Genomic DNA, 57,671 nt, shown 5'->3' with positions numbered 1-57,671 from the left:
CGTACGGACGGCACGGGAGGCCAGGGCATGGAGAGCGGACCAGCGATCTTCGCCGGAACGGTGTTCGCGCTGTTCGGAGCCGGGCTGCTGCTCTGGACGGGCACCCGGGTCGCCCACCGCGCCCCCGTCGCCCACGGTGTGCACTCGGCGGCGGCGGCGACCCTCGCGACCTTGGCGGGATCCGGCGCCCTCGCCCTCGCGGTGTGGTGCTTCACACGGCTGTGAGGCCCGGCGGGTGGGCAGTACAAAGGTATAGCGGTACGAAGATGTGGCAGCGCAAAGGTGCAGCGGCACGCAACGCGTAGCAGCACGGAACGCGTAGCAGCACAGAACGTACAGCAGTACGGAACGCCGTCCCGGCCACGTCGGAAGCCCGTCCGGCGATCGTGGACGAGCGCGCGGCGCGATGCGCGGCACGCTGCGCCGGCGGTGCGGCACGCTGGACCGGCGGTACGGAAAAAAAGTCCCGCACCCGCGCCGCTCGAGGCCCCGGGGCCAGCCCGTGCGGCAGGAATGGCGGTAGTCGGGTTACCGTTCGAGTGGCCGTTGCGGGCTTTTCCCGTTTGACACGGGGGCGGGATGTACCGTCACACTCCGCAGCGTCAGCGCAACCGCAAGCGCAGTCACGGCGCCCCACCGGGCGTCGGTACGGCACTGCCGAAGCACCGCAGCACTGCCACCGAGCGTCGACCGGAGAGAAGAGCGAAGTTGTCCCCGACCAGCGAGACCGCACCTGGCGGCCGCCGACTCGTCATTGTCGAGTCGCCCGCCAAGGCGAAGACGATCAAGGGCTATCTCGGCCCCGGATACGTAGTCGAGGCGAGCGTCGGGCACATCCGTGACCTCCCCAACGGCGCCGCCGAGGTCCCCGAGAAGTACACGGGTGAGGTCCGCCGTCTCGGCGTGGACGTCGAGCACGACTTCCAGCCGATCTATGTCGTCAACGCCGACAAGAAGGCGCAGGTCAAGAAGCTCAAGGACCTCCTGAAGGACTCCGACGAACTCTTCCTCGCCACCGATGAGGACCGCGAGGGCGAAGCCATCGCGTGGCACCTCCTCGAGGTCCTGAAGCCCAAGGTCCCGGTCAAGCGCATGGTGTTCCACGAGATCACCAAGGACGCCATCCAGGGCGCCGTGCGCAACCCGCGCGAGCTCAACAAGCGCATGGTCGACGCCCAGGAGACCCGCCGCATCCTGGACCGCCTGTACGGCTACGAAGTCTCGCCGGTGCTGTGGAAGAAGGTCATGCCACGGCTCTCCGCGGGCCGTGTGCAGTCCGTGGCGACCCGCCTCGTCGTCGAGCGGGAGCGCGAGCGCATCGCCTTCCGCTCCGCCGAGTACTGGGACCTCACCGGCACCTTCGGCACCGGCCGCCCCGGTGACTCCAGCGACCCCTCGCAGCTCGTCGCCCGTCTCACCACGGTCGACGGCAAGCGCGTCGCACAGGGCCGCGACTTCGACTCCGTCGGGCAGCTCAAGAGCCAGAACACCCTGCACCTGGACGAGGCCAACGCCCGCGCTCTCGCCGCGGCCCTGGAGAACACCGACTTCTCCGTACGCTCCGTCGAGTCCAAGCCGTACCGCCGCTCGCCGTACGCGCCCTTCCGTACGACGACGATGCAGCAGGAGGCCTCGCGCAAGCTGGGCTTCGGCGCCAAGGCGACCATGCAGGTGGCCCAGAAGCTGTACGAGAACGGCTTCATCACCTATATGCGTACGGACTCCACGACCCTGTCGGACACGGCGGTGGCCGCGGCCCGCGCGCAGGTCACCCAGCTCTACGGCAGCGACTACCTGCCCGAGCGGCCCCGTACGTACGCGGGCAAGGTCAAGAACGCGCAGGAGGCGCACGAAGCGATCCGGCCCTCCGGCGACCGCTTCCGTACGCCCGCGGAGACCGGCCTCACCGGTGACCAGTTCCGGCTCTACGAGCTGATCTGGAAGCGGACCGTCGCCTCCCAGATGAAGGACGCGACCGGCAACTCGGTCACGGTCAAGATCGGCGGCCGGGCCGCCGACGGTCGTGACGCCGAGTTCAGCGCGTCCGGCAAGACCATCACCTTCCACGGCTTCCTCAAGGCCTACGTAGAGGGTGCCGACGACCCGAACGCGGAGCTCGACGACCGCGAGCGCAGGCTGCCGCAGGTCGGCGAGGGCGACGCGCTGTCCGCCGAGGAGATGTCGGTCGACGGCCACGCGACCAAGCCGCCGGCCCGCTACACCGAGGCCTCGCTGGTCAAGGAGCTGGAGGAGCGGGAGATCGGCCGTCCTTCGACGTACGCGTCGATCATCGGCACCATCCTCGACCGCGGCTACGTCTTCAAGAAGGGCACGGCCCTCGTGCCGTCCTTCCTCTCCTTCGCCGTGGTCAACCTCCTGGAGAAGCACTTCGGGCGGCTCGTCGACTACGACTTCACCGCCAGGATGGAGGACGACCTCGACCGCATCGCGCGCGGCGAGGCGCAGGCCGTGCCGTGGCTGCGGAGGTTCTACTTCGGCGAGGGCGAGCCCTCCGGAGGCGCCGCCGACGCCGGGAACGGCGACGGCGACCACCTGGGCGGCCTGAAGGAACTCGTCACCGACCTGGGCGCCATCGACGCCCGCGAGGTGTCGTCGTTCCCCGTGGCCGACGGCATCGTGCTGCGCGTCGGGCGCTACGGCCCCTACATCGAGCGCGGCGAGCGCGACACGGACGGCCACCAGCGCGCCGACATCCCGGACGACCTGGCGCCGGACGAGCTCACCGTCGAGTACGCGGAGGAACTGCTCGCCAAGCCCAGCGGCGACTTCGCGCTCGGCACGGACCCCGAGACCGGCCGCGAGATCATCGCCAAGGACGGCCGGTACGGCCCGTACGTCACCGAGGTGCTCCCCGAGGGCACCCCGAAGACCGGCAAGAACGCCATCAAGCCGCGCACGGCCTCGCTCTTCAAGTCCATGTCCCTGGACACGGTGACCCTGGCGGACGCCCTGAAGCTGATGTCGCTGCCGCGTGTCGTCGGCACGGACGCCGAGGGCGTGGAGATCACCGCGCAGAACGGCCGCTACGGCCCGTATCTGAAGAAGGGCACCGACTCGCGCTCCCTGGAGACCGAGGAGCAGCTCTTCGACATCACGCTCGACGAGGCCCTGGAGATCTACTCCAAGCCGAAGCAGCGCGGCCGTGCCGCCGCGAAGCCGCCGCTGAAGGAGCTGGGCGAGGACCCGGTCAGCGCGAAGCCCGTCGTCGTCAAGGACGGCCGCTTCGGCCCGTACGTGACGGACGGCGAGACGAACGCGACGCTGCGGTCCGGCGACAGCGTCGAGGAGATCACTCCGGAGCGCGGCTTCGAGCTGCTCGCCGAGAAGCGGGCCAAGGGCCCCGCGAAGAAGACCGCCAAGAAGGCGCCCGCCAAGAAAGCACCGGCCAAGAAGACGGCCGCCAAGAAGACCGCGGCCAAGAAGACGACGGCCAAGAAGACGACGGCTTCGACCGCGGCCAAGAAGACCACTGCCAAGAAGACCACCGCCAAGAAGGCGGCAGCTTCGAAGGCGGCGGCTGAGGACTGAGCACGGAGGACTGAGCGCTGCGGCCGGGGGCCGGGAGTGTGATCCGCCGCGTCGGGCCCGGGAACGGGTTCCGGCGCGGCGGGCGTGTGTCCGTGCGGGCCCGCAGGATCGAAGCGGGGACACGGGGATCCGGGCGGGCCCCGCAGGGAGGCGAAGCGTCCAGATAGGCTGGACGGATGACGCGTGCAGAGCAGCCAACCGCCACGTCCCTGGGCCACGACAACGCCTTGCTCGCAGACTCCCGCGAGCGTGCCGTGCGCTCCTTGCTGCGCGTGCCGCAGCTGAGGAAGTTGTGGAGCGCGCACCTCGTAGGCAGCGTCGGCGACGCCCTCGCGCTGCTCGTCCTGGTGATGCTCGCGCTGCAAGCGGCCATCACGGAGGGCGGGTTCGGCGACGGCTACCGAGGGGTCGCCATCGCCGTGACCGCCGTCTTCGGAGCGCGCGTTCTCGCCACCCTCCTCTTCGGAGCGGTACTGCTCGGCCCGCTGACCTCCCTCACCTCGCCCGGCGGCCCCCTGGACCGCCGCTGGACCATGGTGGGCGCGGACGGTGTGCGCGCCGCGCTGCTGATCTGCGCGCCCCTGTGGATCGACTGGACGCCGGACAACGCGCTCGCCCTGCTGCTCGTCACCGCCTTCGTGACCGGCGTCGCCGAGCGCTTCTGGACGGTCGCCAGGGAGAGCGCGGCCCCCGCCCTGCTGCCCGCCCCGCCCCTGGAGGGCGCCACGGTGCGCCCGCTGCCCGACCACATGGACGCGCTGCGGCGCCTTTCGCTGCGCACCGGGTTCGTGGCGCTGCCGCTCGCCGCCGTCGTGCTCGTCGCGGTCAGCCTCGTCGGGATCCTGCTCGGCTCCGGCATCGACTGGTTCGCCCAGCACCAGGCCGGACTCGCGTCGTTCCTCGCGGCCGGACTGTTCGCCGCGTCCCTGTCGATCGTGTACGCCATCAAGCTTCCCGGCAGGAACACGCCCCGCGCGCGCAGCCCCCTGGAGGGCCTGCGCAGGCCGCGTACCGGCAGCGGCACCGACAAGGGCCGCACCGGTGCCATCCCGCTGCTCGTGGCCGCCTGCGCCGCCGTCGCCGCAGCGATCGCCGCCGCCGTCGCGGTCGCCGTGCTGCACGCCAAGGACCTCCAGGGCGGCCCCGTCACGTACGGCCTGTTCGTGTTCGCGTTGACCGGTGGCACCGTCGCCGGGATCCGTACGGCGCCCGTCCTCCTGACGTCGCTGTCGCGCCGCAGGCTGCTCGCGCTCGCCATCACCGTCACCGGTGTCGCGCTGCTCACCGCCGGACTCGTGCCCGACGTGACGACGGTCCTGCTGATACTGGGCGTCGCCGGTGTGGCCGCAGGCGTCGCCGCCAACGTCGGGCACGCCCTGCTCGACCAGGAGGTCGAGGACTACCGGCGGGCCCGCGCCGCCGAGCACCTCCAGGCGGTCGTCAGGCTCTGCGTGGCGCTGACCGCGCTCGTCGCGCCGCTGCTCGCCGCCGTCATCGGGCCGCACCGGATGGTCAACGGCAAGTTCGTCTTCGACCACGGCGGCGCGTCCTTCACGCTGATGCTGGTCGGCGCGCTGCTCCTGCCGGTGGCCGCGCTGGTCCTCGCCAAGGCCGACGACCGGCAGGGCGTGCCGCTCCGGCACGACCTGCGGGACGCCCTGCGCGGCGGCGACGACCCGGTGCAGACGCCCGCCACCGCAGGTTTCTTCATCGCCCTGGAGGGTGGCGACGGCGCGGGCAAGTCCACGCAGGCGGAAGCGCTCGCGGAGTGGATCCGCGCCAAGGGCCACGAAGTCGTCGTCACGCGCGAGCCGGGCGCCACGCCCGTCGGCAAGCGGCTGCGGTCGATCCTGCTCGACGTGTCGTCGGCCGGCCTCTCGCACCGCGCGGAGGCCCTGCTGTACGCCGCCGACCGCGCGGAGCACGTCGACACGGTCGTACGGCCCGCCCTCGCGCGCGGTGCCGTGGTGATCTCCGACCGGTACATCGACTCGTCCGTCGCCTACCAGGGCGCGGGCCGCGACCTGTCGCCGACCGAGGTCGCCCGCATCAATCGGTGGGCCACCGGAGGCCTGGTCCCGCACCTCACCGTCCTGCTCGACGTGGCCCCCGAGGCGGCCCGTGAGCGCTTCACCGAGGCGCCCGACCGCCTGGAGTCGGAGCCCGCCGAGTTCCACGCGCGCGTGCGCTCCGGCTTCCTCACCCTGGCCGCCGCCGACCCCGGCCGCTATCTGGTCGTCGACGGCACCCAGGAGCCGGAAGCCGTCACGACGGTCGTCCGGCACCGTCTCGATGTCGTACTGCCCCTCTCCGAAGCCGAGGTGAAGGCCCAGGAGGAGGCACGCAGGGCGGCCGAGGAGGAAGCGCGCCGGCGCGCGGAGGAAGAGGCCGCGCGCAAGGCCGAGGAGGAGCGCCTGGAGCGTGAGCGCCAGGAGCAGCTCGCCAAGCTCCGCGCCGAGGAGGAGGAGCGCAAGCGGCGCGAGCTGGAGGAGGCCCAGCGCCGCGAGGCCGAACGCCAGGCCGAGGAGGCCCGGCTGCGCGCCGAGGAGGCACGTCGCAAGGCCGAGGAGGAGCGCGCCCGGGTCCTCGCCGAGGAGCAGGCCCGCGCCGCCGAGGAGGAGCGGCGCCGCCTCGCCGCCGAGGAGGAGGCCCGGCTGCGCGCCGAGGCCGAGGCCCGCCGCCTGGAGAAGCAGCGCAGGGCGGAGGAGGCGCTGCGGCGTGCCGAGGAGGCTCGGCTGCTCGCGGAGTCGGCTGCGGCGGGGGCCGCGAGTGTGGCGAACTCCGGTTCGGGGGGTGCGGGGACCTCCGGTTCGGGTGCCGGTGGGGTCTCCGGTGGGGGGACCTTCGGTTCGGGTGCGGTGCGCTCGGGCGGGGCTGGTTCGGGGGGGTCTGCGGCGGGTGGGCCTGCGGCAGGTGGGTCCGCCGCAGGCGGGAGCACGTCCGGGGCGGCTGCCGCGGGTGCGCCCGCCGGGAGCGTGCCTGCCGGGAGCGCGCCTGCGGGGAGCGCGCCGGTGTCCGACGCACCGGCCGCCAACGCACCGGCCGCCAACGCACCGGCTGCCAAGGCGCCGGTGTCCGACGCGCCCGTGCCGGCCGCGCCCGGGGCGCCCTCCGCGCCCGTCGCGGACGGTACCGCTGAGGGCGTGGGCGGGCCGACGTCGCCCGACAACGAGGCGACCCTGAACACGCCGATGGTGAAGCTGCCGCAGGTTCCGGGTGCCGCGGACGAGACGGCTGTGCTGCCGCAGATTCCGGGGGCCGCGGACGAGACGGCCGTGCTGCCGCAGATCACCGAGGACGGCGCGGCGGACGAGACGGCGGAGCTGCCGCAGGCGACGGTGCCCGGTGCCGCCGACGACACGACGGTCCTGCGGGTCGTGAAGGACGAGCCCGCCGACCGCCGGGCCGGTCAGCACGACGCGCCCGCCGCGCCGAGTGCTGCGCCGCGTGCGCCGAGTGCCGCGCCGGGAGAACGTGCCGAGAGCGTGGCGGACAAGGTGCCGCCGGGCTACTTCCGCGACGAGCGGCCGGGACCCGACGACCGTACGCGGGAACTGCCGCAGCTCGACGAGGAGGGCAGGCCGCGGCGGCCGCGCCCCGACTGGGCGGAGGAGACCCCGCTCGACGACCTGCCGTCCCTCGCGGACGAACTGCTCGGCTCGCCCGAGGACGACGAGCCGGACGAGGGCGGGGGCCGGGGCCGCCGGGGACGGGGGCGCTGAGGCGCCACGGCCTCGCTGGGTTGCCGCGGTTCCGCTGGGAAGCCGCGGTTCCGCTGGGAAGCCGCGGCTCCGCTGGGAAGCCGCGGCTCCGCTGGGAAGCCGCGGGCGCGCTCGGACACCACGGCCGCGCGGGGAGACCACGGCCGCCGTGCGTGAAACCGGTGCGGCCCATGCGGCGATGCAGCCAAGAGGCCTGCTCAGCGCCGCTTTAGCGCCGATGTGGGCGGCGTTGTCAGTGGGGTGCCCCACAATGAATTCCGACAGTGCGAACAGAGCGGTACGTGCGCCGAGGGGTGGCGTGCGTCGGTAGGGCAAAGGCGGTGACCCATGCCGGTGTGGGACGACCTGGTGGGCCAGGAGAAGGTGAGCGCGCAGCTCGGCGCCGCCGCCCGTGACGCCGACGCCCTGGTCACCGCCGTCGCGGCGGCGGGCCCGCTGCCCGAGTCGTCGAAGATGACGCACGCCTGGCTGTTCACGGGTCCGCCCGGCTCCGGCCGCGCCGACGCGGCCCGTGCCTTCGCCGCGGCGTTGCAGTGCGTGAGCCCGGACCGCGCGCTCGGCGGGGAGCCCGGCTGCGGATTCTGCGACGGCTGCCACACGAGCCTGATCGGCACCCACGCGGATGTGGAGATCATCCGTACGGACCTGCTGTCGATCGGCGTCAAGGAGACCAGGGAGCTGGTCCGCCGCGCCCAGCTCTCCCCGGCGGGCGGCCGCTGGCAGGTCATCGTCCTGGAGGACGCGGACCGCCTCACGGAAGGCGCGGGGAACGTCCTCCTGAAGGCGGTGGAGGAGCCGGCCCCCCGCACGGTCTGGCTGCTCTGCGCGCCCTCGCTGGAGGACGTGCTGCCCACGATCCGCTCGCGCTGCCGCCATCTGACGCTGCGCACCCCGTCCGTGGACGCAGTCGCCGACATGCTCGTCCGGCGTGACGGCATCGAGCCGCCCGCCGCGGCGGCCGCCGCCCGCGCCACGCAGGGGCACATCGGCCGCGCCCGCCGGCTCGCGACCGACGAGCGCGCGCGGGAGCGCAGAGCCGCCGTGCTCAAGCTGCCGCTGCGCGTGGGGGAGATCGGCGGCTGTCTGAAGGCCGCGCAGGAGCTGATCGACACGGCGGCGGAGGAGGCCAAGCAGGCCGCCGAGGACGTGGACGTCAAGGAGACGGAGGACCTCAAGACGGCCCTCGGCGCGGCCCAGGGCGGCCGGATGCCCCGGGGCACGGCGGGCGCGATGAAGGATCTGGAGGACAAGCAGAAGCGCCGCAGAACGCGTACGCAGCGCGACAGCCTCGACCTCGCCCTCATCGACCTGACCGGCGTCTACCGCGACGTCCTTGCCCTCCAGTTGGGTTCCCGCGTCCCGCTGGCGAACACGGAGGTGCAGGACATGCTGGAGCGCCTGGCGCGGGGTACGTCACCCGAGGCCACACTGCGCCGCATAGAGGCGATCGGTGCGTGCCGCACGGCGCTGGACCGCAATGTGGCGCCGCTGCTGGCGGTGGAGGCGATGACGGTGGCGCTGCGCGCAGGCTGAAGGGTGGCCGGGTGACCAGAGGCCCGACACGACGTAGGCAACGGGCGCAGCGGGAGCATGGGCTCTCCAGATCCCCGGTGTCAACGCTGCTGACGGACTGACGGACTGACGGACTGACGGACCGACGGACCGACGGCGCTGACGGACTGACGGCGCTGACGGCGCTGACGGCGTTGACAAACTGACGGATTGACCAGGTCACCCATACGAGTACACAAAGCGACCCGGCAACTCCACAGAGTTAGTCTCGCGAGATGGAAACCTCCTTCCCGCGAGTCCACCCGCGAGCCCACGCTCCCGCGCGACGGCTTCGTAGGGGCTGTCTGTTCCTGCTGGCGGCGGGGCTGATCATGTCCGGCTGCTCGTCGGCGAGTTCGTCGTCGGATGTCGCGATGGCCGAGCTGCCCCGTGCCACTCCGAAGGAACTCGTGTCGTACTACGACCAGAAGCTGCGGTGGCGCGAGTGCGGCGTATCCGGCTTCCAGTGCGCGACGATGAAGGCACCCCTGGATTACGGCAAGCCGGGGGCGGGCGACGTGAAGCTGGCGGTGTCGCGCAAGCGGGCGACGGGAAAGCCGCGTGGCGGCGACGCGGTGGGGGCCGGTGCGCGGGGTGGGGGCGCCACGAAGGCAGGTGTCCGGGACGGGAAGGCAGGCAAGCAGAGGCTGGGCTCGCTCCTGGTGAACCCCGGCGGCCCGGGCGGCTCGGCGATCGGCTACCTCCAGGCGTACGCGGCGCTCGGCTACCCGGAAGCGGTCAGGGCGCGGTACGACATGGTGGCGATCGACCCGCGCGGAGTCGCCCGCAGCGAGCCGGTGACGTGCATGAACGACCGGCAGATGGACGCGTACACGCAGACGGACATCACGCCGGACGACCGGCGTGAGACGGACCGTCTTGCCGAGTCGTACAGAGAGTTCGCGAAGGGCTGCGCGCAGCGGTCGGGGAAGCTGCTCGGGCACGTCTCCACGGTGGAGACCGCCCGCGACATGGACATCCTGCGGGCGGCGCTCGGCGACGAGAAGCTGACATATGTCGGGGCGTCTTACGGCACGTTCCTGGGGGCGACGTACGCGGGTCTGTTCCCCGAACGCGTGGGCCGCCTGGTGCTGGACGGCGCCATGGACCCCTCCCTCACCTCCCGTGAGATGAACCGGGAGCAGACGGAGGGCTTCGAGACGGCGTTCCAGTCGTTCGCGCGGGACTGCGTACGGGAGCGGGACTGCCCGCTCGGGACGAAGAGCGCGGCGGACGCGGGCAAGCGCCTGAAGAAGTTCTTCACGACCCTGGACCGCGCTCCCGTCCCGGCGGGCGACGGCCCGGGCGGCAGCGGCCGCAAGCTGGGCGAGGCGCTGGCCACGACGGGTGTGATCGCGGCCATGTACGACGAGGCGGCCTGGCCGGAGCTGCGCGACGCGCTCACGTCCGCCATGAGGACCAAGGACGGTTCGGCCCTGCTGGCCCTCTCCGACAGCTACTACGAGCGCGACGGCGACGGGACGTACTCCAACCTGATGTTCGCCAACGCCGCAGTGAACTGCCTCGACCTGCCGCCGTCCTTCTCCTCGCCCGACGAGGTGCGCAAGTCGCTGCCCGACTTCGAGAAGGCGTCCCCGGTCTTCGGTGAGGGCCTGGCCTGGTCGGCTCTGAACTGCACGTACTGGCCCACGAAGGCCACCGGCAAGCCGGAGCGGATCGAGGCGAAGGGCGCCGCCCCGATCATCGTCACCGGCACGACCCGCGACCCGGCCACCCCCTACCGCTGGGCCCAGGCCCTCGCGTCCCAGCTCTCCTCGGGCCGCCTCCTCACCTACGAGGGCGACGGCCACACCGCCTACGGACGCGGCAGCGACTGCGTCGACGCGACGATCAACACGTACCTCCTGGAGGGCCGCGCCCCCAAGACCGACAAACGCTGCAAATAACCCCAGCTCACAGCCCCACCCACCCCCGCCACCACCCACCGCCCGGTCCCCCCGGGGGCTGGTACGGAGCACCCTCGGAAACTGTGTAGACTTGGCGACGTTGCTGATCGCGCCATAGGTGCGGACGGCGTGCCGCCTTAGCTCAGATGGCCAGAGCAACGCACTCGTAATGCGTAGGTCTCGGGTTCGAATCCCGAAGGCGGCTCGGATTAACCCCAGGACTCACTCGCCGTGACCTGGGGTTTTTTCATGTTGTGGTCATGGCGGGGTGCTCGGCCGCAGCGGCGTGGAGGGGCTTGCGTGAGCGATGCGTGAGCGGATGGGCCCGGAAGAGGTGCACGGCTGAGCGCTGCAATTCATGATCTGGCATTTGCCTCAAACCGCGCGACGCAGTGCCATCAGCGGCTTAGGGTGGCGAAGCTCGGTACTCGGAACGCAGAGAGGTGAAGACGGGGTGGCGCGCTGCAACTGTGGGTAGGAGGTTGGCAGGAGTGACACCTTTTGTCGGGCCTGTGGTGTGCGCACATCTTCGGCCAGCTCGCTGTGTAGAACTCTCAGCCGAAGCGCCGAGCTGACCTTCGAAGCCTTGGCTGCCGAGCACCGTAGGGGCTGGCCGTCGAGTGAAGTGACTCACGCCGAGGAGAATCTTCGGGCCCTCTATCGGGCTCATGGTGACCGGGTGGCGATCCATCCGTTCGCGAGCGATGAGGAACGCTCGAACGGAGCGGACTGGGAGTGGTGGTTTCACTCTGGTGCCGTGGGGTTCGGCATGCGTGTTCAAGCGAAGCGTGCCAACCGAAACGGCGGATACGACCTACGATATCGACCCGATGGCGACAGGCATCAGAATGATCTTTTGATCGAGAACGCCATGAACGCAGGTTGCATTCCAGCCTATGTCTTCTACAACCACCTCAACTGGCCACAGAGACGACCAGGCGAGCCATGGTTGGGCTGCGACCATAGCACCTTCAATGAGGGGCAGCTGGGATGCACCATAGCGTCAGCCCTGGTTGTAAAGCAGACGCTTCGCGGAGCGCGCGCGAGTTCGCGATACGTGAAGGATCGCAGTCGCCCTTGGAACCGCATCCTTTGCGATGGGAGTGAATCAAGGGCGCCAAGCCTAGAAATTGCTTACGGGAGGGTGCTGAGTCTGCACCAGACGGCTCTTGCGGAGCTTGAGGGGGAGACGGAGCTCTCGGAAAACTTTCGGGTAGTGGCTAGAACTCCGATCCGGCTGGCCAACCCAGAGGAGCCGGGCCGGGTTGGTCGTCATCAGCACGATGGCGAGGATGACCGCGGGCGCGTCGAGCACGAGACGACACGTGGTGCAGCGCCGCTCAGTCCAACTGAACGTGCCCTTCGCGGGCAACTACGGGAAATGGCAGACCGTCCGGTGGGCCGGCTTCCGCAACGCGTACGAGCCATGGCCCATGGCGCTGAAGGGGAACCGGCCGACGAGCGAGTTGCCGGTGCGGTGCTAGTAAATCTTGGCTCGGCTGAGACCTGAGGTGCACCCGGGGCCGCGAGCGGCAGGCCATCCCGGAGAAGCTGACGTTACCGAGAGCCCTGTTTCTTGGGCTTCTTCAAGTCGCCCTTCTTCTTGCCCTTGGCCCGGTCTTTCGCTTTGGCCTTTGCCTTCTTGGCGGCCTTCGCCGCCTTACGGGCGGCCTGCTCGGCCTCGGTCCGACGCTGGAGGGGGACCAGCTTGGCCGTGGCCTCGGCAGCGCTCTTCCCGACGTGAGGCAGGACGCTCTGGTAGATGTCCCGCGTGATCCGGGTGTCGCTGCGGCCGAGGGTGTCGGAGACGATTTTGACGTCGATGCTGGCGGCGAGCATGAGTGTGGCAGCTCCGTGCCGGAGGTCGTGTAGGCGGATCGGAGGGAGGCCGGAGGCGGCGACGAGCCGTTCGAAGAGGTCGGTGACCTTGCCGGGGTGGAGCCAGGAGCCGTCGGCCTGGGTGAGACGAGTCCGGTATCGACCCCGGCTGTCGCCCACTCCTCGCGGTCCGCGTACTGCTGCTTGCGATGGCGTTCCAGAACCTCGACGGTGTCGTCGTCGAGAGCCACGATGCGGAAGCCGCTGCCGGTCTTGGGATCAGACGACTCGACTTCCCAGCCGTCCTGGACGAGCTGGGAGGAGACGGTGAGGGAGTGAGTGTCGAGGTTCGTCTCCGCCGGCTGCTTCGAGTTCCGGCCGAAGTGGTTCCATCACCTCGGTCTGCCGCTCACTGCCGATCGTCAGGTCTCGGTCCTTCACTGCCGCTCGAAGCAGGCCGCGCGAGGCGTGGCCAGCGTCGTGGTACGCCACGAGCGTCAGCTTCCACCTCCCTGCCGCACGTGCCAGCAGACCCGGGACGGCGTCGAGCCACGGCTTGACCGAAGGCCCGTAGTGCGCGAGCAGCCGTTGCCTACACCCTGCGGGGATCTCTCCGAGCGTCCGCTTCGTCATCAGCTCAGCTCGATCCCGTCCGAGACGAGCTCATCCGTCAGGGCCGGGAACTCGCCCAGCACCTCTGCGACGAGGGCCTGCACCTTGTCGACCTCGGCGCCGGGGCGGAGAGGCGGACGAGGATGCGCCAGGGTTCGTCCAGACGCTGGCGGTGGTGCTGACCAGGTGCACTTCCGCGTGCCCGACGGTGGTCTCGTGCAGGCGGTGGGCCAGGCGCTGTGCGGCGATGTTGTAGAGCTTGCCGACGTGGCAGACGGGGTTCTTGCCGTTGGCGCCCTCCAGGTTCATCGGCCGCAGCGGCGTGAGCAGCCCGTTGACTCGGTTGCCGCGCCCGACGACGCCCTCGTCCCCCGACTCGATCGAGCTGCCGGTGTAGGTCAGGTACAGCTCGTCCTTCTCCCCGGGACGTCGCGGGCGTTGAGCCGGAAACGCGCCTGGGTGCCCGGGAGCCGGAGGCTGGCCAGCCGGTGGCACTCGGCGAGGACGGTCTCCTTGTTGCGGATGTGATCGGCCCGTCTGGCCACGTGCAGCGACTTCTGCGGCACCCACAGGACGATGTCGGCCTCGTCGCCGTCCCAGAAACCCATGAGCTTGACGTCGGATCCGCACCACGCGTGGGAGAGGGCGAACTCGCTCTCGCCGGAGAAGTGGTTCACCAGGTCGCGGACGAACGACTCGAAGGCGTTTTCGGGGGCCCAGCCGGTCCCCAGCGACGTGGGAGTGGTCGAGTGACAGTGGCCGCCGCACGGTGCCCGCTCTGCGTGACGCGCTCATGGACTACAAGCAGCTCACGCCCCTGCTGGGGCTCCCACCCGACGACGAACCGCCGACCCTGGCGGGCTTGCGGGACGTAGTGAGGGAAGCCCTCGACGCCTACCAGGTGTCTCAGTACGGCTTGGCGACGCGACGGCTTCCTCTCGTCCTCGCCGACGCACTCGCGGCCTCCCGTTCGTATTCAGGGCGTGAAGGGGAGGAGGCCCATGCCGAACTCGCCCTGGCCTACAACGGTGCGGCCATGGTGCTGGGCAAGGTCGGGGAGTCGGAACTGGCGTGGATCGCCGCCGACCGCGGCTTGGCGGCAGCGCAACGGAGCGGCCAGAGCACGGTGACAGGCTCGCTCTTCCGCGCGGTCACGCACTGCCTGATGGCCACTGGCCGCTTCACCGCGGCGATCCAGCTGGTGAACGACGCGGCGGCCATCATGCAGCCTGGCCTGGGCAGCGCGAACGACGAATACCTCTCGGTCTACGGCACGCTCTTCCTCGCCGGCGCCATGGCGGCCGCCCGAGCGGAGGACTGTGCGACCACTCAGACCTTCCTCAGCGAAGCGGATGAGGTCGCACAACGACTGGGTGCCGACGCGAACCACCTCTGGACGGCCTTCGGCCCGACCAACGTGGCCATCCACTGCGTCGCGACCGCAGGAGAACTCGGCGACATCCAGATCGCCGCAGACCTCGGGCAGCGCATCGACACCAGCGGCTTGCCTGTAGAACGGCGCGTGAGGCACAGCCTGGAAGTCGCCCGAGCCCTCAGCGCCTGGAACCGGACCGACGAGGCCCTGGCCACGCTGCTGGACGCCGAGCTAGCCGCACCCGAGCAGGTGCGCCACCACTACCTGAGCCGCGAACTGGTCATCGGCTGGATCCGCGGCACCCGAGGCCACCCGTCCCAGCCAATGGCCGACCTGGCTCGTCGGCTCGGCGTGGTCGGCGGTTAGAGTCCGTTCCGTGACCGAGAACGAGCACGAAGCGAAGATGGCCCACCCACGCATGGCCGCCGGCGCGCTCTTCTTCGACGACGCCGACAGGGTCCTGCTCGTCGAGCCGTCGTACAAGGATTACCGCGACATCCCTGGTGGCTACGTCGAGAACGGCGAGTCGCCGCTGCAAGCGTGCGTGCGCGAAGTCCATGAGGAACTGGGCATCAAGCCCGCCATCGGGCGGCTGCTCGTCGTGGACTGGGCGCCGAACCCGGGAGAGGGAGACAAGGTTCTCTATCTTTTCGACGGGGGCCTTCTCACGGTAGATGAGTGCCAGCGCATCGAGCTTCGGGTTGAAGAGCTCCGCGGGTACGCGTTCCACCACCTGGGAGAGTTGGCGGCACTCACCATCCCCCGACTGGTGCGCCGCATCACCGCTGGTGTTCAGGCGCGCGCCAACGGTGTGACCTCCTATTTGGAGCACGGAACGTCGGCGGAGGCGGCTCGATAAGGCGGGAACACCACCCGCATGTGCGCAGCCGCGACACGGACGGGCGGTCTGCGTCTCCCACGCCAAAGTTGCGATGCTCACGGCTAATGGTGGTCGAGATGCGCCTGCTGTGCGCCTGTGGCCAGCATCCTGGCGACAGCTATGCCAGGCGCTCATCGGCCTCTGACCTTGTTGCGGCGCTCGATCTAGCCCGCGTAACTGTTGCGGCGTCTTACCGGCGGCGGTGGCGGGGCAGTCCCTGGAGATGAGTCCGGCGGTCGCCTACTAGCCGGAGTTCGCGAATGCGATCCCTATTGGGGATATGGATATGCGGGTCAGACCTCAAAAGGGGCGATGGCTATCCCGGCCATCGATAGTGGGTGTGTTGAGCCCCATCTCTCAAGGGTGTTGGTGATCTATTCGATGGGCTCATCTCCTCGGCTAGACAAGGAAGTTGGAAACATCGACTGGCCCTTCCTTCCGTGATGCCGTAAGGTGACAAGCTCCGCGGGAAGCTTTTGTATACAAGATCGACGGGGAGTCAGGATGGGGCGCACATCGGTGGAGCTGTTCGCCGGCGGGGGCGGCCTCGCGCAAGCCGCAGCGAGAGCTGGCTTCCGTCCTCTGCTCATGAACGAGTTCGCGAGCCGTGCGTGCGAGTCGCTCGAGTCCAATACACTCCACGGGCATCCCGTGGCGTACGAGGTCCAGCGGTTCGAGGTGGGCGACATGTTGCCCATCCCTGGCACGGACGACCCCATCCCCTTGGTTGCAGGGCCGATCCAGAAGCTGGACATGGAGTACCTCCAGGGTCAGGGGGTCGACCTCCTGGCAGGTGGCCCTCCTTGCCAGCCGTTCAGCCTCGGCGGCAACTCAAAGGGCGACGAAGATAAGCGCGACATGTTCCCGGAGATGTTTCGTGCGATCCGCGCGATCCGACCAAAGGCCGTTATCTGCGAGAACGTACTAGGGCTCCTCCGGGACTCATTTAGGCCGTATTTTGACTACATCAAGCGGGAACTTGAACTCCCTTTCGTTGAGCGTAAAGATGGCGCCAGTTGGCAAGAACATAACGCTGCGCTAAAGAGGCAGCTAAGAACTGGAAACACGCCAGAATCTGAACGCTATAGGGTTATCGTAACCCGCGTAAACGCGGCGGATTACGGTGTTCCTCAGATTCGAGAGCGAGTGATCATCGTTGCTTTTCGGTCTGATCTAAATGTCGATATTGAGGCGTTTAAGCAATCTATCAAGCCGCGTTATTCTGAGACTGCGCTCATCGCATCTTTCCAGAATGGGACGTATTGGGGACGGCATCCGACCGTGCCACAACATGTCAAGAAGCAAGTAATGGAACGCGTCGCCCCACCGCTTCCATTCGATGATGACGAGGCGAGCCTGGAGGATTCCCTGCCGTGGCGCACTTTGAGGGATGCGTTGCAGGGAATCAGGGAAGGGGAGGGGCCGCTCCCTTACGTTCCCATGAATAAGCTGGACCGGAAAACAACGCACGGCGGATTCGTAGATCACATCGGGTGGCCTGATGGACAGATCTACGCTGGTCACACCCCTAATGATCTAGACCGTCCTGCCAAGACCGTAAAAGCAGGAGTGCATGGCGTCGCTGGCGGTGAATTGGTGATGTACCTCGACCGCCGCAAGAAGGTACCAAAGGAACTCGGGAGCTACCGGCGGCTGCACAGGTACATGACCGTTCGTGAAGTTGCCCGTGTGATGACATTCCCGGACGATTGGGTTTTGAAAGGCCCTCGCGGGGAAAAGATGCGACAACTGGGGAATGCGGTTCCTGTCATGTTGGGGGAAGTATTCACCACAGCGGTCTCCCAGGCACTGGATCTCGCTGAGGATAGCCATGGATAGGAACTCCAGGAACACGCAGAGCCGGTGGAAGAATCAACTTCCCCGAGAGCTTGCGTGGAAGCGGAACGAGGAGGCCACTCCTCACGAAGAACAGGACCGCGCGGCGGGAGGTCGACAACGGCGCTTTGTGGACTTGGGGAATAACGGCCGCGCACGAGCTTCGATTCGTTTGACGGTACGGGCCAACAATCGTCGAATCCGCGCGACTCTACGCTGGTCTGACCAAGGGAAGACGAGGGAGCGTTACCTCGGTGAGGTAAGCCACTCCACTCGGGATGAGAATTTGGTGGAAGCCTGGCGTATGGCTCGCGAAGCAGGTCACCTCGCTGAACCGGAGAGGGATCATGCCCCCCACCCGACAACGAGTTCCTGGGCAACGTCGAAAGCAACCCGCGCGGTGATGCAGGGTAACCGCGGTAGAGACACCAAGCCAGAGCTGCTGCTGAGGTCGCTCCTCCACCGCCGCGGCCTGAGGTATCGAGTGAACGCGCGCCCGATCGCGGACCTTCGACGTACCGCAGACATTCTCTTTCCCACAGAGCGCGTCGCGGTCTTCGTCGATGGATGTTTTTGGCATGGGTGCCCAGAACACCACAGACCGTCGACCAGGAACGCCGGGTTCTGGCAGGACAAGATCGATGGCAACAGGCAGCGAGACTCCGAAACCACCACCATCCTCAGCAGGAACGGTTGGACTGTGGTGCGCGTGTGGGAGCACGAGGACGTTGCGGAGGCTTGCGAACGCGTCGCCTGTGCCGTCGCGGAGCGGCGCGTGTCAGCCGCGCACCGCGGCGGCTGAGGAGCGGGCGCCGCGGTACGAACACCGTTGACCTGGCACAACACGCGTCCCCCACACAGCATTCCCAGAACGTCAAGTGCACTGTCAGTGACGTCCCGTAGCATCTCCTCCAAACGCGGGACGCTGACGTACGGCGCGGCCATCGGGGCCGTGCCCAGACGAAGGCCGCTCTCGCGCTGGTGTCATTTGAACCGAGCTGCGAGGAGAGACAAGACTTGAAGATCACTCCGTCCGCGCGAGTGCTGCGCATGCTGGGGGAGATTGAGTTCGATGAGTGGCAATGTATCGCCGAACTCACCGACAACGCCTTCGACGACTTCGCTGAGATCCTCCGTGCTGGCCAACCCTGGGCCGGCGGGTACAAGGTGAGTGTCTCGTTGCCGAGTAACTCGATAAAATCCTCTGATGCACAGGTCATCGTCTCGGATAACGGCCGCGGCATGAGTTACGAGACCTTGGAACGATCTGTTCGAGCTGGATGGTCAAGCAACAACCAGTTCGACAAGCTCGGACTGTTCGGCATGGGATTCAACGTCGCGACGGCCCGACTTGGCCGCCGTACGCGGGTCTTGACTACTCGTCAAGGTGATACGCAGTGGATCGGTGTTGAGATTGATCTTGACCGGATTGGCGATGACTTCGAAGCCGAGGACATCACCCTTCCGAAGAACGATCCAAATGAGCACGGAACGCGGGTTGAGATCAGTCGCCTCAACGATCGGCGCGCTGACTGGCTCCGTCGGAACGCCACCAACCTTCGAAACACGTTGGGGCGGACCTACTCCTGGATTCTGGACAACAGGCCCTTCGAGCTCTGGGTACAGGGGGTCAGGGTCCTGCCTCGGCGGCATTGCCGATGGGGTGACGATCGCTACGTCACGTACGGAAGCGGCGTGAACGCCGAGAGGATTCCCGCCTACATCCCCATCGACGAGAAACTGGCGGATGCGGAGGCGTGCCTGGATTGTGGACATTGGCAGACCCCCGGGAAAGAGGCATGCGAGCAGTGTGAAGGGGATCGACTCTCCCGGCGTGAACGCAGAATCCATGGCTGGCTTGGTGTTCAGCGCCATTTGGACAAGCGCGAATTCGGGATCGACTTCCTCCGGAATGGTCGCAAGATCCTTCAATGGGATAAGCAGCTGTTCACTTGGCATAACCCAGATGCTCCGTTCGGGGCGGAAGAGCCAGAATATCCGATCGAGCTCGCCAACCAGGGTGGCCGACTGATTGGCGAGATCCATCTTGATCACGTTCCGGTGACCTACCAGAAGGATGCCTTCGAGTACAGCGACCGGAGTTGGCGTTCGGCAGTGGAGCTCCTTCGAGGCGCGGGTCCACTTCAGCCAAAGCGGGCGAAGCAGCTGGAGTATCCGGAGAACGCCAGTGCGCTGGGTCGGCTCTTCAAGGGATTCCGGCGGAACCAGGTAGGAATTCGTTGTCTGATTCCTGGAGATGGCTCGAAACCAATTCACGCGGAGACAAGGCGATGGGCTGGCTTGTTTCACGCCGGCGATCCTGACTATCAGTCCGACCAGCGTTGGTGGGATGCTGTCGCCTATCACGAGGAGCGCAACAAACAGGGGAAGCACGAACAGATCAAGCACAGCTCTCCTGAGCAGGCTGATGAGCAGGCAGTGCTCGATGCGCTTGGCTTCTCGTCTCCCACGCTTGAAATCTCGGGTGAGACGGAAGATTCTGCGAGCGAAGGGGAGTCAGATAGTGATTCCACCTCTCAGTCCGGGTCGGCTGAAGAGCAGGAAATCAAAGAAACAAAGCAGGAGCGCATCGCGCGCTACATGCGATCTTCCGTCGTTCTTCCGGAGCTGACCCGTGAGTTCGGGCAGTCTCAGCTGGGATTCCTGGCCGTGGAAGCGCGACGCATGATGGCGGACGAGCTCGTGGATGATGACGGCCGTCCTATGCCGGTGCTGCTGCTGCAAGGAGCTGGAAGCACGGCAACGGCATTCATTGACCTTGAGCAGGAGATCTTCAAAACCTACGGTACTGAACCTGCGGATCTGATCCTTTCGGAACTTGCGGCACTACTCAAGGTGCGTGCCGATAGCTCGTTGAGTCCTTCTCAGATCATTGCGATCTTGAGGCGTTCCTCTCTGCCGGATAGCGCGTTGAGTCTCGATTCGGTCAGGGCGGACTCGCGCGAACTGCTGAACGAGATCAGGGGGCGCATGTGTGGCGCTGTAGATCTGGGGGACCCGAATGTTGCGTACCAGCATCTTGACACGGACGAATACACGGCGACCGAAAGTGAAATGATCGCGAGGGGGCTCATCACTAAGACCAGCGACTTGGGAAAGGATGGAGAATTCCTCCTCTATGCGCCGCCGTTGTTTCTGCCTAAGGTCCTGGAGTCGGAACCCGAGCTATTCATGGACGGAAAGGTGTTTCGTGGCCCTTACGAGACGGTTTCCTCGCCGTCCGCTCGCCGTCTCAGCCTCGCCCGGGTCACGGGGTACCTCTCAGATGTTGCCATGCTCGTTAGTCTCAACGGCGGGATCGGAGCAAGCCAGTTGAAGCGAACTCGCATTAGCGTTCAACTTTTGAGCGACGAAATGGCAGGGGAGGAGGGGTGAGCGAGGAAGGGTTTCTGTCTGTAGGCGCCTTGCTCGCCGGTGGACCCTACGGACTCCCGCATGCTCTTGAACGCACCCTCTGGTATCTGGGTTTCAATGACGTTCGTGTAGTCGACGGCAGCGGGGATGAAGGCGCAGATCTTCTGGCCGTACGTGACCGCGAGCAATGGGTCTTTCAATGCAAGTGGAAGAGCCGGGGGACGATTGACCGGAGCGGAATCGATGATGCTGAACGCGCGCGCACTCGTTATCGCGCAGACAGGACCGTTCTGGTCACGAACACCGGTCTGAACAGAACAGCCGAGGCTCGCAGGCAAGCTTTGGCTAGCGTTGGCGTCAACATCGCGGTATGGAATGGCCCCACTCTGATCAGCATCTGGGATCGCATGCCCGATTTTGCGCCCAGTCGGTATGATCCACGGGACTATCAGCGCACCGCGATCGAGGCGATCGAGAAAGATCTTTGGGGAAGCGGTCGTGCCCTGCTGGTCCTAGCTACCGGGCTCGGCAAGACGGTTGTTGGAGGGGAGGTGATCCGTCGCTTCTTGGCGAATCATCCAACCGCCAAGGTCTTGGTGGTCGCCCACATGAAGGATCTGGTCGAACAGCTGGAACGGGCCTTGTGGCGCCACTTGGACAAGGACACGCCCACGCGGCTGCTCACGGGTGACGCGCGGCCGGCCGCGCACGACGGCGTTCTGGTCGGAACCGTCGAGTCGGTTCTTGGCGCCGTACAAACGGGCTACCGTCCAGACCTCATCATGATCGATGAGACGCACCACGTAGGCGAGAGCGGAAGGTTTGCACAGCTGCTGGATCTGTGTGGTGATGCGTTGACCTTTGGCGTAACAGCGACACCTTGGCGTGGGGACAAGTTCGACATCACCGACCGCTTCGGACCTGCGAGCTTCACGATGAGCATCGCGGAGGGGATGTCAGCTGGCTATCTCTCCGCTGTCGATTACCGCCTGTTCGTGGACAACATCGACTGGGCTGTGGTCAAGGAGGCGAGTGAACACGGTTACTCCATCAAGGAGTTGAACAGGTCGCTCTTTCTTCCGCAGCGGGATGAAGAGATCATTGATCGCTTCCGCGAAGCTTGGCGGGCTACCTCAGATCCGCGTGCGATCCTCTTCTGCCAGACGATCGAACACGCAGAGCGTATGGCCTCGCTGCTGGCTGCTGCGGACTCCGCCTGGAGGAATGCTTCATTCCTCCACAGCGGGATTCCACGTCAGCGCCGTCAGATCCTGCTCAACGAGTTCAGGTTGGGCAGGGTGCCGATTATTACGTGCGTAGATGTGTTCAATGAGGGTGTGGACGTACCCGATGTGAACCTCATCGGCTTCCTGCGAGTGACCCACAGTCGGCGCATCTTCGTTCAACAGCTCGGCCGCGGTCTTCGGCTGAGTCCGGGAAAGCGGTCGCTGAAGGTCCTCGACTTCGTTACCGACATTCGGCGGGTCGCTGCGACATTGAACCTACGGCGGTCACTTGAAACCGAGGAGACGGAGAGTCTGAGGCTTCGTTCTTCCCAAGGCTCGCGGATTGAGTTCAATGACGAGACCGTAGGGACCCTCCTCGACCATTGGGTTAAGGACGCGGCAAGCCTGGAGACAGCAGCCGACGAAGTTAAGTTGCAATTTCCGCCACGCGGGGGGATCCACTGATGACCAATGATATCCCGAAGGAAATCAAGGAAAGCGTGAGTCGGCGAGTTTATGCGCAGGCGCATGCCAGGGACTGGACCCGGTTGCCGGCTGCTGAGCGATCATTGATCTATGACCAGTGGGTCGATGCCCCTGACGTCGGTGGGAAGTTGATCCAGTACAGGGGGACGCCGTCTCGAGTCAGGCACTGGCTCAAGGATGGACCGATGAAGGAGTACGCCAGAGCGATCTATGGTGTTGGGACGTATGCCTCCTACGTACCGGATCCTTCGGCCGGGGTCGTCGCCGTGATCGAGAAGGCGCTGGGAGAGGGATGGGCCCCGGTCCCTGGGACTCAGAGGACCAAGCCGCTTCGTATCACCGTATCGAGTGGTGAGGAGGAGAAGAATTTCGCATGGGCCGATGACTCAAAGCAGCTAAAGCACCTGGTTTGGGCGGCCCTCCGTGCCGAGGCTAATGGTGTTCCAAATCCGTGGATTCTGTGCTTGGTGGAGATGTTCGAGGCGCCGATTCCCGCAGAGGAGAAGGCCGAGCACATCCGAATTGGCGAGCGGGCTGGCCTCCTAGTCAAACATGTGAGTCTGGGGTGACGAAGCATGGCTGAGAGTGACGGTTGGGACAGTGAAGTTTGGTCCCTGCTCAATGAACGTGAACGAGACATTCTTGCGCGACGCCACAGCGGGCAATCGCTTTCAACCATCGGTGCTGTGCATCGAGTGACGAGGGAGAGGGCACGTCAGATCCTCCTGAAAGCCGATCAGGAATGTGCCCAGTTGGCCGATATGTTCGGGGGCTCCTGGCGGGAGCGTGTGCATGGGCGGTTGAAGTCCCGCCCAGCGGTTCCGGACGCCGAACTCGCTGATGAGATTGGTGATTTCAGGGGCGGGGTGTTGCGCAGCTCTCTGCTCCGAGCGATGGGGCTGACTCACCCCAGCAGCTGGGCCGGCGAGCTCGTGGAACTGTGGACTTCCAACAAGGAGGCACTGGGGGAGCTCATTCAGAAGCTGCTGGCGCAGGCTCCATACCACCCAGGTGAACTCGAGGAACTCGCGCTGGCGTTGGGGATTCCGGGAGGTTCTCCTCTTGAGCAGATCTTGACTCACTCGCGAAGCCCTCTCGTCCGCTCCCAGGATGGAGCATGGCTCCGCCGCAATGCCCGTCATCGCGATGCCGCGTACCTATGGCTATCAAAGCAGGGCGAGCCCCGCAGGGTGGAAGATATTCGCGGGGCCATCCGAGCTAAGAGTGATGCCGCGGTACGTGAAGGGCTTCGACGCGACGAACGATTCATACTGCTCAGGGCCGAGCGTGTATGGGCGCTGGTGGAATGGCCTCTCCCTCAAGGGAGTCATCACGCGAATGCCTTGGATGCCGTAATTGAGGTGGTGACCGAACACGGGCCCATCACGCGGAAGGCGCTATTCGCGGAGGTTACCCAACGCTACCCGGTTAGTCCTGCGCGCCTATCGCAGTGCCTGATCAGTAGCCAGCTTGGTCGCACGCCAGAAGATTTGATTGATCTTTCTGAGCGGGGTGCGAAACCAATGGAGGAAAAGGAGCCTCGTAGACCAGGGAACATGGCTGTTGATCCCTCGGGGCATGTAATTGGGGTCAGGCTATCCGTTGACAAGGAGATCCTGCGCGGGAGCGGTCTTATTGTCCACTCATGGCTCACTTGGCGCTTGGGTCTACGTCTTGCGCCAATGACCAAGACTTTCACGTTCGATGATGGTGTGGGCGAGCTTAGGGTGAGTCGCAATACCAGCGCGGCGCAGTTGTCTAGCATGAGGCAAAGAGTCTTGTCATTGGGTATGGGGTTCGGCTGTCATTTTGTTACCCTTCTTCGCCTCGACGCCTCAACAGTCTCAATTCGTCATGTATGTGAAGAATGGGCATGTCCGGCGGCTACTCCTGTCGATTGATCAGTGTGTGCGGCTGAGCCGCATCATTCGTCATGGTCGGCTGGATAGCCAATCTTTGAAAGATCGAGCCATCTTTCAAAGTGGGTTCGCTTAGAAAATTTCTCAAGTATAAGCGCCGCGAGTCGATTAGACTCGATTATAGAGGGAGCCTCAATCGCCAGGAATTCAGATCGCTCGGGATCCACATAAAAGCTACATCCGGTAGCTGAGAGCAATGGCTTGAGCCAGTGGGCGCGCTCCTCATCCAAGGCAGCGAATACTACAGGCTGACGCGCCCATGGGTTTTGGGTGGCATGCCCCCTGCAGCTTGCTACCGGAACGCCGCCTATAGTTGAAAGTGCGTGTGTGAGACCAGAAACCCCGAGGTCCAAACCGTCTAGCGGGGACACGTATTCATCCGGGTCTTCCGGTAGCTCCGTGATGTGTTTAACCAGTTCCCCGTAGAGATTTCCCTCCAGTGAGTCGCCCACTTCGCCGGACTCAAGGAGTTTTGAGATCTGCTCGAAAAGTAGAAGGGAACTGGAGAGGGTGTCGGTGACGCTAATGTATTTCTGTTCGGTCGAGACAACGGCGAGTGCATCCTGCGGCGAGACCCCTAGGATCATCCAGACGTCCTGAAAGAAGCCGATGCCTTCATCCTCTGGTATTTCATGCTCGGAGGGCACCCAGAATGCGGCCTCTTGGGGAATTTCTGACGAATTGCCCGAATTGCCCCGCAAGATCATCCTGTCTCCCCGTTCCACAGTCACGTCAACGGTTTAATGCTGCCGGTAGTGCCTCTTTCTGGCAAGGACGGGCAGCCCGGTCGGGTATTAGAATTGGCCACCTACGTCTCTCGTTGGATTATTTGGCCTGGCTCTTGGAGTGCTCGCCGACGGGCCGCAGGGAGGCGCGGATGCGAAGGCGTGTTGGCCAAGAGGCGTTCCGTGCACGGCTGTTTCGAGAGCAGGGCGAAGTGTGCGCCTTCGCGGGCCCAACGTCGGCCGACGCTCTGGAAGCGGCTCACCTCTACAGCTACGCCGAGAGTGGCGAGCACCACGAGTACGGCGGACTGCTCCTGCGCAGTGACATCCACAGGCTCTTCGATCTCGGCCATATCGCGGTGGACGTGGCCTCCGGGCGGTGCAGCTGCGACCTGAACATCGGGTCTGGCTTGATGCCCATTGGCTCGGCAAGCGCCCGCGACGATCTACCGCCTACCCCACGATAGTGCGCCTCCTTCGGGTCCGGGCCAGCCAGGCCCAGCGGGTGAGGGCGCCGACGACGAGAGAGGCGAGGATGGCACCCTAGTCGATGACGTGAGGGAGGCCGGGGAAGAAGGCGAAGAACGCGAGCGAGGCTGCGGCGCCGATGGCGAAGGCGATGATGCCGGCGCGGCGGTGCTTCGCTTCCTGGACGGGGTCCTGGGACGAGGCCTCGGGGGTCATGTGCGGCTCACTTGGTGATGTGGTGGCACTGGCTGACTCGCCGCACACCGTTGACATAGAGGTGAGCGCACGCCTTGCCGTAGTGGGGGAGCTTCTGCGGGGCGTTGTTCCGCATCGGGTCGATCTTGCACTCCGTGTGGGTCCTGCCCCTGGAGGTGCGATACGTCCTGTTGCTGGTGTCCGCGTACGTGAAGTCGATGCGCCAGTTGCAGAAGCCGCTGTTCAGAGCGCCGACGAAACCGCAGTCGACGCCGGCGTTCTGGTAGGTGATGCTCTTGCCGTCGCTGCGGATGATGTGGGTAAACACGCAGCCTGTCGGGACCTTCATGGTGACGCCTCCGACTTGGTAATCGAAGGTGGCGACGGGAGTGGTACCGATGGCGGTGGCGTGTGCGGCTGATGGAGATAAGACGGCGAGTGCCGCCGTCGTAACAAGAGTTGCGATGGTTCGGGCTGTGAAGAGCATGGCCATGAGCGGCTCCCTTTTCGACGGTGTGTGCCGAGATCGGGAACTCCAGGCGCTGACTCGAGGTTCTGCGTCGAAGAGCAGCCCACCACGATGAGTGATCAGCAGACTGGTGGGCTGACCAGCTGCGATCATCTGCTCCGGCGCCGACTCCATGCGTGAGCGATGCGTGAGCGGACGGGGAAGCACGTGTTGGATCACGCGGCACGGGCGGATGGGACACCACGCTTCTGGCCAGGTACGACAGGACCTGGCGGGCAGTCACGGCACCACCCGTCACGATCTTGTAGGCCCTCGTAATGCGTAGGTCTCGGGTTCGAATCCCGAAGGCGGCTCTCTTGAACCCCAGGTCGGATCCAATCTGGCCTGGGGTTTTGTCGTTCGGTGGGAGGGGCGGCGGTGAGGGGAGCGGGCCGTGCGGGACGGGATCAGGTGCCGGTGCGGCGGGGGGAGCGGCGGTGCACATGGGCGGTCGCGGCCTTCCGTAGTGCCGTATGGGTGTCCCTTGTGCGCTCCCGCCCGACTGTCAGGGCGGTTTCGACGTGCTCGGCGAAGCGGCCTTCCGTGGCTTGGCCGACGTCGATGTGACTCAGCTCTACCGCTGCCCAGAGCGCTGCCGAAGCAGCTTCGACGAGCTGCGGATCGGCCGTGACGAGGCTGAGCCTGTCGAAGGCGTTGGTGATCTCGGACCGGGCTCGAAAGCGAGTGGCGCGTGTCTCCCGGGTGTCCTGTTCGCCGTCCCGAATGTCGGCGATCAGAAGCCAATGCGCCTCCCGGTACGTCATCACCGCGCTGAGCAGCTGTTGAACGGCCTCGGCGATCTGCTGTCGCTGCTGTTCCCTGCGCGCCCGACGATCGGTCAGGATTTGCGTGGCGCTCGCCAGCGCCACGCCGCCGAGTGTGCCCAGTACGGCAATGACGGTCCCCCACATGCGTCCCCCTGAATCTCCACGGGCTTCAGTTCCAGACGCAGTCTGGACGCAACCACGCCCATTGACACGGGCGATAGAGATATCGAACCGGGGCCAAGGGCGGGGCAGGTAGGTGGCCTGGCGGAAGGGCTCGGGCAGTGTGCTCAGGGGGTCACGGCCGCACAGCGGTCGGCTCGGCCGGCCTCCACCCCCGGCGGGGCCGGTCGGCCGTCAAGGGGTGGGGCGCGACCCGGCATCTGCCCGGGCCGCGCCCCACCCGTCTGCCCGGGGGGCCACGCGGGCTGTGCCCCGTCAGGGGCGCGAGGAACTGCGCGCTCAGCGTGCGACAAGCCGCAGGCGCGTTTGCTGGGCAGCTGCGCAGGCGCGTCTGCGGGTGTTTGTGGGCTGGTCACGCAGTTCCCCGCGCCCCTAAAACCCCGGCGGGTGTGCCCCCTCAAGGGCGTAAGGAACTGCGTGATGGTCGGGCGCAGTGGAGCCGCAGGTTGTGGGTTTGCCGGAGTGGCAACAAGGGTGGGGGGTGGGGGCGGTCCCGTGGAGACTGGGGGAGGTGGCCCGGGTGGGCTGCGGGGGAGGGGACCATGCGCGCACTTGACGTCACGCACCGGCTGGTGGAGCTGCCCGGCAGCCCGGGGGTCGAGATCCACGCGGTGGAGCAGGGCAGCGGCCCCCTGGTGCTCCTGGTGCACGGCTTCCCCGAGACCTGGTACTCCTGGCGAAGCCAACTCCCGGCGCTCGCGGCAGCCGGCCACCGCGCCGTGGCGATCGACGTACGCGGATACGGCCGCTCGTCGAAGCCCGAGGACACCGCCGCGTACGGCATGCTCGCCCACGTCGCCGACAACGTGGGCGTGGTGCGGGCCCTCGGCGAGGACACCGCCGTCGTGGTGGGCCACGACTGGGGCTCCCCCATCGCCGCGAACTCCGCCCTCCTGCGCCCCGACGTCTTCCGCGCGGCCGCCCTGATGAGCGTGCCGTACGCCCCCCGCGGCGGCCCCCGCCCCACCGACGCGTTCGCCGCCATCCCCGGCGACGAGGAGTTCTACGTCAGCTACTTCCAGGAGCCCGGCCGCGCCGAGGCCGAGATGGAACCGGACGTACGCGCCTGGCTCGCGGGCTTCTACGCGGCGCTGTCCGGCGACACCATGCCGCCCCCCGACGCCCCCGCCCTGCACTTCGTGCCCAAGGGCGGCCGGATGTCCGACCGCATGCCCCGCGACGGACGCCGCCCGCAGTGGCTCTCCGAGGCGGACCTGGACGCGTACGCCGCCGAGTTCGAGCGCGGCGGCATGCGCGGCCCGCTCGCCAGGTACCGCAACATGGACCGCGACTGGGCCGACCTCGCCGCCTGGGACGGCGCCCCCCTCACCTGCCCTTCCCTGTTCGTCGCGGGCGACCTCGACCCGTCCCTGACGTGGCTCTCCGCCGCCCTCGACGCCTACCCCGCGACCCTCCCCGGCCTGCTCTCCTCGCACATACTCAAGGGCTGTGGCCACTGGGTGCAGCAGGAGCGGGCCGAGGAGGTCAACGAGATCCTGGTGGACTGGCTGCGGCAGGTCGGCTGACTGCCGCCGCGCCCGCCGGTTACCTCCCCGCCGGTTACCTCCACACCCGTCGGCTACATCCACACCCCGCCGAGGAACGGGTAGGCGTCGGTGAGCCTGGTCGCGCCCTGGACCAGTTTGCCCGCGCTGACGATCACGAACTCGTCGCCCTTGACGAGGAAGAAGTGCATCTCGTCGTCGAAGGGCGCGGAGGTGACGGTGTCCAGGCCGGTCAGGAAGTCGACGGGCGCGTGCTCCAGGCGGAACTCCCCGGCGTGGTTGCCCCGCGGGTCGAGCAGCGTGGCCCCCTCGTCGTAGAAGAGCGCGATCTTCTCGCCCTTGGTGTCGGCGGTGGTCGCCGCCCTGATCGGCCGGGGCTCGCTCTCGTCCGTGAGCAGCGAGAGCGAGGTGCGGCTCGCCGAGCGCTCCGAGAACTCCACCAGGCCGTCGTGGATCACCGCGGCGTGCGTGTTGCTGCTGCCCCTGCGGGCGTTCAGGACGTCCTCCTTGCGGGAGAAGCCCGTGGGCAGCTGCGGGAACTGCTCAGTGATCTTCTTGGGGCCCGACTCGATGCCGAGCCGCGGCGAGAAGCGGATGAACTCGTCCCCGCGGAAGCCGTCGAAGCGCAGATACGGCGCCCTCGGGTCGGGCACCGTCTTCGCCATCGTCTCGAACACACCGCCGCCCGCGTCCAGGATGCCCTTGAGCGCCGACGTGATCACGTTCCCCGGCGTCGCCAGGGTGCCCGGCGACACCACCCGTGCCGTCAGCGCGTCGAACGCCTTCGACTCACCCCGGTCCTCCACCCGCTCCAGCGCCCACACCTGCGTGCCCCGGTCGTCCTCCACCTCGGGCTCCGCCTGCTCCAGCTCGGCGTTCGCCTCCAAGCGGTCACCGCGCACCGCCAAGTGCTTGCCGCTGTGCACGTTCACCCACACGAAGCGGTCCTCGAGTATGTGCTCGGGCCGCCACAACTGCGTGAGCAGCAGGTCCTCCCGGGACTCCGGCGGGCACTGCTGCACCGCCGCGCCCGCCCTGCCCCTGTTCACCAAGATGTCCATGCGCAGGGTGCTGTGGACGTTCTGGAGCGTCCACGCACCCTCCCTCGCGCTGTGCGGCTTCACGTGCCAGAACTGCCGGTGCCGCTCCGTGCCCTCGGCGTGCAGCTCCTCCAGCACGACCTTCGCACCCTGCTTCGCCCCTCCTCCCGGCTGCACCCCCGCGTACAGTCCGCTCGCCTCGTTCTTGATGAGGTAGATGCCCTCAGACAGTGCCGCCACGGTCGACCTCCCGGAACGTCGGGTCGGGCACGCACCCTGCGGTGCGCTGCGGCTCAGCCTAGGAGGGGCGCCCTGATTCCGATACGGCCCTGTTTCGGCCGCTATTGCCCTGTCAACTACGGTGTCCCGCCTAGGAGAGCTGCCAGTCGCTCCCGTACCGCTCCGCCTTGCGGCACAGCCAGGAGTTCATCTCGCTCTCCTCCAGCGGCGTCGCCGGACGCAGGTCCTCCACCTTGATCGTCGCCACGAAGTGCGTGAAGCGGACCCTCCTGAGGTCGCCGTCCTCCGACAGCACCTTCCCCGGACCGTAGATGTCCGTCCCCGCGTGCCCCACGTACGCACCCCGCCCGAACTGCTGCCCAGCCGTCTCCATCGTGCCACCTCTCGCTGTGTGTGCGGTTCTCGTCACACTGTGCGGTCGGCGTCGCTACGCTCACCAGTAGGCGCGGGGTGACAACTGTTCTTGCACGTGAGGAGCTTGCCGGTGGCCATTGAGGACAATCCCGAGTCCCGACTTCGGTACGGGGAGGAGCTGCGCTCGCGGCGGGAGGGGGCGGGTTTCACCCAGGAGGAGCTGAGTGTGCGGGCGATCATGTCCCGTACGCACATCGCCCACATCGAGGCCGGCAGGCGGCGACCTACGGTCGAGGATGCGCAGCGTTTGGATGATGTTCTGGGTGCGGGGGGTGTGTTGGTCCGGTTCCTCCCGGCCAGGGGAGAGGGGCTTGCTCCCGAGCGGTTCGCAGAGGCACTGGAGTTGGAGCAGCGAGCTACGGTGATCCGTACGTATGCTCCGAAGCTCGTCCCCGGCCTCCTTCAGACGAAGGCGTACGCGCACGAAATCTTCCGGTCATGGTTTCCCCCGAAATCCCCGGAGGAACGTGACGCGCTGCTGGGCACACGGCTGGCGCGGGCCCAGGTCTTCGATGACTGCAAGTCTCCCGTGGCGTGGTACCTGCTGGACGAAGCTGTACTTCGCAGGCCCGTCGGGGGAGCTGAGGTGATGTGCCCGCAGCTCCGGCACATTGCAAACCTGGGGGAACGCGGGCGAATCAGGGTGCACGTGCTGCCGTTCGCGGTGGGCCCGCACGTCCTGTTGGACGGCTTCGTCACGCTGATGTGGTTCAACGAGCTGCCTCCGGTGGCGTACGTGGAGGGACTGAACACCGGCAGGGTGCTGGAGGACCCGGCCGTGGTGCGTAACTGCCAGACCCGCTTCGAGCACGCGTTGGGCGACGCGTTGTCGCACCAAGGATCGCTTGCGCTGATCAAGACGGTGGCGGACGATTACGAGCATGCTGAGCAATCGTGAGCGGCAGAACAGCCTCCCGGACGCCTCGATCCTGGGGGCGTGGCGCAAGTCGACGTACAGCGCTGGCGACGGTGCGGACTGCCTCGAAGTCAACGACGCTCACCGGGAGGGCGGGGTCCCCGTGCGGGACAGCAAGAACCCCCACGGCCCCGCCGTACTCTTCGGCGCCCCCGCCTGGCACGCCTTCCTGGCCTACCTGTCCAGGTAGGCCAGAACAGCCAGCACCCTCCGGTTCGCGGACTCCGACGGCGGCAGCCCCAGTTTCATGAAGATGTTGCCGACATGCTTGGCCACCGCCTTCTCGGTGATGAACAGGGCCTCCGCGATGCCCGCGTTGGACCGGCCCTGCGCCAGGCACTCGAGCACCTCGCGCTCGCGCGGGGTCAGGGAGGCGAGGGGCTCGTCGCGGGACTTGCCGGTGACGAGCTTGGACACCACCTCGGGGTCCATCGCCGTACCGCCGCCCGCCACACGCGCGATCGTGGCGATGAACTCCGCCCCGTCGGACACGCGTTCCTTCAGGACGTAGCCGATGCCCTCGGAGCCGGTGGCCAGCAACTCGTGTGCGTACAGGGGCTCCACGTACTGGGACAGGAGCAGCACCGGAAGGCCGGGAACCCGGGTACGGGCGGACACGGCGGCGCGCAGCCCCTCGTCGCTGAACGAGGGCGGCAGGCGGACGTCGACCACGGCGACGTCGGGGCGCAGGGTAAGGAGCGCTTCGAGGAGGAGGGGGCCGGTGTCGACGGCCGCGAGGACCTCGTGGCCGAAGGCTTCGAGGAGCCGGGTGACGCCGTCCCTCAGGAGGAAGTGGTCTTCGGCGAGGACAACGCGCACGGCAGCTCCATGGTCATCAGGGTCGGGCCGCCCGGCGGGCTGTTCACGGCGAGGACGCCGTCGAAGTGGGCGAGGCGCCGCTCCACGCCCCGCAGACCCGTCCCGGCGGACACGTCCGCGCCGCCCCGCCCGTCGTCCGCGACGGACACCCGCAGCGAACCGGCCTCGTACCGCAGGTCGATCCAGCACCGCTCGGCCCCGGAGTGCTTCGCGGCGTTGGTGACGAGCTCGGAGACGGCGAAGTACACGGCGGACTCCACGGGCGGCTCGGGGCGGGCCGGGAGTTCGACGACGACCTCGGTGCGCAGCGGGCTGACCATCGCCAGGGAGCGTACGGCATCGGCGATCCCGCGGTCCGCGAGTATCGGCGGGTGGATGCCCTTGACCAGGTCGCGAAGCTCCTTGAGGGCGGCGGTGGAGGATTGCCGGGCCTCGACGAGGAGGTCACGGACGGCCTCCGGGTCGGTGGAGAGCAGGTGCTCGGCGGCGTTCAGGGTCATGCCCATCGCGACCAGGCGGGCCTGCGCGCCGTCGTGCAGGTCGCGTTCGATGCGGCGGATCTCCGACATCTGGGTGTCGACGGCGTCGGAGCGGGTCGTCCGCAGGTGCTCGACGCGGGCAGCGAGCAGCTCGGATTCGGCGGGGGCGAGGAGGGCACGGAGGTAGCGGGCGTGCAGGAGCAGGGTGCGGCGCGGAGCCCAGAGGACGGCCAGGGGCAGGCACAGGGCGCCGAGCGCGCCCGCGAGTGCCGCCGTGGCGGGGTCGCCGACCGGGACGAAGAGGAACCACAGGCCGTCCCACCGGCCGGGCTGCTCCGTGCCCACCGCGGCCGTCCACAGACCCCACAGGCCGGTGAGGGCGAGCAGCGCGGGGCCCGCGGCGATCGCGCCGCCCGCGAACCCGTCCACGTGCACCCAGCGCCAGTCCCGGTGCACCTGGTTGCCCTTGTCGAGGAGCTGGGCGCGCAGGGCCTTGCCCCGTGCGGCGCCCGCGGCGGGCAGCTCCGCGTACACCGCGGGGATGTCGACGCCCGACCACCGCGCGGCCAGCGCCCGCTGCCGGTCCGCCAGGGCCCGCACCCTGCGCTCCGTACCCGGAAGGAGCTTCGCGCCGAGCGGGCCGCGCAGCACCGAGGACACCATGACGCACCACAGCGACAGGCAGAACGCGCGGTGGGCGAGGCCCCACAGGGTCAGGGTGCGGCGGAACGCGGTGAAGCCGCTCGTGACGGCGGCTCTCGCGGGTACTGCTCCAACAGCTCTGTCGGCTTGTCGTGTGCTCTTCATGCCGTCATTATCGAAAGCCGCACCTCCGCGGGGCAGTGGAGAAAACTCCCCTCTTGGCGTCGACCTCCGCACCGGCGCCGCGCTCGGTCCCAAGACCCCGGGCGCGTAACCCAGCACCGAGATCCCGGGCCGCACGGGCAGGCACGCGCCGGCATGCGGGCGCACCACGCGGCGCCGGCGCGTCCCACGGCCACCGCCGGTACCAGCCGCTTCACGCCCCGGCGGTGGCCGCCACGTCAGCCGATTCCGGCGAGCCAGTCCCGCACCGCCGCGTTGAACTCCTCGGGCCGCTCCACGTTCGGCAGGTGCGCCGCCCGCTCGACGACGCACAGCCACGCGTCGGGCAGCGCCTCGGACAGCGCCCGCGCGCCCGCCACCGGCGTGTACGTGTCGTCCCTGCCCACGACCACCAGGACCGGCACCCGCACATCCGCCAACCCGGCCTCGTAGTCCGGGCGTTCGGCACGCGCCCGCAGCGCCGCCGCCGCGCCCCGCGGCGACGACGCCAGCATCATCCGCCGCACCCGCTCGGTGGCCTCCTCGTTGTACGAGGCCACCATCTTGTGCAGGACCTCGTCCGTGTACCCCCGCATGCCCTCGGCCAGGAGCCGGTCCGCGAGTTCGTTGCGGGCCACCTTGCCCTCGGGCGTCTCGGCACCCGCCGAGGTGTCGGACAGCAGCAGACCCGCCATCCAGTGCGGGAAGCGCGCGTACGCGTCGAGGACGATCTGGCCGCCCATCGACACGCCGCCCACCACGCACCGCTCCACGCCCAGACGGTCGAGGAGCGCCTCCAGGTCCCGCGCGAAGTCCCCGAAGTCGGCGATGGGCGGCGCCTCCTCCACCGCCGAATCGCCGTAGCCGCGCAGATCGAACGTGATCACACGGCGTTCGGCGGCGAACCCGGCGACCTGCGCGTCCCAGGCCGACCGGTTGAAGGGGTGGCCGTGCACGAGCACCAGGGGGATGCGGGAAGCACGGCCGTGGGTGCCGTGCTCGTCGCGGTCGCCGTGCTTGTCGTGCTCGGCGTGCTTGTCGTGCTCGGCGTGCTCGGCCTGCTCGGCGTGGTGGTCGTGGTCGTCGTAGGCGAGCTGGACTCCGTTGCTGAGGTGCATGGTTGGCATGCGCCCAGACTAGGCGGGCGCCTCGCCGTACCCGCGGGCGAGGAGTTCCCGCAGCGCCGCCGTGACCTGCTTCGGCGCCTCCTCCGCCATGAAGTGTCCGTACGGCACCGTCCGGTGCGTGAGGTGCGGGGCCCACCGGCGCCACAGCGCCTCCGCGTCGAAGCCGAGCGCGGCGCCCCAGTCCTGCTGGAGGACCGTGACCGGCATCCGCAGGGCGTTCCCCGCGCCGCGGTCCGCCGCGTCGTGCTCCACGTCCGCGTACGCCGACGCGCGGTAGTCCGCGACGATCGACGGCACCGCCTCGCGGCACGCCCGCAGATACGCGGACCGCACCCGCGCCGGTATCGCCTCCGGGGAGGTCGCCCACAGGTCCAGGAAGTGGCCGAAGAACGCGTCCGGGTCCGCGGAGATCATCCGCTCCGGCAGGCCGGGCGGCTGCGCCATCAGGAACAGGTGGAAGCCGACCGCGGCGGTGGTGCCCCGCATGACCTCCCACATGTCCAGGGTCGGCAGGACGTCGAGTGACATCAGGTGTGTCACGGCGTCCGGGTGGTCGAGGCCCGCCCGGATCGCGACCAGCGCACCCCGGTCGTGCCCCGCGAGCGCGAACCGCTCGTGGCCGAGGGCCCGCGCGAGCGCCACCACGTCCGCGGCCATCGTCCGCTTGGCGTACGTCAGCCCGTCCGCCGCCTCCTCCGGCTTGTCGCTCGCCCCGTAACCGCGCAGGTCCGGGCAGATCACATGGTGGTCGGCCGCGAGGTCCGCCGCGACGTGCCGCCACATGAGGTGCGTCTGCGGGAAGCCGTGCAGGAGCACCACGGGGGTGGCTTCCGGGTCGCCTCCGACGGCCGCGTTCAGCTGGATGCCGCCGCCGGTGCCGCCGCCGGTGCGGTCGCCGGTGCGGTTGCCGGTGCTGTCGCTCCTGCCGTCTCCTGCGCCGTTTGCCGATCCGACGGTCACGCGGCGGTAGGCGAAACCTTCGATACGGGGTTCGTGCTGACCGTGCTGTTCGTGCTGGTCAAGCTGTTCGTGCTGTGTCATGGCCCCAGCCTGCGCGGCGCGGATCAGCAACGGATCAGTACGGCGGACTCGGGGGGTACGTTGAGGGGGTGCCGGAGGTGGACGAGGACCCGCGGGGCGCCGGGCCCCTGACGTTCGAGGTGCTCGGGCCGCTCGTCGCGCGCGACGCCGAGGGGCGGGCCCTCGACCTCAAGGGCCCGCGGCACCGGGCCGTCCTCGCCCGGCTCCTGCTGGCCCGCCGCCGCACCGTCCCGGTCGCCCGCCTCGTCGACGACTTCTGGGCGGACCCGCCGCCCTCCGCCGTCGGCGCGATCCGTACCTTCGTCGGCGACCTCCGCAAGGCCCTCGAACCCGACCGCCCCCGGCGCGCCCCCGCCCGGCTCCTGGTGACCTCGGGACCGGGCTACGCGCTGCTCGCGGGGGACACGGCGGTGGACGCGTGGCGGTTCGACGCGGCGGTGGGGGAGGCGGGGCGGCTGCTGTACGGCGGGGGCGGGGGTCCCGGAGGTGCCTGCGCCCGTACCTCTGCTGGTACCGCCGTCGGTACCTCTGCTGGTACCGCCGTCGGTACCTCTGCTGGTACCGCGGTCGGTAGCTCCGCTAGTACTTCCATCGGTACCGGTGCTGGTGCCTCCATCGGTACCGGTACTGGTGCCGCCGCCGACGCGGCCCTCGCGCTGCTCGACGGCGCGCTCGCGCTGTGGCGGGGGCCCGCGTACGCCGAGTGGGCGGAGCAGGACTGGGCTCGTGCCGAGACCGTGCGCCTCGACGGCCTTCGGCTGCTCGCCGTGGAACGCCGCGCCACCGCGGCCCTCGCCCTCGACCGCCCCGAGGAAGCCGTCCTCGACCTGGAACCGCACGTCGAGCGGCACCCCTCCCGCGAGGACGCCTGGGCGCTCCTCGCCACCGCCCTGCACCGCGCGGGGCGAAGGGGCGACGCCCTCGCCGTACTGCGCAGGGCCCGCGAACGGCTGGCGCGGGAGCTGGGGATGGAGCCGGGGGGTGGGTTGCGGCGGGCGGAGGGGGAGATTCTGGCGTCCGGGAGCGGGTCCGCGTCCGGGTTCCCGTCCGCGGCCGGTTCCAGTTCCGCGCCCGCCGCCGGTTCCGCGTCCGCTCCCGTGAGCGGTGGCGGAGCGGAGGCGTCACCGCGCGGGGACGTCGCCGTGGGCCGGGGGCGCGAACTGTTCGGCCGGGAGCGGGAGTCCGCCGATCTGGACGCCGCCGCCCGCGCCGCCGTACGGGACTGGCGGTTCACCCTCGCGCTGGTCGTCGGGGACGCGGGGGCGGGCAAGACCGCCCTCGTGCGGGACCTCGCGGGACGGCTCGCCGACGCGGGCTGGACCACGGCGTGGGGGCGGGCGTCGGAGCAGGGCGGGGCGCCTGCCGGGTGGCCTTGGGGGGAGGCACCGGGAGACCTGGAAGCCGTGGGGGGCCCGGACCGTACCGGCCTCGGTGGGGACGGGAGCCGGTTCCGGCGGTACCGGTGGGCGGGGGAGGAGATCGTGCGGGTCGCCGACCGCGGACGGCCACTGCTCCTCGTACTCGACGATCTGCACTGGGCCGACACGGAGACCCTCGAACTGCTCGCCGCCCTCGCGCAGACGCCGGTCGAGCGCGCCGTGCTCGTCGTGGCGACGTACCGCGACACCGACACCGACGCCGGTGACGGCGTGCGCGAGGTACTCGGGCGGCTCGCCCGCGCCGAACCCGTGCGCGTACGGGTCGGGCCGCTGCCCGAGGACGCCGTGGGCGACCTGGTCCTGGCCGTCTCCGGGCGCCCGGTCGAGCCCGCCGCCGTCCGCACCGTGCACCGCCGCAGCGGCGGCAACCCCTTCTTCGTACGCGAGATCGCCCGCCTGTACGCCACCGAAGGCCCCGCCGCGCTCGACCGCGTCCCCGACGGCGTACGGGACGTCGTCCGGCGCCGGACCGGGGCGCTGCCGCCGCGCGCCCGCGCCGTGCTGCGGCAGGCCGCCGTGCTCGGGCCCGACGTCGACCTGGAGGTCCTGAGCCAGCTCGTCGGGGACGAGGACGCGGTGCTTGAGGCGGTCGACGCGGGTCTGGGGGCTGGGCTGCTTGTGGAGGTCGGGGTGGGGGTGGGGATGGGTGCGGGGGCGGACTGGGGTGCAGGAGCGGGTGCGGTCTCGGGGGCGGACTTGGGTGCGGGAGCGGGTGCGGGTGCGGTCTCGGGCGCGTACGGGGGTGTCGGCGCGGGTGTGGGGTCGGACGCGGGTTCGGGGGCAGGGGCGGGTTCGGGGACGGGGACGGGTGCGGACACGGCGGCCGGGCGGGTCGAGTTCGCGCACGCGCTCGTGCGCGAGGCGCTGTACCGCGGCCTGACCGGGCCCCGCCGCGCCCGGTTGCACACCGCCGCCGGTGAGATCGTCGAACGGCTGCGGCCCGGCGCCGTCGAGGCCGTCGCCCACCACTACGTCGCCGCGGGCACCCGCCAAGTCGCCTCTCGCGCCGCCGACTTCGCCACCCGGGCGGCACGGCGCGCCGAGACCGCGTTCGCCCCGCACCGGGCGGCCCGGCTCTGGCGCGCGGCCCTGGACGCGTACGACCGTGCGGGTCCGCCGGGGCGGCTGCCCGCCGTCGGCCCCGGGGGTCCCGGGGGCGCCGGGGGACCCGGTGGCCGGACGCGGCTCGGGATCGTCATGGGGCTCGTCCGCAACCTCGCCGTCACCGGCAACCTCGCCGAGGCCCGCAGGTACCGCGCCGACGCACTGGTCGACGCCGAGGCCACCGGCGACCCCGAACTGACCGCCCGCGTCATCGGCGCCTTCGACGTACCCGGCATCTGGGCCCGCAACGACGACGAGGCCCTCTCCCGCCGCATCGTCACCGCCGCCCTGCGCACCCTCGACGCCCTCCCGGACGACGGGACCCGCGCGCGCCGCGCCACGCGGTGCCGGTTGCTGAGCACCATCGCCATGGAGACCCGGGGCACCCGCACCGGCATCGGCGCCGCCGCGGCACGGGAGGCCGAGGTGCTCGCCCGGGCCTTGGAGGAGGACGGGTTCCCCGTGGACGGCGGGTCCTCGGGGGAAGGCGGGGAGGGTGCGGGCGGTGTGGGTGCGGGTGAGGGTGGCGCGGGGCCGGGGAGGGGCAGCGCGGGCGCGGGTGAGGGTGGCCCGGGCGAGGGCGGCGCGGGCGCGGGCAGGGGTGGCGCAGGGCCGGGCGAGGGCGGCCCGGGCCCGGGCGAGGGCGCCGCGGGTGCGGGCGAGGGCGGCCCGGGTGCGGGCGAGGGTGGCGCGGGCCCGGGGGAGGGCGCCGCGCTGCTCGCCTTCGCCCTGAACGGGCGTTTCCTGCACACCTTCCACCGCCCCGGCCTCGCCCCCGAACGCGCCCGCATCGGGGCGGAACTCACCTCCCTCGCCGCCCGCCACGGCCTCGTCGCCTTCGAGGTGCTCGGGCACCTGATGCTGCTCCAGTCGCACGCGGCGCTCGCGGACTTCGCCGCCGCCGACCGGGCCGCCGCCACCGCCGACCGCCTCGCCGAGCGGCACGGGCTGCCCCTGGTGGGCGTCTTCACCGACTGGTACGCGGCGCTGCGTGCCGCCGTGGCCGGGCGGGCCGCGGAGGCCGAGGCCGGGTACCGGGCGGCGGCGCGGCGAATGCGGGGTTCGGGGATGACCGGGATGACGGGCATGCCCGGGATGGTCGGCACGACCGGGATGGTCGGCACGACCGGGGCGCCGGGTGCTACCGGGGTGCCAAGTGTGACCGGGGTGCCGGGTGCGAGCGGTGTGGCGGGCGCGGGCCCCGAGGGCGGGCTCCTGGAACTGGCGCTGCTGTGCCTGCGGGTGCAGGGCGGGGACGCGGAAGCCGAAGGAGACGGCGCCGAAGTGGGGAGCGGACCCCTGCCCGGGGACCAGCTGCTCGAAGCCCGGCTGTGTCTGCGCGCACGCGCAACCCTGCGGTCCCCAGCGGCCACCCCCGACGACCTGGAGGCCCGCTACCGGGAACTGCTGCCCGCGTGCGGCGAGCTGGGCGGCGCGGGCAGCGGGGTGCTAACCCTCGAACCGGTGGCCCGGTACGCGGGACGGCTCGCGGAAGCCCTCGGCCGCCCCGCCGCCGCGGCCGCGCACCACCGGCAGGCCGACGCCCTCGCCGACCGGGCCCGCGCACCCCACTGGCGGGACCCGGATGCGAGGATGCGCCGGTGACCCCTGTGACGTACATCCGGTTCGAGTCCCCCGAGTTGCACGAACGCGGGCTCCGCCCCGGTGTGTTCTTCCTGGTGAACCGGCTCGCCCGGGAAGGCAGGCTCACCGCGGAGCAGGAGCGGTTCCGGCGCGCCACCAACGACTGGTACGACACCGCGTACACCACGCCCTCGCACGTGGACCCCACCGTCTACGACGCCGAGGTGAACCCGGGCGCGGTGGCCTGGTTCAAGTCCTCCGCCACCCACCTCATCGAGCGCGTCCCCGGCTACCTCGACATCCTCGCCGCCCACGGCGTCCCGTGCCGCACGGTCCACTCCGCCGACCCGGGCCGCGTCGTCTACGAGGACGACGTACAGATCGTCGTCGTACCGCACGACCGCAAGCCGTAGGGCACGCGCCCGGCCCCCGGCCAGTTGTGTGATTCCTGTCAGGGCGTCTCCGCGGCGGCCGTGGACCACGGCGGTCCACTTATGCTCGGGCGCATGTGCGCATGTGTCCTGGTCGCGGAGGACGACGAGAAACAGGCCGACCTCATCCGCCGCTATCTGGAGCGCGAGGGGCACACGGTCGGCGTCGTCCACGACGGCCGTGCCGCCCTGGAGCAGGTGCGGCGGCACGAGCCCGACCTGCTGATCCTCGATGTGATGATGCCGGAGATCGACGGCCTCGGGGTGACCCGCGTGCTGCGCGCGGGCCCCCGTCCCGGGGAGTTCCCTGCCGCCGGGGCCCCTGGGGGCCCTCCCGGTACGAGCACGCTGCCCATCCTCATGCTCACCGCCCGCTCCACCGAGGACGACCTCCTCCTCGGGCTCGACCTGGGCGCCGACGACTACCTCACCAAGCCCTACAGCCCCCGGGAGCTCATGGCCCGCGTACGCACCCTGCTGCGGCGGGCCGGCGGCGGCGTCCACCAGCCGCAGCAGCCGCCGCCGGACCCGGACGCCCGGGTGCTGCGGGCCGGTGGCCTCGTCGTGGACGAGCGGCGGCACGAGGTGACCGTGGACGGGCGCGGTGTCGAGTGCACGCCCGGCGAGTTCGAACTCCTCGCGGTGATGGCCGCGGAGCCGGAGCGGGTGTTCACCCGGCCGCAGCTCCTGGACCGCATCCACGGCTCCTCGGGGTACATATCCGCGCGCACCGTCGATGTGCACGTCCTGAACCTGCGCAAGAAGATCGAGGCCAATCCGCGCAGTCCGCGCCGCCTCGTGACGGTCTTCGGGGTGGGGTACAAGTTGGTGGCGCCGGCTGAGGGGGAGGGGTCCGCCGGGGCGGAGGGGTCCGCCGGGGCGGAGGGGTCCGCCGGGGTGGAGCGGTCTTCTGGGGTGGAGCGGTCCGCCGGGGTGGAACCGTCCTCCGGGGCGGAGCGGGCCTCCGGTGGGGAGCGGTCCTCCGGTGGGGCGGCTCGTCGTGGGGCGTGAGGGGCGGTCCCGTAGCGGGGGAGGGGTTGGTGTCGAGGCCGGGGCTGATGTCGGTGCCGGTGCCGGGGCCGGGGCGTCGCGTGGTCGCGTACCCGTACGCAAGAGTCTCCTGACCCGGCTGCTCGTCGTCTCCGTCCTCGTCTCCGTCATGTCGATCGCCGCCACCGCCTGGCTCGCGGCGCAGACCACGTCCGGCGCGATCCGGCAGGAGCAGGGGCAGGTCCTCGCCGACGACGCCCGCATCTACGACAAGCTCCTCGACCTCGCGGCGACCCGCCCCAGCTGGCGCGGCGCCGACCGGGCCGTGCGCGACCTCGCCGCAGGGACCGGCCGCCGGATCGCCCTCACCACCCAGGACCGCAAGGTCATCGCCGACTCCGCGGGACCGGCGCCGAAGCACGGCGCCCGGCTCCCGGCGCGCGCCTCCGCCGTCGTGGACCCGCTCGCCGTCGACTCGACCCTGGCGGCGGCGAGTTCGCGTACGGCGCGATCCGGCGCGGGCGGGTCGGGTACGGGCGGGTCCGGCGCGGAGGGCGGGCTCGGCACCGGCACGGGCAGCGACGCCGTCGACCGCATCGACCCGCGTGCCGTCGGCCCCTTCCGGCTGACCGCGTCCGAACGCAAGGGGCTGCGGCAGATCACGGACAAGGCTGTCAGCTGTCTGCGGGAGCGCGGCGTCGACGCGAAGGCCGTGGAGGGCCCGAACGGCCGCCCGTACATCACGTCCCCCGACGACTCCGAGGTCCAGTTCACCGAGTACGGCTGCGGCCCCGGGTACGTGGGCGGGCTCACCCCCACCGAACGCAGGGCCCTCGACAAGGTCAACAAGCTCGCCGAGGCGTGCATGCGCCGCAAGGGGGCCGAGCCCGTGAAGCTCGGCCTCACCGTCAGCCGCGACGGCGCCCCCCGCCTCTACCAGGCGTACGTCCCGCCGAGCGCGCCCCAGCCGATCCCGGCGGCCACCCCGCGAGAAGAGGTGCCGAAGGGCGAACCGGCGATGGATGAACCGGCGATGGGCGAACCGGCGATGGGCGAACCGGCGATGGGCGAACCGTCGATGGGCGAACCGTCGAAGGAGGGGGCCGCGAAGAAGGAGGCGGCCGCGCGGGAACAAGCCGCGAGGGAGGGAGCCGTGCGGAACGGGGCGGCGAAGGACGAAGCTACGAAGGACGAAGCCGCGAAGGACGGCGGGGTCTACTCGTCGCGCCTCGACGAAGGGGCCCGCAGCGCGGAGGACGTACGCCGCCAGGAGCAGACCGACGCCGCGCAGGCCGTCGCCGCCAACTGCGTGGACAGCGCCCGCCGCGAACAGCTCGGCCCGTACGTGTCGTCGCCCGCGCTCCTGTTCATCACCAGCCCCGACGGCTCCCGCCCCTCCGAGAGCGGCTTCCAGCTGTCCGGCGCCAACACCGCGCGCCTGGTGGGGCTAGCCGCCGCGGTCCTCGCCGTCACCGTCGCCGCCACCGCGTTCGCGGCGACCCGGCTGACCAGGCCGTTGCGCGCGCTGACCATGGCGACGCAGCGGATGAAGACCGGCGAGGCGACCGAGCCGGTGCCCGCGCGCTCGGCCGGTGAGATCAGCCAGCTCGCCGCCGCCTTCAACGACATGGCCGCGCACCGCAGGGCGCTCGAGGAGCAGCGCAAGGCGATGGTCAGCGACGTCGCGCACGAGCTGCGGACGCCGCTGTCCAACATCCGCGGCTGGCTCGAGGCCGCGGAGGACGGGGTCGTCGCCACCGATCCCGAACTCGTCACCTCGCTCCTGGAGGAGGCCCTGCTCCTCCAGCACATCGTCAACGACCTCCAGGACCTCGCGGCGGCCGACGCCGGTACGCTGCGGCTGCACCGGGAACCGGTGTGCGCCGTGGACCTCGCCGAACAGGTCGTCGCCGCCCACCAGGCGCGCGCCGACGCCGCCGGGGTACGGCTCACCGCCGTCGCGGACGGTGACCCGTGGCTGACGGCGGACCCCCTGCGGCTGCGCCAGGCCATCGGCAACCTCGTCTCCAACGCCATCCGGCACACCCCGGCGGGCGGCGAGGTGACGGTCCTGTGCCGGCCGGTGGACGGATCGTCGGTGGTCATCGAGGTCGCGGACACCGGTACCGGCATCTCCGCCGAGGACCTCCCGCACGTCTTCGACCGCTTCTGGCGGGCCGACAAGTCCCGCACCCGCGCCACCGGAGGCAGCGGCCTGGGCCTGGCCATCGTCCGCAACCTCGTCCAGGCCCACGGCGGCACGGTCCAGGCCGACAGCACCCTGGGCAAGGGCACGACGTTCACGGTCACGCTGCCGGTGACGTAGGGGGCTGGGCTGCTGCGATCCAGCCCGTCCGGCGTTTGAGGAAGAGCGCGTGAGCGCGATGTGGGGTGCGTGGCGCGGCGGCGGTGTTCTGCGGGCGGGCGAAGGTTTCAGCCCGTCCGGCGTTTGAGGACGAGCGCGCAGCGCGAACCGCCACGCCCACCCGGGCGCCGGGGGGCATCCGCTCAAGGCCAGGGGCCAGCTTGGCCGGACCCGGCCACGGCGGCGACACTCCCCCGAGCCACGCGTATGAACGCGAGCACCGGCGGGGCCAGGTCCGATGTAGTGATCACATCAGGCCACGCCAACAGATCGCTAACATGTGGCCAACGGTCGTCCGGCCGGCGCGCATGGCCGGAACAGAGCGGTCCGGTGCGAAGGGGGAGTGGGGCGCGCATGACGGACGAGCTCCGCTTCGGGCTCCTCGGCGTGCCCGCGCTCTACGGGCCCGACGGCGAGGCGCACCCCGTACGCAGTCCCAAGGGGCGGGCCCTGCTCGCCGCGCTGCTCCTGGAACCCGACCGGGTGGTCTCCGCGGCCGCCCTGAAGGAAGCCCTCTGGGCCGAGGGCCCGCCCGCGTCCGCGCACGCTTCCCTACAGAACCATGTGACCCGGCTGCGCCGACTGCTCGACGACCCCGCGCGGCTGCACGCCGTACCGCCCGGCTACCGCCTGCGGGTGGACGACGGCGAGCTCGACGTACGCGTCTTCGAGCGCCACTGCGCGCGGGCGCGCGCCGCGCACGCCGAGCGCGAATGGGCCACCGTCGAGCGGGCGGCGGGCGCCGCCCTCGCGCTGTGGCGCGGCACCCCGCTGTCCGGCCTGCCCACGGCCGCCACCGGGCACGCACTCGTACAGCGCCTCGAAGAGGCCCGGTTGCTGCTTCTGGAGTGCCGCTTCGACGCACTCCTCTGCGCAGCGGCGGACCCCGACGGCGACCCCTCCTCCGTGTCCGTCGAACTCGGGGCACTCACCCCGGAACTGACGTCCCTCGTGGCCGAGCACCCGCTCCGCGAGAACTTCCACCGCCACCTGATGCTCGTCCTGCACCGCACCGGCCGCCAGGCCGAGGCCCTCGCCGTCCACCGCGCACTCCGCCGCCGCCTGGTCGACGAACTCGGCGTGGAGCCGGGGGAGGCGGTGCGGGAGGCCCACGGGGAGGTCCTGCGCGGGGGCGCGGGTGCGGGCGCGGGCGCGAGCGGGGGTGTGAGCGGAGGCGTGGGCGCGGGTGCAGGTCTGGGCGGGGCATTCTCCGTACCGGACAAGTCCGTCGCGCACGGCGCCTCACCCCCGGCTTCGGCCCCGGCTTCGGCCTCGACTCCGACCCCGGCTCCGGCCCCGGCTCCGACTTCGGCCCCGACCCCGGCTCCGGCCCCGGCTCCGACCTCGGCTCCGACTTCGGCCCCGACCCCGGCCCCGGACCCGGACCTGGCCCCGGACCCGGACCTGGCCCCGACGTCGGCCCCGACCCCGAGCCTGGCCGAAGGCAACACCGGACCGCCGCCCCCCGCGCCGGACAGCACCCCACGCCACATACCCGAGGGTCACCCGGCCCCCGCACCCCCCAGCCTCGCAGCCCCCGCACCCCCCAGCTCCCCGGGCGCCGTACCCGGCGGCACCCTGCACCCCGTACCCGGCGGCACCCTGCACCCCGTACCCGGCGGCACCCCGGACCCCGCACCCGCCCCGGACCCCGCACCCGCCCCGGCCCCCGTACCCGCCCCGGCCCCCGTACCCGGCAGCGCCCCGCCCCCGCCCCCCGCACCCCAAGCCACCGACAACACCCCCGCGCCCGCCAACCCACCGCACCCACCCCGCCCCGCCCAACTCCCGCCAAGGCCCCTGCACTTCACCGGGCGCACGGACGAGGTCCGGCGGCTCCGCGAGCTGTTCGGCGGGGCGGGCGCGGGGGCCGGAGGAGGGCGCGGTGGGGTGCCTGCCGTCGCCGTGCTCGCGGGGATGGCGGGGGTCGGCAAGAGCGCGCTCGCCGTGCACGCCGCGCACGAGCTGCGGGACGCCTTCCCCGACGGGCAGCTCTACCTCAACCTGCACGGCGCCACCTCCGCGCTCACCCCGGGACAGGCCCTCGCCGCGCTCCTGCGCGACCTCGGCGCCGGGGCGCGCCACACCCCCGACGACCCGCACGCGTCCGCCGCGCTGCTGCGTTCGCTGCTCGCCCCGACCCGTACCCTCCTGGTGCTCGACGACGCGGCCGGGGCCGCGCAGGTGCGGCCGCTGCTGCCCGGCGGCCCGGGCTGCGGCGTCATCGTGACCAGCCGCTCCCAGCTCACCGCGCTCGACGGCGCGGCCCGCTTCCCGCTGCGGCCGCTGTCCGACACCGACAGCGCCGCCCTGCTCCGCGCCGCGTCCGGCCGCACCGGCCTGGACGCGACGCACCCGCTGGTGGCCCTCGCGGGGCGGCTCCCGCTCGCCCTGCGCATCGTCGCCGCCCGCCTCGCCGCCCGCCGTGCCCTCACGCCGGACGCGCTCGCGCACCTCCTCGCGGACTGCGGCGGTCGCCTGCACCACCTGGAACACGACGACTTGAGCGTCCGCAGCTCACTCGACGTCGCGCTCACCTCGCTGCGCGAATCCGACCGCGCGGGCGACCGCGACGCCGCCCGCGCGCTGTGCGCCATCGGCGCCCTGGACCTGCCCGAGTACGGCGCCCCGCTGCTCGCGCACGTGCTGCGGCTGCCCCGCCCCCGTACCCAGGCCGCCCTCGACCGCCTGGTCGACGTCGCCCTCCTCGACGAGATCGCGTACGGCCGCTACGTACCCCACGACCTGGTCCGTGCCTTCGCCCGCGAACACGCGGCACCGCCCGCGGAGTCCGCCGACCGCTCGGCGCTGACCTGGTACGACACCATGGCGCGCCAGGCACTCCTGGCGATCGTGCCGGAGGGCAGGGACAGACAGGACCGCCTCGGCCCCGCGGGACCGGACCTGCCCCCGGCCCCTACGGAACCCCCGGTCCCTACGGAGGCCACGGAGGATCCGGACGCCCCGGGCGACTCGCCCGCCTCCGCCTTCGCCACCACCGACCAGGCCTTCGCCTGGGCCGACCAGGAGCTGCCGAACATCGTCGCGCTCACCGAGCGGCACCGGCACGACGCCACGGGCCTGGTGCCCGCCCTCGTCCGGCACCTGTTCCCCTACCTCCAGCGGCGCGGGCGGCTCACGGAGCTGGCCAGGCTCGGGGCCGTCGCCGTGGCGGCCGCCCGGCGCGCCGGGGACCGGCGGGCGCGGGCGCAGGCCCTGACGGACCTGGCGGGGCACCGGTTCATGGCGGGCCGCGCGAGCGAGGCCCTGACGCTGAACGACGAGGCCCTCGCCCTGTGGCGGTCCCTCGGCGACGTCTCCTGCGTACGCCGCGGCCTGAACCACCGGGGCCTCCTCCTGGAGGGCCTCGGCCGGCACGCCGAGTCCGCGGGCGCCCTCCGCCGGGCCCTCGGTCTCGCCCGCAGCCTCGACGACCCGCTGAGCGAGGCCACCACCTACAGCCACCTGGGCAACCTCTACGAGCACACCGACGCTCGCACCGCCATCGCCCACCACGAACGCAGCCTCGCGATCGGCGACCGCATCGGGAACCTGATCGTCCGGCAGTCCGCGCACTGCAACATCGGCTACGCCCACCTCACCCTCGGCGAACCCGCCGCCGCCCTCGCCCACTTCGAGAAGAGCCTGCGGCTGCACGGCGAGTACGCGGACTGGCACGGCGAGTCCCAGTCCCGCCTCGGCCTGGTCCGGGCCCTGCGCGGACTGGCGAGGCACGAGGACGCCGCCCGCGAGGGCACCGTCCTGTTGGACCGCGCCGAGCACCGCGGCGACACCCACATGGGCGGCCTCGCCCGCCATCAGCTCGGACTCCTGCTGCACACATGGGGCCGTACGCGGGAGGCGCACGCCCAGTGGGATGCGGCCCTGGCGGCCCTGGAGTCCCTGGACGGCGTGAGCGCCGAGGTCGTCGACGAGCTGAAGTCGCTGCTGGGTCCCCGTTCCTGACCGTCGGCCCCTAGTACTCCTAGGGGCCCTAGGAGTCCTAGGGGTCCTACGGCTCCTACGGGTCCTAGGGGGAGACCTCCGTCAGCCGTCCGCTCGCCACGTCGAGGACGAAGCCGCGCACGGAATCGGTGTACGGGACGAAGGGGCTGCGCGTGATCCTGCGGACGGACTGCCGCACGTCCTCCTCCAGGTCGGTGAACGTCTCCGCCGACCACGGGGGCCGCAGCCCCGTCTCCCCCTCCAGGCGCTGCTTGAAGTCGGCGTCGGTGAACGTGAGCATCCCGCAGTCGGTGTGATGGATGAGGATGATCTCGCGGGTGCCCAGGAGGTGCTGGCTGATCGCGAGGGAGCGGATACCGTCGTCCGTGACGACCCCGCCCGCGTTGCGGATGACATGGGCCTCGCCCTCGGCGAGACCGAGGACCCCGTACGGGTTCAGACGGGCGTCCATGCAGGCCACCACGGCCACCTGCCGGGACGGCGGCAGCGGCAGCGGACCCTTGAACGACCGCGCGTACTCGGCGTTGTTCCTGAGGTATTCGTCGGTCACTGACATGGCGTTCCTCGCCTTCCGAACCGCCTTCCGAACCGCCTGGCGTCAGCAACGTAGGCCCGCACGCGGGCTCGCGTAATCGAACAGGGCACATGTCCACACGCCTGCAACGCCCCGGCAACAGACGGCCGCCGTCTACGGCCGTACGGGCGCACGGCACCGGGCGTCGGACGCCGACACGGCTGCTATGGGGCGTCGGACGCCGGCACGGCTACTTGGCGTCGGCGTAGCACTCCACGACGGCCACCGTGAACGGGAACCGCACCGGCGTCTCGCCGAAGGCGATCCGCCCCGCGAGGTCCCCGGCCTCGCGCACCGCCGCCACGACGGCCTCCGCCTCCTCCTGCGGGCAGTGCACGATCACCTCGTCGTGCTGGAAGAAGACCAGTTCGGCACGCATCCCCGCGGTGGCCCTGCGCAGCGCGGCGAGCAGCAGCAGCGCCCAGTCGGCGGCGCTGCCCTGCACGACGAAGTTACGGGTGAAGCGGCCCCGGGCACGCGCGTCCGACGAGGCGTACCCGGGTGTGAACTCGTCCTGGGGCGCGGCGCTCCCGGCGGCGGGCGCCTCCTGCGGCAGACCCGCCTCCCCGTCGTCGTCGGCGCCGCTCCCGACGGCCGGGGGACTGGTCCGCCCCAGCCACGTCCGGACGAGCCGCCCCTCCTCGCCCGCCTTCGCCGCGTCGTCCACGTACGCGACGGCGAGGGGGAAGCGGCGGCGCAGCGCCGCCAGGTTCTTCAGGCCGTCACCGGAGGTCTGCCCGTACACCGCGCCGAGCAGCGCCAGTTTGGCGTGCTCGCGGTCACCGGCGAACGCGCGGTCGGACAGCCGGGTGTACAGGTCCTCTGCGCTGCCCGCGACATCCATCAGACCGCGGTCGCGGGAGATCGCGGCGAGGACGCGGGGCTCCATCTGGTCGGCGTCGGCGACGACGAGGCGCCATCCCGGGTCGGCGACCACGGCGCGCCGGATGACCTTGGGGATCTGGAGCGCGCCGCCGCCGTTGGTGGTCCAGCGCCCCGAGACGGTGCCGCCCGGTGTGAACTCGGCGCGGAAGCGGCCGTCGCGCACCCAGGCCTGGAGCCAGGACCAGCCGTGGGCGGTCCAGATGCGGTACAGCGTCTTGTACCGGAGCAGGGGCACGACCGCCGGGTGGTCGATCTCCTCCAGCTCCCACTTGCGCGTCGACTTGAGCCGGATGCCGGCGCGGGCGAACGCCTTCACCACGTCCGCGGGCAGGTCGGGGCGCACGCGGTGGCCGAACGCCGCGGACACCTCGTCCGCGAGCTCGGCGAGCCTGCGCGGCTCGCCACTGCCTCCGTAGCGGTCGCCGAGCAGTTCGTGCAGGACCTCCTTGTGGGTGTCGGCGCGCCAGGGCAGGCCCGCCGCGCTCATCTCGGCGGCCACGAGCATGCCCGCCGACTCGGCCGCCGTGAGCAGCTTCATGCGGCCCGGGTGGGTGGTGGCCCCGTGCCGGGTGAGCTGGTCCGCGTACACCTCGAGGAGGGCCTCCAGGGGGAGGTGGGACGCCGGGGAGGGATCGAAGAGGGAGTCCTGGGCGGTCGGGTCGGCGGCGCGGGGTGGCGGGTCCTGCGGTACGGGTCTTCGGTGCAGCCTGGCCCAGGCCGCCGCTGCGGAGCGGGGCTCGCCGTGGCGGCCCTCGTGGCCGAGGAGCAGTTGTTCGGCGGCCTCGATGTCGTAGCAGCGCTGTACGGGTACTCCCGCGGTGAGCAGCCGCGGGTACACGGCGGTCGTCGACCGCCACACCCACCTTGTCACCTCCGGGTGGTTGCGCACCGCCGTGACGAGGTCCGCCTCGCGGCGTACGTCGCCCACGGGCCGGCCCGAGCCGTCCACCGGCACCACGGCGGCGCCCCCGCCCGCCTCCTCCGCCACCACCCACCGTTCGCCGTCCATACCCCCGACGATCCCACCGCCCACTGACAACGCCCCAGCGCAACGCCTTCTCCCCCACCCACCCGCCCTCCCATCGCGCTCCGCGCTCGTCCTCAACCGCCGGACGGGCTCTTTTCCCCACCCGCCCGCCCCTTTCCCGCGCTGGCGCGCTTGTCCTCAATCGCCGGACGGGCTTTTCCCCACCCACCCGCCCTTTTTCCGCGCTGGCGCGCTTGTCCTCAAACGCCGGACAGGCTGGATACTTCGCCCCGGCGGCACGAACGCAGCCCACCCGGCGAAGCTCACAAGCCCTTCCGGCGAAGCTGGCAAGCCGTCCGGCGGAGCTCTCAGCCCGTCCGGGGAATCTGGCAAGCCGTCCGGCGGAGCTCTCAGCCCGTCCGGCGAAGCTCGCATGCCGTCGGGCGGAGCTCTCCGCCCTTCCGGCGAAGCTCGTAAGCCCGCCCGGCGGCGCTTTCAAGCCCACCCGGCGGAGATCTCAAGCCGGTCCGGCGAGACTCTCAAGCCGGTCCGGCGCGGCTCCAAGCCCGCCCGGTGAGGCTCCCAAGTCCGTCCGGCGAAGCTTCCAAGCCCGTCCGGCGTTTGAGGACGAGCGCGTCAGCGCGATCCCAGCCGGTCCGGCGTTTGAGGACGAGCGCGTCAGCGCGATCCCAGCCGGTCCGGCGTTTGAGGACGAGCGCGCAGCGCGATGGAAGGGCGGGTGGGTGGGGAAAAAGCCTGTCCGGCGTTTGAGGACGAGGCGCGGAGCGCCGATGGGGGCGGGGGTCCAGGGGGCGGCAGACCCATGGTTATCGGGAAGGGGCGGGGTTGGGGCGCCCCGCGAGGGCACGCCCAGGGCGTCCCGCAAGCGCACCCCCCACAGCCACCACCAGACACACCCCCACGCACACCCCCACCACCCCCCAGGGCACCACCACCCCCGCGAACGCGGAAAGCCGGGCAAGCCCCAGGCTCAACCCCCCGAGCCCCACCACCGCCACCCCGAGCCCAAGCACCGCCCCCACCCCCACAGCAAGCCCCGCCTCGACCCCCACCACAACCCGGATCTGCCCGGGGGACGCCCCCACGAGCCGCAACGAACGCAGCTCGGGCGCACGCACGGCCGCCGTCATGAACTGGGTGCTGACCAGCGAGATCGCCGTATAGGTGAGACAGATGCCGAGCAGCATGAGCAACCCGAGCCGGGTCTGCGCCCGCACACCGGGGTACTCGGCGGCCACCCACTCCCCGGCGGACCGCACCTCACCCCCGGTACCCGCCCGCAGCGCCGCCACGACGGCCGCACGGTCGGCACCCGCCCGCAGGGCCACGTCCACGCGGTCGAGCGGGGCGGCGGGGACGTTGCGGGACGTCACGTACGCCCCGTTGTCGCCGGCGCCGCGCGCGAGCACGGCAACGATCCGCAACCGCACCGGGCGCCCGTCCCCGAGCCGCACGTCCACCCGCTCGCCGACCCGGTGCCGCTCCCACTCCTCGTCGACGACGATGGAACGGTCGTCGAGCCGGCGCACATCACCGGCGACGACGGGCAGCCGCGTCACCGCCGCGAACGCCCGCGGATCGCTCACCGCGCGGGCCTTCGACCGCACGAGGGCGGTGCCGCCGTCCTCGCGTACGTAGACGGCGGTGGCCGCGGAGGCGGCGACCACGGCCCCCGGGACGCCCCCGGCGACCGGTCTCAACCTGTCACCGGTGACGACGAGATCCGCGGCGGTACGGGCCCGCGCCTCCTCGGCCCGGGCCCGCCCCACCGTGGCGGCGGACCCGAGCAGACACCCTGCGAGAGCCACGATGACGAGCACAGGAGCAGCGACCGCACTGGTGCGCCGCACGGCCCCGGTCATATTGCCCAGCGCAAGCCGGACAAGGGTGCCCGCCGCGCGCCCCCTGCTCCGGCGAGCACGCCCTCTACGGGCGACCTCCAGGGGTCCACGGTCGGCGCCCCGCAGGCGCATGGCGAGGGCGCCCGCGCCGCGCCCTATACCCCGGCGGGCACGCCCCCTGCGGGCACCCCCCAGGGATCCACGGTCGGCGCCGCGCAGACGCATGACGAGGGCACCCGCCTCACGCCCCCCGCTTCGGTGGGCACGCCCCCCACGGGCACCCCCCAGGGGCCCACGGCCGGCGCCCCGGAGGCGCACGGCGAGGGCACCCGCCCCGCGCCCCCCGCTCCGGCGAGCACGCGCACGCCCCCTGCGGGCAACCCCCAGGAGCCCACAGCCGGCACCCCAGAGGCACACGACGACCCGGTCCACGTACCGCACCGCCAAAGGCACGAGCGCCGCCGCCGCGGTGGCGAGCACCATCCCCTCCACCACATAGAACTTCCGCTTCATCAGCTCGGCGGGCGCGGCCCACAGCGTCCACACCAGCCACCCGCCCCCGCCCAGAAGCAGCGCCGCCCCCGCCACCCGGCGGGCGGGCGGCATGACCCCCGCGTCGAGCGAGGCGTCCCGCAGGGCCGCCACGGGACTGACGCGTCCCGCCCGGCGCGCCGCGCTCCAGGACCCGGCGAGCGCGACGACGACGCCGGTCCAGAAGGCGAGCTGGTAGGGCCACCACGTCCAGGCGGAGGCCGGGAATCCCTCGGCGACCGTGAACCACGCGGGCGCCACGCCCGCGTCCACCAGCACCCGGGCGAGCACGGGCGCGGCCCACGCCCCGCCCGCGCACCCGGCCGCCGAGGCCACCGCGCCCACCACGAGCGCCTCGCCGAGCACCCACCGCCGCACCTGGCCCCGGCTCGCCCCCGCCGCCCGGAGCAGCCCGAACTCGCGCCGCCGCAGGGCCACCACGAACGCGAACGTGGACGCGGTCACGAAGGCGGACACGAACGCGGCGACCCCGCCCGCCGTGCCGAGGAAGGAGTGCACGGCCACCAGGGCTTCCGCGTCCCGCCCGGTGGCGGGGTCGACGAGGCGCCGGTCGGAGCCGGTGAGGACGCGCGCCCCCGTGCCGGACGCGGCGACGACGGCACGGACGGCGGCCACGGGCGCGTCCACGCCCACCGCGTCGACCCCGGTCACCTCTCCGCCGGGCATGTCCGATCCCTTACTGTCTGTACGGATCTGCCCCAGGCGGTGAAGCTCGCGCAGCAATTCTTTGTCCACAGGGTGTGGATGAGCGAGCCGCTTCGTCACCCGGCCGACTCCGGGCCCCCGCCGCACCGCCACCGTCAGCGTGTCCTGCCCCGCCACCACCACCGGCGACCCCGCGAACCGCACCGGCGGGCGCACCGGCGGGTCCAGGCTCGCGGCGAGCCCCACCCCCATGGCCGCCATCAGGGTCACCCCGAGGGCGACGGCGACGAAGGCACCCAGAAACTGGGCCCACCGGGCCCGTAGCGACGCAAGAACCATGCTCCGAGCCAACCGTGCCGGGCCCCGGCGCTCACGACCACTGGCGGGCCGGTCGACGGTAGGGCCAGGCCTACCCTTAGGGGTATGGAATCGGTGATCGACAGGGCGTTCGCTGCGGCGTTCCACGGGCCGGACGCGGACGCCGGGCGCGCGGGCGGGGCCACGCACGGGCTCGACACCGGCGCGTCCCTGCTCGCCGCCGCCCCCGAGGCGGACGCCGAACTGGCGGCGAGGGGCGAGGAGTTGCTCCGCCGCGCCTGGGTGCGCGGCTGGCAGCCCGCCGACGTCCTGCGCCTGGTGCGGCGCGACCTCGACGAGCCCCACGTACGCCTGGCCGCGTCCCTGATCCAGGCCGAGAGCCGGGCGTACGCCCCCGAGCTGCTGCCCGCCCGCTGGCCCGCCCAGCTCGCCGCCCTCGACGCGTACGCGCCCTGGCGGGCCCCCGACCGGTTCGCCCACGCCACCGCCGTGCTCGCCCTCTACCGCCTGCTGCTCCGGCTGCCTCCGATCGAGCCCGTGGGGCCGGCGCCCGGCACCCCCGTACACCTGCCGCCACGGCACCCCGGCGACGAACCGCGCACCCTCACCCGCATCCGCGCCCTGCTCGCCAAGGCCGAGGCGACGGGCTACCCGGAAGAGGCGGAGGCGCTGACCGCCAAGGCGCAGGAGCTGATGGCCCGGTACAGCGTCGACGAGGCCGTGCTCGCCGCCCGGACGCACGCCGCCGGTGTGCCCGGCGCCTGCCGCATCGGCGTCGATGCCCCGTACGAGACGGCCAAGGCGATCCTCCTCGACGCCGTCGCCGACGCGAACCGCTGCCGCGCGGTCTGGAACGAGGCGTACTCCTTCTCCACCGTCGTCGGCTTCGAACCCGACCTCGAAGCGGTGGACCTCCTCCACACCTCCCTGCTCGTGCAGGGCACGGCGGCGATGACCAAGGCGGAGGCCGGTCAGCGCGCGGGCGGGCGCAAGCGCACCAAGGCGTTCCGGCAGGCCTTCCTGATGGCGTACGCGCAGCGGATGGGCGCCCGCCTGGAGGCGGCCGCGGCTCCCGTCACCCACTCCGGCGCCGACGGCGGCGCGCTGCTCCCGGTGCTCGCCGCCCGCGACGTCGCCGTCACCGACCGGACGGAGCGGATGTTCCCCGAGACGTCCACGACCCGGGTGCGCGGGGTGCGGGACGGCGAGGGCTGGGCGCAGGGCGCCGCCGCCGCGGACCGGGCACACATGGCGCACCGCGCGCGCGTGGAGGGCTGATGCGCATAGGTGAGCTCTCGGAGCGCACCGGCACCTCCCGCAGGCTGCTGCGCTACTACGAGGAGCAGGGCCTGATCGTCGCCGACAGGGCCGCCAACGGCTACCGGGAGTACGACGAGTTCTGTGTGGACCGGGTCCTCCAGATCCGCGGTCTCCTGGACGCGGGCCTGCCGACCCGGATCATCAAACAGATACTCCCGTGCCTGAACAAGCCCCGCACCATCCACTTCCCCGACGCCACCCCGGAGATGCTGGCCACCCTGGAGAGGGAGCTCGACCGCATGACGCACCGGGCCGAGTGCCTGCTGCGCAACAGGGACGCCATCGCGGAGTACTTGGACGCGGTACGGGTTACCCGGGACGTGGGAGGACGGGGAGGCCAGGGAGGCCAGGGCTGACGGACGGATCCCGTCATATGACATGCCCCATATGCCCGTAGTATCGCAAAATGACCTGGTGGCGAGCCCTGAAGCAGACGGGGCGTTCGGGTCTGGCCGTGGAGCGGCGGCGGCTCGAACCCCTGGTGGCGCTGCGCGGCGCGGCGGGCCTGGCGATCGTGATCGGCCTGAGCCTGACGCTGTTCGGCCCGGCGGTCGCGGCGAGCTCGGCCTTCGGCGCGTTCCAGGCGGCCATCGCGACCTTCCAGCGCAGCTGGCGCCCGCGCCCCGAACTGGCCCTGGCCTCCGGCACCAGCCTCGCCCTCTCCACCTTCCTCGGCTACCTCACCGGCAGCCACCTCCTGCTCTTTCTGGCCCTCCTGGCCCTGTGGACCTTCCTGGCGGGCCTGAGCTGGGCGGCGGGACCGACGATCGGCCTGATCGCCACCTCCAATGTGGCGATCATGCTGGTCACGATCACCCTGCCGACGTCCGTGGCCGCCGCGGCGGGGCACGCCGCGATGATGGTCGTGGGCGGCGCTCTCCAGGCGGCCCTGGTGATCGTGTTCCCGGTACGCCGCTGGGGCGCGCACCGCGACGCCCTCGCCGACGCGCTCGCCGCAGAGGCGGACTACGCCCGCAGGCTGCGCCACGACCCCGTGGCGCCCTTCGACCCGGTCCCGCTGATGACGGCCCGCGCCGCCGCGCACATCACGCCGCGCCAGGCCCGCACCCGCCCCGCAGAGCTCCACGGCGCCCGCGGCGTCGCCGAACGCATCCGCCCGGTGCTCGCCTCCCTGGCCGACCCGGCCCTCGGCGTCCCCGCGGACGGCCCCGAACGGGACCGGGTCCGCGAGCTCCTCGCCGCGACGGGCACCATCCTCGACGCCGCGGCCCGCGCCATCCGCCACGGCGACCCGGTGGACCTGCCACCGTCGGCGCTCGCCACCTTCCGCACCCCGGACCCGGGCACCGTCCTCACGGGCCCGCCCCAGCGAGCCGCCCGCCGCCTGGCCACGCTCCTGCGGGACGTGGTGGAGGTGGCGGGGGGAACGTCGGCGGACGAGACCCCGGCTCCCGCCGAGCCCGGGCAGCCGGCGAACGCGAACCTGGTCAGGCCCGGACTCACGGCCCTGGTCCCGGCCGCGCTCGGGGCCATGCGCCAGGAGCTGAAGCGGCGGCACACGGCGGTGACCCGCCACGCCCTGCGCGTGACGACGGTGGCGGTCGCGGGCTACGTCCTCGGAACGTACCTGCCGCTCGGCCACCCCTACTGGGCCCCCATGGCGTCGGTCATGGTCATGCGCCCCGACTTCTCCCAGACCTACACCCGCGCGGTGGGCCGCTTCGCCGGCACCCTGGTGGGCGTGACCCTGGCCACGGCCCTGGTCCAGCTGACGCACCCGGGCACCCACCTCTCCGCCGCGCTCGCGGTGACGTCGGCGGGCCTGATGTACCTCCTGATGCGTACGGGCCAGATCGCCGCCCAGGCCTGTGTGGCCGCGTACGTGGTCTTCCTCCTCGGCATGGGCGGTGAGCAGTGGACGCAGACGGTCCCCGAACGCGTCGTCCTGACCCTCATCGGCGGCCTCCTCGCCATGGCGGCGTACGCCTCGTACCCGGCGTGGGAGACCCCGCGGCTGCGCACGCGCCTGGCGGACTGGCTGACGGCGGAGGGCAGGTACGCGGCGGCCGTCGCCGACCACTACGCGGACCCGGCGGGCACGTCCTGCCCCGACGTCCGCGAGACGCTCCTCGCCACCCGCGACGCCCGGGCCGCCTGGCAGGAAGCCCTGACCAAGGCCGAGCACGAACCCGTACGCCACCGTGGCCTGTCGCGGGCGGCGGCCGCGGAGGCGGAGGACGCCCTGGCCCAGTTCGGCCGGGTCGCGATGCTCCTGGAGGCCCACCTCCCGGACCGCGGCACACCCCCCGTGCCCGCCGCGGCCGACCTCGCCACCGCCCTGCGCGCGGCCACCGAGCAGGGCGCGAAGGCCGTACGGGAGCGCCGTGTCCCGCACTGGGACGGCGTCCACGACGTCCTCACCGCCTGGGAGCCGCAGGACGCCCCCGCCCGGGTGGTCCGCCGGGGCGCCACCCTCCTCACCAAGGCCTTGACGGACCTCTCCGAGGCCCTGGACACGACACCACCCCCCATGCTGGTGGACGGCGGTGCGACGAACCTCCGCAAGGGCGACACTCCTCCCCCCACCTGAACGGCACCCGGCAGCCTGGACAGGAGGTGACCGGCGGACCTTGACCTCAAGTCCGCTTGAGGTCCCAGGATGAGCTGCATGAACACCGAAGCAGCAGACATCAAAGCCATCGAACAGGTGGTGGCCACCGTCGAGCGCACCCAGCGCGCCAAGGACGTGGAGGGTTTCCTCGCGCTGTTCCACCCCGACGCCCTCTGGACGACCGCCCACGGCAAGGTCCTCATCGGCTTCGACGCGATCGCCGATTTCACCCGCACCGTGCTGCCCACTGCGAGCTGGGACGGCGAGGTCACCTACAAGGCAGTGCACACGCAGTTCCTGCGCCCCGACGTGGCAGCCGTCAAGGTCCGCCAGGTCTACCACTCGCCAGAGGGCGATTCGGAAGGCGCTCCGCTCTACGTCATGACCAAGCAGGACGACGGGAGGTGGCTGCTGCACGTGGGCCAGAACACCGAAGTGCGAGCCGGTTAACCCCCGCACGGGCCGCACAAGGCACCGCACCGGGCCGCATGAGGCACCGAGACGCAAGGTGCACGGGCCGCAAGTGGCACGGAGCCGCAGACGCTGAACGCACGGGAGGGGTCGTGGCGGGATGACCGAGCGCAGCGTGCCAAGCAACACACTGACGGCGCGA

Annotated in this window: 41 protein-coding genes, 1 tRNA gene and 2 pseudogenes; 28 read left to right on the top strand and 16 right to left on the bottom strand. The window is 70.6% G+C overall.

Features of this window, described 5'->3' with window-relative positions:
- Nucleotides 1–27 precede the first annotated feature (27 nt).
- From ACH4DX_RS26575 to ACH4DX_RS26545, 7 genes are all read left to right on the top strand, one after another.
- The gene (locus ACH4DX_RS26575; RefSeq protein ID WP_398119971.1) at nucleotides 28–225 is read left to right on the top strand and encodes a hypothetical protein; all 198 of its coding nucleotides are present in this window, start codon (nucleotides 28–30) and stop codon (nucleotides 223–225) included.
- A gap of 483 nt (nucleotides 226–708) precedes the next feature.
- A complete protein-coding gene (gene topA / locus ACH4DX_RS26570; protein WP_398157039.1) occupies nucleotides 709–3,549 on the top strand; it encodes a type I DNA topoisomerase in 2,841 nt (946 codons plus the stop codon).
- Between the two features lie 176 nt (nucleotides 3,550–3,725).
- Nucleotides 3,726–7,271, top strand: a complete 3,546-nt coding sequence (gene tmk / locus ACH4DX_RS26565) for a dTMP kinase (RefSeq protein WP_398157038.1) — start codon at nucleotides 3,726–3,728, stop codon at nucleotides 7,269–7,271.
- Nucleotides 7,272–7,598: 327 nt separating this feature from the next.
- Complete coding sequence (locus tag ACH4DX_RS26560) at nucleotides 7,599–8,804, top strand: DNA polymerase III subunit delta' (protein WP_398157037.1); 1,206 nt, start codon at nucleotides 7,599–7,601, stop codon at nucleotides 8,802–8,804.
- 254 nt (nucleotides 8,805–9,058) lie between these two features.
- Nucleotides 9,059–10,729: an alpha/beta hydrolase gene (locus ACH4DX_RS26555; RefSeq protein ID WP_398157036.1), complete on the top strand. Its 1,671-nt coding sequence runs from the start codon at nucleotides 9,059–9,061 to the stop codon at nucleotides 10,727–10,729.
- A 131-nt stretch (nucleotides 10,730–10,860) separates the two neighbouring features.
- Nucleotides 10,861–10,934: transfer RNA gene (locus ACH4DX_RS26550), tRNA-Thr, on the top strand.
- Nucleotides 10,935–11,246: 312 nt separating this feature from the next.
- The gene (locus tag ACH4DX_RS26545; protein ID WP_398157035.1) at nucleotides 11,247–12,239 is read left to right on the top strand and encodes a DUF6615 family protein; all 993 of its coding nucleotides are present in this window, start codon (nucleotides 11,247–11,249) and stop codon (nucleotides 12,237–12,239) included.
- A 47-nt stretch (nucleotides 12,240–12,286) separates the two neighbouring features.
- Here ACH4DX_RS26545 and ACH4DX_RS26540 read toward each other — a convergent pair.
- The 3 genes and pseudogenes from ACH4DX_RS26540 to ACH4DX_RS26530 all read right to left on the bottom strand — a co-directional run.
- Nucleotides 12,287–12,912: pseudogene (locus ACH4DX_RS26540) on the bottom strand (site-specific integrase); the annotation flags it as partial.
- A 298-nt stretch (nucleotides 12,913–13,210) separates the two neighbouring features.
- Nucleotides 13,211–13,654 carry a methionine adenosyltransferase gene (locus ACH4DX_RS26535; protein ID WP_398157034.1) on the bottom strand — a complete coding sequence of 148 codons (444 nt, stop codon included), beginning with the start codon at nucleotides 13,652–13,654 and terminating at the stop codon, nucleotides 13,211–13,213.
- Complete coding sequence (locus tag ACH4DX_RS26530; RefSeq protein ID WP_398157269.1) at nucleotides 13,558–13,890, bottom strand: hypothetical protein; 333 nt, start codon at nucleotides 13,888–13,890, stop codon at nucleotides 13,558–13,560. The genes ACH4DX_RS26535 and ACH4DX_RS26530 overlap by 97 nt, the downstream gene beginning before the upstream one ends.
- Nucleotides 13,891–13,952: 62 nt before the next feature.
- Between ACH4DX_RS26530 and ACH4DX_RS26525 the strand changes: the two genes are divergently transcribed.
- The 8 genes from ACH4DX_RS26525 (at nucleotide 13,953) to ACH4DX_RS26490 (ending at nucleotide 24,238) form a co-directional block, all read left to right on the top strand.
- The gene (locus tag ACH4DX_RS26525; protein WP_398157033.1) at nucleotides 13,953–14,900 is read left to right on the top strand and encodes an XRE family transcriptional regulator; all 948 of its coding nucleotides are present in this window, start codon (nucleotides 13,953–13,955) and stop codon (nucleotides 14,898–14,900) included.
- A 10-nt stretch (nucleotides 14,901–14,910) separates the two neighbouring features.
- Nucleotides 14,911–15,393, top strand: coding sequence for an NUDIX domain-containing protein (locus ACH4DX_RS26520; protein WP_398157032.1), 483 nt, complete (start codon nucleotides 14,911–14,913; stop codon nucleotides 15,391–15,393).
- A 525-nt stretch (nucleotides 15,394–15,918) separates the two neighbouring features.
- Complete coding sequence (locus tag ACH4DX_RS26515) at nucleotides 15,919–17,253, top strand: DNA cytosine methyltransferase (RefSeq protein WP_398157031.1); 1,335 nt, start codon at nucleotides 15,919–15,921, stop codon at nucleotides 17,251–17,253.
- Nucleotides 17,171–18,052, top strand: coding sequence for a very short patch repair endonuclease (locus ACH4DX_RS26510; RefSeq protein ID WP_398157030.1), 882 nt, complete (start codon nucleotides 17,171–17,173; stop codon nucleotides 18,050–18,052). The genes ACH4DX_RS26515 and ACH4DX_RS26510 overlap by 83 nt, the downstream gene beginning before the upstream one ends.
- Before the next feature lie 215 nt (nucleotides 18,053–18,267).
- A complete protein-coding gene (locus tag ACH4DX_RS26505; RefSeq protein WP_398157029.1) occupies nucleotides 18,268–20,646 on the top strand; it encodes an ATP-binding protein in 2,379 nt (792 codons plus the stop codon).
- Nucleotides 20,643–22,316 (top strand): DEAD/DEAH box helicase, encoded by a 1,674-nt coding sequence (locus ACH4DX_RS26500; RefSeq protein ID WP_398157028.1) that lies wholly within the window; start codon nucleotides 20,643–20,645, stop codon nucleotides 22,314–22,316. The genes ACH4DX_RS26505 and ACH4DX_RS26500 overlap by 4 nt, the downstream gene beginning before the upstream one ends.
- Nucleotides 22,316–22,906 carry a hypothetical protein gene (locus ACH4DX_RS26495; RefSeq protein ID WP_398157027.1) on the top strand — a complete coding sequence of 197 codons (591 nt, stop codon included), beginning with the start codon at nucleotides 22,316–22,318 and terminating at the stop codon, nucleotides 22,904–22,906. Before ACH4DX_RS26500 ends, ACH4DX_RS26495 begins: the two co-directional genes overlap by 1 nt.
- A 6-nt stretch (nucleotides 22,907–22,912) precedes the next feature.
- Nucleotides 22,913–24,238: a sigma factor-like helix-turn-helix DNA-binding protein gene (locus ACH4DX_RS26490; protein WP_398157026.1), complete on the top strand. Its 1,326-nt coding sequence runs from the start codon at nucleotides 22,913–22,915 to the stop codon at nucleotides 24,236–24,238.
- 23 nt (nucleotides 24,239–24,261) lie between these two features.
- On the opposite strand, the gene ACH4DX_RS26485 is transcribed toward ACH4DX_RS26490, so the two are convergent.
- On the bottom strand, nucleotides 24,262–24,987 hold the full coding sequence (locus ACH4DX_RS26485; protein ID WP_398157285.1) for a hypothetical protein: 726 nt from the start codon (nucleotides 24,985–24,987) through the stop codon (nucleotides 24,262–24,264).
- Here ACH4DX_RS26485 and ACH4DX_RS26480 point away from each other — a divergent pair.
- Nucleotides 24,909–25,448, top strand: a complete 540-nt coding sequence (locus ACH4DX_RS26480; protein WP_398157025.1) for an HNH endonuclease — start codon at nucleotides 24,909–24,911, stop codon at nucleotides 25,446–25,448. The genes ACH4DX_RS26485 and ACH4DX_RS26480 overlap by 79 nt on opposite strands.
- Before the next feature lie 76 nt (nucleotides 25,449–25,524).
- Here the strand turns inward: ACH4DX_RS26480 and ACH4DX_RS26475 are convergent, their stop codons facing one another.
- The 3 genes from ACH4DX_RS26475 to ACH4DX_RS26465 all read right to left on the bottom strand — a co-directional run bounded on the left by ACH4DX_RS26475 (nucleotide 25,525) and on the right by ACH4DX_RS26465 (nucleotide 27,021).
- Nucleotides 25,525–25,665: a hypothetical protein gene (locus ACH4DX_RS26475; RefSeq protein ID WP_398157024.1), complete on the bottom strand. Its 141-nt coding sequence runs from the start codon at nucleotides 25,663–25,665 to the stop codon at nucleotides 25,525–25,527.
- A gap of 7 nt (nucleotides 25,666–25,672) precedes the next feature.
- Nucleotides 25,673–25,993 carry a hypothetical protein gene (locus ACH4DX_RS26470; protein ID WP_398157023.1) on the bottom strand — a complete coding sequence of 107 codons (321 nt, stop codon included), beginning with the start codon at nucleotides 25,991–25,993 and terminating at the stop codon, nucleotides 25,673–25,675.
- Nucleotides 25,994–26,559: 566 nt separating this feature from the next.
- Entirely contained in the window at nucleotides 26,560–27,021 is a 462-nt protein-coding gene (locus tag ACH4DX_RS26465) for a hypothetical protein (RefSeq protein ID WP_398157022.1), read from the bottom strand.
- A gap of 620 nt (nucleotides 27,022–27,641) precedes the next feature.
- On the opposite strand from ACH4DX_RS26465, the gene ACH4DX_RS26460 reads away from it, so the two are divergent.
- Nucleotides 27,642–28,625, top strand: a complete 984-nt coding sequence (locus ACH4DX_RS26460; RefSeq protein WP_398157021.1) for an alpha/beta fold hydrolase — start codon at nucleotides 27,642–27,644, stop codon at nucleotides 28,623–28,625.
- 53 nt (nucleotides 28,626–28,678) lie between these two features.
- On the opposite strand, the gene ACH4DX_RS26455 is transcribed toward ACH4DX_RS26460, so the two are convergent.
- Entirely contained in the window at nucleotides 28,679–29,884 is a 1,206-nt protein-coding gene (locus tag ACH4DX_RS26455; RefSeq protein ID WP_398119985.1) for an RICIN domain-containing protein, read from the bottom strand.
- 130 nt (nucleotides 29,885–30,014) lie between these two features.
- Nucleotides 30,015–30,257 (bottom strand): hypothetical protein, encoded by a 243-nt coding sequence (locus ACH4DX_RS26450; protein WP_398119987.1) that lies wholly within the window; start codon nucleotides 30,255–30,257, stop codon nucleotides 30,015–30,017.
- Between the two features lie 111 nt (nucleotides 30,258–30,368).
- Between ACH4DX_RS26450 and ACH4DX_RS26445 the strand changes: the two genes are divergently transcribed.
- The gene (locus ACH4DX_RS26445; RefSeq protein ID WP_398157020.1) at nucleotides 30,369–31,196 is read left to right on the top strand and encodes a Scr1 family TA system antitoxin-like transcriptional regulator; all 828 of its coding nucleotides are present in this window, start codon (nucleotides 30,369–30,371) and stop codon (nucleotides 31,194–31,196) included.
- On the top strand, nucleotides 31,180–31,404 hold the full coding sequence (locus tag ACH4DX_RS26440) for a DUF397 domain-containing protein (RefSeq protein WP_398157019.1): 225 nt from the start codon (nucleotides 31,180–31,182) through the stop codon (nucleotides 31,402–31,404). The genes ACH4DX_RS26445 and ACH4DX_RS26440 overlap by 17 nt, the downstream gene beginning before the upstream one ends.
- Here the strand turns inward: ACH4DX_RS26440 and ACH4DX_RS26435 are convergent.
- From ACH4DX_RS26435 to ACH4DX_RS26420, 4 genes are all read right to left on the bottom strand, one after another.
- Nucleotides 31,389–32,033, bottom strand: coding sequence for a LuxR C-terminal-related transcriptional regulator (locus ACH4DX_RS26435; protein ID WP_398157018.1), 645 nt, complete (start codon nucleotides 32,031–32,033; stop codon nucleotides 31,389–31,391). The two genes, ACH4DX_RS26440 and ACH4DX_RS26435, sit on opposite strands and share 16 nt — an antisense overlap.
- Nucleotides 31,997–33,319: a sensor histidine kinase gene (locus ACH4DX_RS26430; protein WP_398157017.1), complete on the bottom strand. Its 1,323-nt coding sequence runs from the start codon at nucleotides 33,317–33,319 to the stop codon at nucleotides 31,997–31,999. The genes ACH4DX_RS26435 and ACH4DX_RS26430 overlap by 37 nt, the downstream gene beginning before the upstream one ends.
- A gap of 236 nt (nucleotides 33,320–33,555) precedes the next feature.
- Complete coding sequence (locus ACH4DX_RS26425) at nucleotides 33,556–34,443, bottom strand: alpha/beta fold hydrolase (protein ID WP_398157016.1); 888 nt, start codon at nucleotides 34,441–34,443, stop codon at nucleotides 33,556–33,558.
- A gap of 9 nt (nucleotides 34,444–34,452) precedes the next feature.
- A complete protein-coding gene (locus tag ACH4DX_RS26420; protein ID WP_398157015.1) occupies nucleotides 34,453–35,484 on the bottom strand; it encodes an alpha/beta fold hydrolase in 1,032 nt (343 codons plus the stop codon).
- Between the two features lie 68 nt (nucleotides 35,485–35,552).
- Between ACH4DX_RS26420 and ACH4DX_RS26415 the strand changes: the two genes are divergently transcribed.
- The 5 genes and pseudogenes from ACH4DX_RS26415 to ACH4DX_RS26395 all read left to right on the top strand — a co-directional run bounded on the left by ACH4DX_RS26415 (nucleotide 35,553) and on the right by ACH4DX_RS26395 (nucleotide 47,363).
- Complete coding sequence (locus tag ACH4DX_RS26415; RefSeq protein WP_398157014.1) at nucleotides 35,553–39,632, top strand: BTAD domain-containing putative transcriptional regulator; 4,080 nt, start codon at nucleotides 35,553–35,555, stop codon at nucleotides 39,630–39,632.
- Nucleotides 39,629–40,024, top strand: a complete 396-nt coding sequence (locus ACH4DX_RS26410) for a hypothetical protein (RefSeq protein WP_398120002.1) — start codon at nucleotides 39,629–39,631, stop codon at nucleotides 40,022–40,024. The genes ACH4DX_RS26415 and ACH4DX_RS26410 overlap by 4 nt, the downstream gene beginning before the upstream one ends.
- Nucleotides 40,025–40,117: 93 nt before the next feature.
- A pseudogene (locus ACH4DX_RS26405) lies at nucleotides 40,118–40,885 on the top strand (response regulator transcription factor); the annotation flags it as partial.
- A 316-nt stretch (nucleotides 40,886–41,201) separates the two neighbouring features.
- Nucleotides 41,202–43,358 (top strand): sensor histidine kinase, encoded by a 2,157-nt coding sequence (locus tag ACH4DX_RS26400; RefSeq protein ID WP_398157268.1) that lies wholly within the window; start codon nucleotides 41,202–41,204, stop codon nucleotides 43,356–43,358.
- 393 nt (nucleotides 43,359–43,751) lie between these two features.
- Entirely contained in the window at nucleotides 43,752–47,363 is a 3,612-nt protein-coding gene (locus ACH4DX_RS26395) for a BTAD domain-containing putative transcriptional regulator (RefSeq protein WP_398157013.1), read from the top strand.
- A gap of 64 nt (nucleotides 47,364–47,427) precedes the next feature.
- On the opposite strand, the gene ACH4DX_RS26390 is transcribed toward ACH4DX_RS26395, so the two are convergent.
- The 3 genes from ACH4DX_RS26390 to ACH4DX_RS26380 all read right to left on the bottom strand — a co-directional run bounded on the left by ACH4DX_RS26390 (nucleotide 47,428) and on the right by ACH4DX_RS26380 (nucleotide 53,187).
- A complete protein-coding gene (locus ACH4DX_RS26390; protein ID WP_398157012.1) occupies nucleotides 47,428–47,919 on the bottom strand; it encodes a beta-class carbonic anhydrase in 492 nt (163 codons plus the stop codon).
- A gap of 208 nt (nucleotides 47,920–48,127) precedes the next feature.
- Nucleotides 48,128–49,831 (bottom strand): bifunctional 3'-5' exonuclease/DNA polymerase, encoded by a 1,704-nt coding sequence (locus ACH4DX_RS26385; RefSeq protein WP_398157011.1) that lies wholly within the window; start codon nucleotides 49,829–49,831, stop codon nucleotides 48,128–48,130.
- Nucleotides 49,832–50,616: 785 nt separating this feature from the next.
- Nucleotides 50,617–53,187, bottom strand: coding sequence for an FtsX-like permease family protein (locus tag ACH4DX_RS26380; RefSeq protein ID WP_398157010.1), 2,571 nt, complete (start codon nucleotides 53,185–53,187; stop codon nucleotides 50,617–50,619).
- Between the two features lie 84 nt (nucleotides 53,188–53,271).
- Between ACH4DX_RS26380 and ACH4DX_RS26375 the strand changes: the two genes are divergently transcribed.
- From ACH4DX_RS26375 to ACH4DX_RS26360, 4 genes are all read left to right on the top strand, one after another.
- Nucleotides 53,272–54,444 (top strand): DUF2786 domain-containing protein, encoded by a 1,173-nt coding sequence (locus ACH4DX_RS26375; RefSeq protein ID WP_398157009.1) that lies wholly within the window; start codon nucleotides 53,272–53,274, stop codon nucleotides 54,442–54,444.
- Entirely contained in the window at nucleotides 54,444–54,842 is a 399-nt protein-coding gene (locus ACH4DX_RS26370; protein WP_398120015.1) for a MerR family transcriptional regulator, read from the top strand. The genes ACH4DX_RS26375 and ACH4DX_RS26370 overlap by 1 nt, the downstream gene beginning before the upstream one ends.
- Before the next feature lie 50 nt (nucleotides 54,843–54,892).
- Nucleotides 54,893–57,037 carry an FUSC family protein gene (locus tag ACH4DX_RS26365; RefSeq protein ID WP_398157008.1) on the top strand — a complete coding sequence of 715 codons (2,145 nt, stop codon included), beginning with the start codon at nucleotides 54,893–54,895 and terminating at the stop codon, nucleotides 57,035–57,037.
- 69 nt (nucleotides 57,038–57,106) lie between these two features.
- Nucleotides 57,107–57,508 (top strand): SgcJ/EcaC family oxidoreductase, encoded by a 402-nt coding sequence (locus tag ACH4DX_RS26360; protein WP_398157007.1) that lies wholly within the window; start codon nucleotides 57,107–57,109, stop codon nucleotides 57,506–57,508.
- The last annotated feature ends 163 nt before the right edge of the window (nucleotides 57,509–57,671 follow it).

This window comes from Streptomyces sp. NPDC017940, from assembly GCF_044328435.1.
Lineage (GTDB): Bacteria > Actinomycetota > Actinomycetes > Streptomycetales > Streptomycetaceae > Streptomyces.
The sequence above is the reverse complement of the archived record's forward strand: the minus strand, read 5'-3'. Positions and strand labels throughout refer to the sequence as shown.

Bases quoted from the DNA above. Each gene is read 5' to 3' on its own strand.
- ACH4DX_RS26575 (WP_398119971.1), top strand. From the start codon at position 28: ATGGAGAGCGGACCAGCGATCTTCGCCGGAACGGTGTTCGCGCTGTTC.
- tmk (WP_398157038.1), top strand. From the start codon at position 3,726: ATGACGCGTGCAGAGCAGCCAACCGCCACGTCCCTGGGCCACGACAAC.
- ACH4DX_RS26560 (WP_398157037.1), top strand. From the start codon at position 7,599: ATGCCGGTGTGGGACGACCTGGTGGGCCAGGAGAAGGTGAGCGCGCAG.
- ACH4DX_RS26555 (WP_398157036.1), top strand. From the start codon at position 9,059: ATGGAAACCTCCTTCCCGCGAGTCCACCCGCGAGCCCACGCTCCCGCG.
- ACH4DX_RS26525 (WP_398157033.1), top strand. From the start codon at position 13,953: ATGGACTACAAGCAGCTCACGCCCCTGCTGGGGCTCCCACCCGACGAC.
- ACH4DX_RS26515 (WP_398157031.1), top strand. From the start codon at position 15,919: ATGGGGCGCACATCGGTGGAGCTGTTCGCCGGCGGGGGCGGCCTCGCG.
- ACH4DX_RS26510 (WP_398157030.1), top strand. From the start codon at position 17,171: ATGCGGTTCCTGTCATGTTGGGGGAAGTATTCACCACAGCGGTCTCCC.
- ACH4DX_RS26495 (WP_398157027.1), top strand. From the start codon at position 22,316: ATGACCAATGATATCCCGAAGGAAATCAAGGAAAGCGTGAGTCGGCGA.
- ACH4DX_RS26490 (WP_398157026.1), top strand. From the start codon at position 22,913: ATGGCTGAGAGTGACGGTTGGGACAGTGAAGTTTGGTCCCTGCTCAAT.
- ACH4DX_RS26480 (WP_398157025.1), top strand. From the start codon at position 24,909: ATGCGGCCTCTTGGGGAATTTCTGACGAATTGCCCGAATTGCCCCGCA.
- ACH4DX_RS26475 (WP_398157024.1), bottom strand. From the start codon at position 25,665: ATGACCCCCGAGGCCTCGTCCCAGGACCCCGTCCAGGAAGCGAAGCAC.
- ACH4DX_RS26470 (WP_398157023.1), bottom strand. From the start codon at position 25,993: ATGAAGGTCCCGACAGGCTGCGTGTTTACCCACATCATCCGCAGCGAC.
- ACH4DX_RS26460 (WP_398157021.1), top strand. From the start codon at position 27,642: ATGCGCGCACTTGACGTCACGCACCGGCTGGTGGAGCTGCCCGGCAGC.
- ACH4DX_RS26450 (WP_398119987.1), bottom strand. From the start codon at position 30,257: ATGGAGACGGCTGGGCAGCAGTTCGGGCGGGGTGCGTACGTGGGGCAC.
- ACH4DX_RS26440 (WP_398157019.1), top strand. From the start codon at position 31,180: ATGCTGAGCAATCGTGAGCGGCAGAACAGCCTCCCGGACGCCTCGATC.
- ACH4DX_RS26430 (WP_398157017.1), bottom strand. From the start codon at position 33,319: ATGAAGAGCACACGACAAGCCGACAGAGCTGTTGGAGCAGTACCCGCG.
- ACH4DX_RS26425 (WP_398157016.1), bottom strand. From the start codon at position 34,443: ATGCCAACCATGCACCTCAGCAACGGAGTCCAGCTCGCCTACGACGAC.
- ACH4DX_RS26420 (WP_398157015.1), bottom strand. From the start codon at position 35,484: ATGACACAGCACGAACAGCTTGACCAGCACGAACAGCACGGTCAGCAC.
- ACH4DX_RS26400 (WP_398157268.1), top strand. From the start codon at position 41,202: ATGTCGATCGCCGCCACCGCCTGGCTCGCGGCGCAGACCACGTCCGGC.
- ACH4DX_RS26395 (WP_398157013.1), top strand. From the start codon at position 43,752: ATGACGGACGAGCTCCGCTTCGGGCTCCTCGGCGTGCCCGCGCTCTAC.
- ACH4DX_RS26390 (WP_398157012.1), bottom strand. From the start codon at position 47,919: ATGTCAGTGACCGACGAATACCTCAGGAACAACGCCGAGTACGCGCGG.
- ACH4DX_RS26385 (WP_398157011.1), bottom strand. From the start codon at position 49,831: ATGGACGGCGAACGGTGGGTGGTGGCGGAGGAGGCGGGCGGGGGCGCC.
- ACH4DX_RS26380 (WP_398157010.1), bottom strand. From the start codon at position 53,187: ATGGTTCTTGCGTCGCTACGGGCCCGGTGGGCCCAGTTTCTGGGTGCC.
- ACH4DX_RS26375 (WP_398157009.1), top strand. From the start codon at position 53,272: ATGGAATCGGTGATCGACAGGGCGTTCGCTGCGGCGTTCCACGGGCCG.
- ACH4DX_RS26370 (WP_398120015.1), top strand. From the start codon at position 54,444: ATGCGCATAGGTGAGCTCTCGGAGCGCACCGGCACCTCCCGCAGGCTG.
- ACH4DX_RS26365 (WP_398157008.1), top strand. From the start codon at position 54,893: ATGACCTGGTGGCGAGCCCTGAAGCAGACGGGGCGTTCGGGTCTGGCC.
- ACH4DX_RS26360 (WP_398157007.1), top strand. From the start codon at position 57,107: ATGAGCTGCATGAACACCGAAGCAGCAGACATCAAAGCCATCGAACAG.